The following is a 56839-nucleotide window of genomic DNA, read 5'->3' on the forward strand; positions in this document are numbered from 1 at the left end:
ATCGGCACGCGGGAAGCGGCGGGTCTGGCTGGAGCCGATGATCACTAGGGTGCGCATGTCGACCATCTCCGGCGTCAGCTCACCGAGGGTCAGATTGCGCAGCGCTTCGGCCGGGCGGCCGATATCGCGGCCGAGCACTACCAGGGTTTCCGGTTCGCGGTGCTGGCGCAGCAAGTCGAGCGCGCGGCCGAGCTGCCAGGGGCGCGCTCTGGAGATCGGGTTGTAGAAGGCCATGGCCAGATCCGCTGCGGCGGCATGCTCCAGGCGTTTTTCGATCACCGCCCAGGGCTTGAGGTTGTCGGACAGCGAGATCAGGCAGAAGTCATGGCCCAGCGGCGCGCCGGCCTTGGCGGCAGTGGCCAGGGCAGCGGAAACGCCCGGCAGCACCTCCAGCTCGACGCCATGCCAGGCCTCGTTCTGCAGACTTTCCAGCGCCTCCATCACGGCGGCGGCCATGGCGAACACGCCGGGGTCGCCCGAGGAGATCATCACCACGCGGCGACCGCTGGCAGCCAGCTCGAAGGCATGGGCGGCGCGCTGCAGTTCCTCGCGGTTGTCGCTGGGGTGCACGCATTGATCGGCGCGCAGCGGGCCGGCCATCTTCACGTAGGTGTCGTAGCCGAGCAGGTCTTCGGCCTCGTCCAGGGCGCGGCGCACGGCTGGGGTCATATGCTCGGCGGCACCGGGGCCGAGGCCCACCACGCTGAGGCGGCCACGGCGCTGCCCGAGGTGTTCGATCTGCAGTGGCTGTTCACCCAGCAGCAGGCGCAGGCCGTTGCCTTGGTGGCATTCGGCAGGCAGTTGGGAGCCGCTGTGGATAAAACGCAGTGGCAGCCTGAGTTCCTGTGCTGCCGCGTGCAGGTCGGCGTTGGCCATCCAGGCTTTGTCCGCGAGCAGAACGGCCAGCGCTTGCGGCGCCAGCCTGGCATCACTCAGCGCCTGGTGCAGGCGTGCCGGCAACTCGGCATCGGGACGTTCGATCAGTGCAGCGACGCAGCGCGGGTGGATCAACAGTTCGTTGCCACTGTGTACACGTTGCTCGGCGGTGATATGAATCACCCGCGACGCGGTCTTATCCACCGGCAGCTGCGCCGCCTCCAGCCAGGGCGCCTGGCCTTCGATGCGCACGCTTTCGCCGCCGAGCAGGTCGCTGACGAAGCGCTTGCCCTGCTGCAGGTCGGCCAGCGCGTAGCCGGCCGGTGGCTCCAGCAGGCAGGTGCCGAAGCGCAGCTCGCCGCTGGTGGTGATGGCCGGCCTCACGCCCAGGAGCGCGGCGATCTCGCGGGCCAGGCGGTTGACTCCGGCCAGGCCACCGAGCAGCGGCACCACCGCGCTGCCGTCCTCGGCCAGGGCCAGCACCGGCGGCTCGGCGCCCTTTTCCGCCAGCAACGCGGCGAGGCTGCGGATGACGATACCGGCGGCGCACAGCACCACCAGCGGCTGGCCTTCGCGATACAGCGCGCGCAGCTGCTCGCCGAAGTCGTCGTAATGACGCTCGGCGCCATCGGCACGGCCGCGCAGACCATGGATCACAGCCTGTGGATAAGGCGCCTTGAGGCGTTGTGCAGTGACCAGCGCGCTGGCGCCGAGGATGACGATATTCATGCGGTAAATCCTGTAGCCCGGATGCAATCCGGGGAATGGGGCGCGATCCGTGGGAGACGCTTAAGCGGCGACTGTCGCCTCCCACGATGCCCCTGCAAGGATTGCGTAGGGCGCGTGGTGACGGGTTTTCATTCACCCTCTGAACTTTAGGAGCGGCTTCAGCCGCGAAGCGCTTTCGTGGCTGAAGCCGAATGCCGCCCAGCCGCTCCTACAGGGGAAGAAAGTGTTCACCCCCGCCATCTCTGGCCGGGCACCAGAATCATGGAAAAGTACGGCGAATCCATCGGCTCCACCTCGTCCAGCGGCACGATCTTCTGGCTGGCCATGGTGGCGCGCTCGACGTAATGCGCGCGGCCATCCAGGCCCAGCTTGCGCAGCACCCGGCGCACCTTGTCGAAGTTGCGCCCAAGCTTCATCACCACCGCGGCTTCGGCGTCGCGCAGGCGCTGCTCCAGTTCGTCTTCCGGCAGAACGCCGGACAGCACGCTCAAGCTCTGGTTGCGGTACACCAGCGGCGTGCCGAGTACCGAGGCGCAGCCGAGCATCGAGCACACGCCGGGCACCACTTCCACCTCGTAGCGATCGGCCAGGCGGTCGTGCAGGTACATGTAGGAGCCGTAGAAGAACGGGTCGCCCTCGCAGATCACCGCCACGTCCTGGCCGGTTTCGAGCAGGCGGGCGATCTGCTCGGCGCAGGTGTCGTAGAAGTCGGCGATGACATCCTCGTAGGACAGCGGCGGGGCGAGCTTCTCGGTGGTCACCGGATAGACCAGCGGCAGGCGCTGCTGGGCGGCGTCCAGGTGCTCCTCGATGATGCCGAAGGCATTCCCGCCGTGGCCGGCGTTGTGCTTGGCCTTGGCCACGAAGTACGCCACCACCGGCGCCGATTTCAGCAGGCGCAGGGCCTTGAGGGTGAGCAGCTCGGGGTCGCCGGGGCCGACGCCGAGGCCGAGCAGACGACCGGCCATCATTCCACCTCCGAAGCCAGGGCGTTGACCGCGGCCACCGCCATAGCGCTGCCGCCACGGCGGCCACGCACGATCACGTACGGCACGCCGCGGCTGTCTGCGGCCAGGGCATCCTTGGATTCCGCCGCGCCGATAAAACCCACCGGCATGCCGATGATCAGCGCCGGCTTGGGCGCGCCGGCGTCGAGCATTTCCAGCAGGTAGAACAGCGCGGTGGGGGCATTGCCGATCACCACCACGCTGCCTTCCAGATGTTCGCGCCAGTGCTCCAGGGCCACCGCCGAGCGGGTGTTGCCGACTTCGCGGGCCAGCTCCGGCACGCCGGCATCGTGCAGGGTGCAGATCACTGGGTTGTTAGCCGGCAGGCGCGGGCGGGTGATGCCCTCGGCGACCATGCGCGCATCGCAGAGAATCGGCGCGCCGGCCAGCAGCGCGGCGCGGCCGGCGGCGCCGGCACCGGCGGAGAAGCGCAGATCCTCCACCACATCGACCATGCCGCAGGCGTGGATCACCCGCACGGCGAGTTTTTCCAGGTCGGCGGGAATGCCGTCGAGATTGGCCTCGGCGCGGATGGTGGCGAAGGAGCGGCGGTAGATTTCCTGGCCGTCGCGGATGTAATCAAGCATCGGGTGTTCCTGCGGGGTGTTGGCGGGCGAACCAGGCGCCGGCCTCGTCGATGGTCATGGCCGGCGCCAGCAGACGGCCTAAACCGGGCGTCTCGGGCGTGCGTTGGTAGAGCTGGTAGTGGTCGGGCGTGCTGGCCAGCAGGGTGTAGGGCTGCACCCGCGCGCTGGCGCAGCTGCGCGGGCAGGCGCTGAGATGTACCTGTGGTCGGGCGCCGCTTTCGCGCAGCAGCTCGGCCAGATGCAGGGCGTGGTGCTTGCTGTCGGCCAAACCGCGGGCGCAGGCGGCCGAACCGGTGCAGGCGACCAGGCCGAGCAGCGGCTCGTCGGCCTGGGTCAGCAGGCCCAGCTGGTCCAGCTCAGCCAGCAGCTCGCTGGCGCGGATTTTGGCGACGTTGCCCAGTAGCAGACCCTGCCAGGGTGTCAGGCGCAGCTCGCCGTCGCCATGGCGCTCGCTCAGCTCGGCCAGCGTGGTCAGTTGTTCGGCGTGCAAGCGGCCCAGTTGGGCGCCAGCGGCTACCATGCACAGGCCGCTTTGCGCCTGTGGATAAATGCCAGCTGGGGCGCGTCCGACGCTATCAGTCGGCTGCCAGGTGGCCGGTGCCGGCTGCAGAGGGAGATCCAGTGGGGTCTGCAGGCGTTGCAGCAGGTCGGCTGCCGAATTGTGCGTCAGCAGTTGGCGCATGCGCGTCTGCCCCGAGGTGGTGAGCTCGAGGAACAGCAGCAGGAGCTGGCGCACCAGCTCGACTGCTTGAGTCGCCTCGACTCTCGCCAGTGGTGCGTCGCCGGGGCAGCCGGCCAGGCCCAGAACGAGATGGCTTTCGTCCTCGGCGGCCAGCCACAGGTCGTGGGGGTGTTCACGCATGGCCAGGGCTTCACCGCCGTCCAGTTGCAGGGCGAACTTGGGCGACAGGGCATGCAGCGCCGGGGTGTCCTGCAGCAGGTCGAGCAACTGGCTGGCCAGCGGGCGCACATCCATCCGCATGTGCGGGTCGAGACCGGCGGCAGGGCTGAGCAGCAGGTTGCGCACATCGTCGGCGGCGGCCACGCGTGGGCCAAGGCCAGCGCCGAGCAGCGCGTCGATCAGCGTGCTTTCCTGGCCGGGCAGGACGCCGCGAATCTGCAGGTTGCTGCGGTTGGTCAGCTCCAGCACGCCGCTTGCGCAGTGCCTGGCCGCCTCGGCAATCACGCGCGCCTGGGCGCTGCGCAGCACCCCGCCGGGCAGCTTGATGCGGCAGATGCCGCCATCCAGCGCGGGGACGATGCGCAGCAGGCCGGGGCAGGCGGAAGGACGAATGGAGGCGTTCAAACGGTCACCTGTGACTAACGACGCGGCGACCGAACCAGCGAAATCCCATAGGGGACTCCATGGCATCGGTACACCCCGCCCGATGTTGGCACTCGCGACCAGCGTTCGTCGGCAGGTCTCCTGGCTGACAGGTCATGATCCGCTGCGCCTTCCCGGTTAACCAGTGGCCGATTGCATTGGACTCGCTGTTTACAGTTGCGGGGGCAGCTCGGTCGCGATCAGAGATCGCTCCGGATTCCCTCTTAGGCCCGTTTTATAAGGGGCACCGACGAAGGCTGTATTATGCCCGCTTTGCCCGGCGTCGCGACACGCGCCCTCTACTTGCGAGGAAGGTGGATGAAACCCTGGTTGACCCTGGTCGGCATCGGCGAAGACGGCTACCCCGGCCTGGGCAAGGCCGCGCGCCGCGCGCTGCTGGCGGCTACGCGCATCGTCGGCGCGCCGCGCCAGCTGGCGCTGCTGCCGCGGTGCATCGGTGGCGAACGGGAAACCTGGCCCAGCCCCTTCGACCTTGAGCCGCTGCTGGCGCGGCGTGGCGAGGCGGTGTGCGTGCTGGCCAGCGGCGACCCGATGTTCTACGGCGTCGGCGCCAGCCTGGCGCGCCGGGTGCCGGCCGACGAGTTGCAGGTACTGCCGGCGCCATCCTCGGTGTCGCTGGCGGCAGCGCGTCTGGGCTGGCCGCTGCAGGAGGTTGAGGTGGTCTCCTTGGTCGGCCGGCCGCTGGCCACGCTCAACGCCCGGCTGTTTCCCGGCGTGCGCCTGTTGGTGCTGAGTGCCGATGGCGACACGCCCGCACAGGTTGCCGCAGCGTTGCGCGCCCGTGGTTTCGGTGCCAGCCGCCTGACCCTGCTGGAACACCTTGGCGGGCCGGAGGAGCGCCGAGTCGATGGTCTGGCCGAAAGCTGGAGCCTGCCGCGCGGCGCCGACCTCAACCTGCTGGCGGTGGAATGCCTGGCCGACGCCGGTGCGCAACTGCTGCCGCCGACCTGCGGCCTGCCGGACGACGCCTACCGCCACGACGGCCAGTTGACCAAGCGTGACGTGCGTGCGGTGACCCTGGCGCGCCTGGCGCCGCTGCCCGGCGAGTTGCTGTGGGATGTCGGCGCCGGCTGTGGCTCCATCGGCATCGAATGGATGCGCGCGCACCCGGCCTGCCGTGCCATCGCCGTCGAGGCCAATGAGGGCCGTCAGGATCATATCCGCCACAATCGCGATGCCCTCGGCGTACCCGGGCTGCAACTGGTCGCCGGGCATGCGCCCGAGGCGCTGGACGGCTTGCTGGCGCCGGATGCCATTTTTATCGGCGGCGGCGTCACCGTACCCGGTGTGCTGGATGATTGCTGGGCCGCGCTCAAGCCCGGTGGCCGCCTGCTGGCCAATGCCGTGACCATTCAGAGCGAGGCGGCGCTGGTGGCCTTCCGCGAACGGCAGGGTGGCGAGCTGCTGCGGCTCACTGTGGCACAGGCGCAGCCGCTGGGCGGCTTCGACACCTGGCGCGCGGCGCTGCCTATCACCCTGCTGGCGGTGCGCAAACCGTGAGCGCGCGACTCCTGCTGCTCGGCGGCACCACCGAGGCGCTGCGCCTGGCCCGTCGCCTCGGACCGGAAACCGTCTACAGCCTGGCCGGGCTCGGCCGCGTGCCGGAAGATTTGCCGTGTCGCGTACGCGTCGGCGGCTTTGGCGGTGCCGAAGGCCTGGCGGCCTTTATCGCCGAAGAAGGCATCGAGCTGCTACTGGATCTGACCCACCCCTATGCCGCGCAGATCAGCCATAACGCCGCCCGCGCCGCCGAGATCGCCGGTGTGCCCTGCTGGGCCCTGCGCCGCCCCGGCTGGCAGCCGGGCGCGGATGACGACTGGCGCGAGGTGGATGGCTGGGATGAGCTGACCCGCGCGCTGGCGCCGTTCCAGCGGCCGTTCTTCACCTCCGGTCGCGAGCCGCTGGCGCATCTGCACGAGATACCCGAGCACCAGCACTGGACGGTGCGCTGCCTGCAGAGCGAACCGGCGCCGCCGAGCGCCGAGATCATCGGCGCGCGCGGACCGTTCTCGCTGGACGAGGAGCGTGTACTGTTCGCCCGTGTCCGCTGCGACGTGCTGATCAGCAAGAACAGCGGCAGCGCCTCCACCGAACCCAAGCTGCAGGTCGCCCGTGAGCTGGGCCTGCCGGTGCTGCTACTGCGCCGTCCCGAGTTGCCGGCTGTGACGCGCGAGTTCACCGAACCGGACGCCCTGTGGGAGGCGCTGCAGGCTTTCCTGTAGGAGCCCCGCCCCGGGGCGAAGCCTTGCTTTTTCCATTCGTCTGTATTCGCCGCGGGGCGCGGCTCCTACAAAGCGGCATCGATGTGGTGGACGCGAAAAGCGCCGTCCACCCTACGCGCGCTGCTAGACTGCCGGCCCGTTCTGGAGACCGTCATGAGCCATACCCCTTACGCCCGCGTTCTGTTCATCGGCCCCGGCCTTGGTCGTGGAGTTTCTGCCGAGCGTTTGCAGCAGCGCGTCGAAGCGCTGCTGGGCGAGGTGCATCTGCATGACAGCGAGCAGGACGGCTTCTGGCAAGCCATCGACCAGGCGCCGCGGCCGCTGCTGGTGGTGGATCTGGAGCCGCGTGCCGATGCCGCGCACCGCGACTGGTTGCGCGAACGCATCGCCGAGCGCGGCGATGGGGCAGGGGTGTTCGTGGTCTGCACGGAGCTGGAGGATGCCTGGCTCGACGGCCTGGGCGTGCTGCTGGCGCATCGCGAAGCGCACCTGCCCTGCAGCGACGTGCCGCCCGTGCCGGCGCATCACGCCTGGTCGCAGATCCCGCCGCATGCGCAGCGCCTGCTGCTGTGCAACGGCCCGCGCTGCACGCGCAAGGGCGCGCTGGGCCTGTGGAAAACCCTGCGTCAGCGGCTCAAGGCCGCTGGCAGGCTGGAGTGCGAAGGCGGCGTGCACATCACCCGCAGCCAGTGCCAGTTCCCCTGTGACCTGGGCCCGACCGCGAGCCTTTATCCACAGGGCGAGTGGTACGGCATCAGGGACGAGGCGGCGGTGATTCGCCTGGTCGATGAGCGCCTGGTGGCGGGCAGGGCGCTGCCGGAACTGCGTATCGACGAGCCGGGCGGAAACTAGTCGCCATTGTGGACAAACTGCGCTTTGTCCACCCTGCCCAGTGCAACCCCACGAGCGCCCCCGCGCCTTGACTTGGGCGGGGACGGGTGGTCATATCCGCCCCGCTTCAGGTGTCTCACGCCGCCGCGCGTGAGGTGAAACGGGAAGTCGGTTGAAGTCCGACGCTGCCCCCGCAACGGTAAGCGAGCGACCGCATCGATACGCCACTGTGCGCCACGCGCATGGGAAGGCGATGCGTTCATGACCCTCGCAAGCCCGGAGACCGGCCTGGAGTCGTTTTTGTCTGGCAACCCGCGGTGGGCGGGCGTTGACTCCAGTAGGGCGACCATGCCCTGTCTGCTGTTGCGCATTTCCATCGGATTGCCGTGCCTTCCCTCTACCGATGGAACACTTATGGCGCGCCATTTCCGCTTCAATCAATGTTTACCGACCGTTTCGGTCGCAGACCCCCTTCGGCTGCTTTCCAGGCTGCGAATGTCGATAATGTTATGTTATAACAATAACATTTCATCCCTTGATTCTCTGCGCAATCCTGGAAATCCTGCCGTGCGAAACCCTGTTCTTCGCTGCACCTGGCCGCTGGCCCTGCTTTGCAGTGGCATGGCGCTGGCCAACGAGGCCGTCGACCTGCCCGAACTCACCATCCGTGCCGAGGCCGCCGAAGAGGGCGAGAGCGATCTGCATACGCCCACCACCTCCGGTTCGCGCCTGGAGCTTTCGGCCCTGCAAACCCCGGCCAGCACCAGCAGCCTGAGCGGTGCCGAGGTACGCGGGCGCAACAACCTCTCGGTGCAGGACGCCGTGACCCGCACACCGGGCATCAGCAGCATCGGCACCCCCGGCAATGGCGGCACCGCGCTGTCGGCGCGCGGTTTTACCGGCCATGCGGCGACCATGCAGCTGTACGACGGCACCCGTCAGTACGTCGGTGCCGGCACCGTGACCTTCCCGGTGGACACCTGGTCGGTGGCGCGCATCGACGTGCTGCGCGGCCCGGCCTCGGTGCTCTACGGCGAGGGTGCCACCGGCGCGGTGATCAACGTGGTGCCGAAGAAGCCCTTCGCCGGCGAGGTCCGCAACCAGCTGCGCCTCGGCTACGGCAGCGACGACCGCCGTCAGGCCGCACTGGACAGCGGTGGTTCGCTGAACGATGCGCTGAGCTATCGCTTCAACCTCAACCAGCAGGCCAGCAATGGCTGGGTCGACCGGGGCGATTCGGACAGCGTCGCGCTCAGCGCCGCCCTGCGCTGGGACGCCCATGACGACCTGAGCTTCACCCTGTCCCACGACCATGGCGACCAGAGCCCGATGCGTTACCTCGGCACGCCGCTGGTGGCCGGCAAGTACCGCGAGAGCATCCGCGAGCGCAATTACAACGTCGCCGACGCGGATATCCGCTACAACGACCAGATCACCCGCCTGGTGACGGACTGGCGCATCAACGACGCGCTCAGCGCCAGCAACCAGCTCTACTACATCAAGACCCAGCGCTACTGGCGCAATGCCGAGGCCTATCGCTGGCAGCCGGGCGATACGGTCGAGCGCAGCGAGTTCTACCGGATCAAGCACACCCAGGAGCAGGTCGGCGACCGCCAGACCTTCACCCTCGATCACGCCCTGTTCGGCCTCGATAGCCGCACGGTGGTCGGGGTGGATTACAACCGCATCCACTTCGCCCGCCAGCACGATTTCGCCAGCAGTTTCAGCGACAGCGTGCCGCTGGCCGGTTCCGGTGGCGGCCATTACCAGAGCACCGATCCGCTCGGTTACGGCCCGCGCGAGCGCAACCTGGCGCGGCAGTTCTCGCTGTTCGCCGAGAACCGCACCCAGCTCACCGAGCGCCTGGCGCTGGTGACCGGTGTGCGCCGCGATCAGGTGCATATCCAGCGCGACAACTTGATCGATGGCAGCAGCGCTGATCGCAGCCTGAGCGGCGATAACTGGCGCGCCGGGCTGGTCTTTGCGCTGACCCCCGATCTGTCGCTGTACGGCCAGTACGCCACCAGCACCGAGGGGGTGAGCAACCTGCTGACGCTCAATCCGACCCAGCAGCAGTTCGACCTGAGCGAAGCCAAACAGACCGAAATCGGCCTCAAGCAGGTGTTCTGGGGCGGGCAGGGCGAGTGGACGCTGGCGGCTTATCACATCGTCAAGAAGAAGTTGCTCAGCCGTGAAACCCCGACCTCGCCCACCGAGCAGATCGGCCAGCAGTCGTCCGATGGCCTGGAAGCCACCCTGGAACTGGCGCTGGGTCGGGGCTGGCAGGTGTCGGTCAATGCCGCCCTGGTGCGCGCCGAGTACGACGACTTCGTCGAAGGTGGCGGTGACCGCAGCGGCAATCGCCCGACCGACGTGCCCAGGCGCACCGCTAACCTGTGGCTGAACAAGGCGCTCGGTGGCGGCGTGGAGGCCGGCATCGGCGCACGTTATGTCGATGCGCGCTACGCCAATAGCGCCAATACCGCCAAGGTGCCCGGCTATACCGTGGTGGACGCCAACTTCGCCTGGCAGGCGTTGCCGGATGTGCGCCTGGGTCTGGAGCTGAACAACCTGTTCGACCGCCAGTACGCCACCAGCGCCAGCAGCGACGGTGAGCAGTGGTACCTGGGCGCGCCGCGTTCGTTCTTCGTAACGGCGGATTACAGCTTTTGAAGCGAGCGTGCCTGTGCAGGCGTGCCGCGCGTGGAGACTTTGTGTGTCAGTGAATAGTGCCGCAGGCTGGCCTGCCAGTCTGTTCTCGCCGCCCGCGAGCCGCCGTACGGCGGCGCCTGAGCCGCGCCTGCGCATCCGAGACCTGGCCTGGTCGCCGGATGGCCAGCGCGTCTTGCTCGAGGCCATCGACCTGCAGATCGGCGATGGTGAGCTGCTCGGTCTGATCGGCCCCAACGGCAGTGGCAAGACCAGCCTGCTGCGCTGCGCCTATCGTTTTCAGCGGCCCAGCGGCGGCAGCGTCGAACTGGACGGCGAGGCGCTGTGGCAGCGCCCGCCGCGCTGGAGCGCACAGCGCGTGGCGGTGGTGCTGCAGGAATTTCCGCAGGACTTCGGCCTGCGCGTGCACGAGGTGGCAGCCATGGGCCGTACGCCCCACAAGGGCCTGTTCGACGGCGACGATGCCGAGGACCAGCGCCTGGTGGATCAGGCGCTGGCCCGTGTCGGCCTGAGCGGCCTGGCGCAGCAGTCCTTCGCCTGCCTCTCGGGCGGCGAGAAGCAGCGCGTCCTGCTCGCCCGCGCCCTGGTGCAGCAGCCGCAACTGCTGATCCTCGACGAGCCGACCAACCACCTCGACCCGCGCTACCAGCTCGAACTGCTTGGCCAGATCAAGGCGCTGGGTCTGGCGACCCTGGCCAGCTTCCATGATCTGAACCTGGCAGCGGCCTTCTGCGATCGCCTCTGCGTGCTCGACCAGGGCCGTCTGGTGGCCGTCGGCACGCCAGCCGAGGTGCTCACCGCCGAGCTGCTGCAGCAGGTGTTCGGCGTACGGGCGCTGGTCGATACCCATCCACTGGCGGGGCATCCGCGTATTACCTGGATTGTTTGATGAAGCGTTTACGCACGGCTGAACCTGTAGGAGCGAGCTCTGCTCGCGAATCCTGGGAAAAGGCAAAAGCTTCGCGAGCAAAGCTCGCTCCTACATTCGTTGGCGCAATCCTGCTGGCGCTGATCAGCCCCGCCTGGGCCGTCACCGTGACCAGCTGCGATCGTCAGGTGAGTGTTGCCCAGCCGCCGCAGCGGGCGGTCAGCCATGACGTCAACATGACCGCCATGCTCCTGGCCCTGGGGCTGAAGGAACGCATGGCCGGCTACACCGGCATCAGCGGCTGGAAGACCCTCGATGCGAGCATGCGCGAGCAGCTCGATGGCCTGCCGGAGCTGGCCGCGCGCTACCCGTCGCTGGAGAACCTGCTGGGTGCCGGTACCGACTTCGTCTTCGCCGGCTGGAACTACGGCATGCGCATCGGCGGTGAGGTCACCCCGGCCAGCCTGGCGCGCTTCGGCATCCCGGTGTACGAGCTGAGCGAGTCCTGCGCGCATGTGCTGCCCGGCCGCGTCGCCAGCCTCGAGGATGTATACGCCGACCTGCGCAACCTCGGCCGCATCTTCGCCGTCGAGTCGCGCGCCGATGAACTGGTGCATGGCATGCAGCGACGCGTGGCGGCAGTGCAGGCGCGCCTCGGCGAGCTGCCGACGCGGCCACGGGTGTTCGTCTACGACAGCGGTGAAGACCTGCCTTTCAGCGCCGGGCGCCAGGGCATGCCGCAGCCGCTGATCGAGGCGGCCGGTGGGCGCAACGTGATGGAGGGCGTGGCCGGCAGCTGGATCAAGGTGGGTTGGGAGTCGGTGGTCGAGGAAGACCCCGAGGTCATCCTGATCGTCGACTACGGCGAGCGCACGGCGGCGCAGAAGCGCGACTTCCTGCTGCAGCATCCGGCGCTGCAGGGGGTGACGGCAATTCGGGAGAAACGCTTTGTGGTGCTGCCCTATCTGGCCGTCACGCCAAGCCTGGATAACGCCGCCGCCATCGAAACCCTGGCCGCCGCGCTGCACCCCGAGGCGCTCGCCCAGTGAATCGCTATCGCCTGCTATTGCTCGGGCTGGCCGTGCTGCTGGCGCTGTCCTGCGCCTGGTCGCTGGCATTTGGCGCGGCGCAGGTGCCGCTCGAGCGCGTGTGGGCGATCATTGGCCAGCACCTGTTCGGCATCACGCCGCAGGTGCCGGTCAACAGCGGTCAGGACAGCATCGTCTGGCAATTGCGCGCGCCACGGGTGCTGCTTGGTGCGCTGGTCGGCGCCGGGCTGGCGCTTGTCGGTAGCGTGCTGCAGGCGGTGACGCGCAACCCGCTGGCCGACCCGCATCTGCTCGGCGTCAGTTCCGGCGCGGCCTTCGGCGCGGTGGTCGTGGTGCTTTACCTGGGCGAGTTCGCCGGGCTGCTCAGCCTGCCGCTGGCGGCCTTCGTCGGCGCGCTGGCGAGCATGCTGCTGGTGCTGGCCATCGCCAGCCGCAGCGGCCGTCTGCACAGCGAGCAATCTGCTGCTGTACCTGGGCAACCCGCATGCGGCCAGCTCGGTGCTGTTCTGGATGCTCGGTGGGCTGGGCCTGGCGCGCTGGGAACTGCTCTGGCTGCCGGCGCTGTGCCTGGCGTTGGCCCTGGCGGTGCTGCTTGGCCTGGGCCGGGCGCTGAATGCGCTGATGGCCGGCGAGCAGAGCGCGGTGAGCCTGGGCCTGGAACCACGCCGGGTGCGCCTGCTGGTATTCGTGGTGGCGTCGCTGCTGACCGGGGTGCTGGTGTCGCTGTCCGGTGCCATTGGCTTCGTCGGCCTGATGCTGCCGCACGTGGCGCGCTTTCTGGTCGGCGCCGAGCACCGCCGCCTGCTGCCGGTGGCGACGCTGCTGGGGGCGCTGTTCCTGGTCTGGGTCGATGTCGCTGCGCGCACCTGGCTGGCGCCGCAGGACCTGCCCATCGGCATCGTCACCGCTGCCATCGGCGGGGCGTTCTTCGTGGCGCTGCTGCGGCGCCGCTAGTCGTCCGGATCGAACCCGGCCGCACCGCTCAGGTCATCTGCTCTAGGCTTCATTCACCTGGCCGGAGGAATGACCATGCTCGCGCAACTGCCCACCGCACTTCGTGATCTACGACTACCGCTGCGCCTTAAACTGTGGGACGGCAAGCAGATCGATCTGGGGCCGAAGCCGCGGGTGACGCTGGTGGTCAAGGACCCCAGCCTGGTCACCCAGCTGGCCCACCCCAGTCTGGATGCGCTGGGCGCTGCCTATGTCGAAGGCCGGGTCGATCTGGAAGGCCCCATCGAGGAGGCCATCGAAGTGGGCGATGCGCTGAGCAGTGCACTGCTCGGTGACGAATCCGCACCGGTCGAGCCTTACGCCGCGCACGACAAGCGCAGCGATGCCGAGGCCATCAGCTATCACTACGACCTGTCCAACGAGTTCTATCGCCTATGGCTGGACCGCGACATGGTCTATTCCTGTGCCTACTTCGAAACCGGCGAGGAGAACCTCGACCAGGCTCAGCAGGCCAAGCTGCGTCACCTGTGTCGCAAGCTGCGCCTGCAACCGGGTGACAGGCTGCTCGACGTCGGTTGCGGCTGGGGCGGCCTGGCACGCTTCGCCGCGCGTGAATTCGAGGCCGAGGTGTACGGCATCACGCTCAGCCAGGCGCAGCTGGAACTGGGCCTGCAGCGGGTGGCCGAAGAGGGCCTGGAAAGCCGCGTGACCCTGGAGCTGCTCGACTACCGCGACCTGCCGCAGGACGGTCGCTTCGACAAGGTGGTCAGCGTCGGTATGTTCGAGCACGTCGGCCACGCCAACCTGCCGCTGTATTGTCAGCGGCTGTTCGCTGCGGTCAGGCCCGGCGGCCTGGTGATGAATCACGGCATCACCTCGCGCTTCACCGACGGTCGCCCGGTCGGTCGTGGTGCCGGCGAGTTCATCGACCGCTACGTGTTCCCGCAGGGCGAGCTGCCGCACCTGGCGACCATGGCCAGGGCGATCAGCGAGGCCGGGTTGGAGATCGTCGATGTGGAGAGCCTGCGCCTGCACTACGCGCGCACGCTGCAGCTGTGGAGCCAGGGGCTGGAGAGACGGCTGCAGAAAGCGGCGCAGTGGGTACCGGAAAAATCCCTGCGCATCTGGCGCCTGTACCTGGCCGGCTGCGCCTACGGCTTTCAGCATGGCTGGATGAATCTGCACCAGATTCTCGCGGTGAAGCCGCGCGACGATGGCGGCCATGATCTGCCCTGGACCCGCGCTGATCTTTACGCCTGATGGGGTAACATGCGGCTCGTCCTGATCCCGCGAGTCGCCCATGCCCCTGTCGCTGCGCCCCCGCTACCGCGTTCTGTTCACCGTGCTGGCGATTGCCGCCGGTCTGCTGCTGAGCCTGTGGCTGGGTGGTCGCTATGCCGAGCGGCGTGCCTGGGACGAGCGCAGCGTCGAAGCGCGCGGACAGCTGCAGCTCTACGCCCAATCCATCCGCACCCTGGTCGAACGCTTCAGTTCGGTGCCCGAAGTGCTGGCGCTGGACAGCGATATCCGCAGCCTGCTGCGCGCGCCGCATGATCGTCAGCTGCGCCTGGCACTGAACCAGCGTCTGGAGCGGCTCAATGCCGCGGCGGGCTCCACCGTGTTGTACCTGCTCGATGCTCAGGGCGAAACCCTGGTGGCCAGCAACTGGCGTGACTGGAGCAGCTTCGTCGGCAACAACTATGCCTTTCGTCCCTACTTCCAGAACGCGCTGCGCGATGGTGGCGCGCGCTATTTCGCGGTGGGCGTGACCACCGGTATTCCCGGCTACTTCCTCTCGCACGTGGTGCGTGGTGACGACGGCGAGCTGCTTGGCGTGCTGGTGGTCAAACTGGAGCTGGAAGACCTGCAGCGAGAATGGGTCGGCCAGCCCGGCGTGCTGCTGGTCGCCGACAGCTATCAGGTGGTGATCCTCAGCAACAAGCCGGCCTGGCGCTTCCGTGCGTTTCAGCCGCTGGACGAACAGGCGCGCGCCGAGCTGGTGGAGGTACGGCGATACGCCGAGCAGGCCTTGCAGCCGCTGACGCATCAGTTGCACCGGCAGATCGATGCTGACGCCGACTGGGCGCGCGTTGATGGCCCCGACGGTGATCGCGACTACCTCTGGCAGCGCCTGTACATGCCCGAAGAGGGCTGGACCCTGCATCTGCTCAGCGAACCGGCCGGTCTGGCCGACAGCGTGCGCAGCTACCGCCTGGCCGCTGCCGGTGTGTGGATGACGTGCGCCTTTCTGCTGCTGTTCCTGGCCCAGCGGCGTAAGACCCAGCGTCTGCAGGTGGGCATTCGCGAGCGCCTGGAGCGCGAGGTGGCGCTGCGTACCGCCGAGCTGCGCGAGGCCCAGGACGGCCTGGTGCATGCAGCGAAGATGGCCGCGCTGGGGCAGATGTCGGCGGCCCTGGCGCACGAGATCAACCAGCCGCTGACTGCGCTGCAGATGCAGCTCGGCAGCCTGCGTCTGCTGCTCGACAGTGGCCGTCCCGAGGCGGTGCGCGACGGGCTGCAGCGTATCGACGGCCTGCTGCAACGCATGGCCGCACTGACCGGCCACCTCAAGACCTTTGCCCGCAAGACCCCCGCCGGCCTCAGCGAGCGCCTGTGTCTGGGCGACGTGCTGGAGCAGGCGCTGCAGCTGCTGGCGCCGCGCATGCGCAGCGAACAGGTCGAGCTGCGCACGCAGATCGACGACCAGGCAGAGGTGCTTGGCGATGCCATTCGCATCGAACAGGTGATGCTCAACCTGCTGCACAACGCCCTCGATGCCATGGCCGATAGCGAGCCGCGAATCCTGCTGGTACGCATCGCCCGTGAAGACGACAGCTGCCTGCTCAGCGTCGAGGACAGCGGTGGCGGCATCGCCGAGGAAACGCTCGGCCGCGTGTTCGAACCCTTCTTCACCACCAAGCCGGTGGGGCAGGGTCTGGGGCTCGGTCTGGCGGTGTCCTACGGTATCGTGCGCGATCTCGGCGGCAGCCTGGAGGCGCACAACGGTGAACGGGGTGCAGTATTCACGCTGCGGTTGCCGGCAGCGCCTTGACTGCCTGTCAGCGGGTAGGCTGGATGACGCTGTTTTCATCCACCAAGGTTGCCGGTCACGGTGGATGGATGAAGCGTCATCCACGACGAGCCCTTGCAGGAGCGGCTGGGCGGCATTCCGCTTCAGCGGCGAAATGCAGGCGCAGCTATCGCGGCTAAAGCCGCTGCTACGGGTTCTCATCCTACGCTGCGGGCTGTCTCAGCGGATTTCATCCGGGCTACACTGCCCGCCGTTCTGAAGAGGAGGTGCCATGAGCGCTCAGGTCATAGTGGTCGACGATGAAGCGGCGATTCGCGAGGCGGTGCAGCAGTGGCTGGAGCTGTCCGGTTTCCAGGTGCACACCTGCGCCAGTGCGGCCGAAGCGCTGGCGGTGGTCGATCGCGATTTCCCCGGCATTGTCGTCAGCGATGTGCGTATGCCCGGCAGCGATGGCCTGCAACTGCTCGACAAGCTGCTGCAGATCGACAGCGATCTGCCGGTGATCCTGGTGACCGGCCACGGCGATGTGCCCATGGCGGTGCAGGCGCTGCGTCAGGGCGCCTATGACTTCATCGAAAAGCCCTTCACCCCCGAGCGCCTGCTCGACAGTGTGCGCCGTGCCCTGGACAAGCGCCGCCTGGTCTGCGAGAACCGCCAGCTGCGCCAGCAGGTGGCGAACAAGGGCCGTATCGAAAGCCAGCTGATCGGTATTTCCCGGCCGATGGAAAACCTGCGCCGGCAGATCCTCGAACTGGCCGGGACCTCGGTCAACGTACTGATCCGCGGCGAGACCGGTAGCGGCAAGGAGCGCGTGGCGCGCAGCCTGCACGATTTCAGCCCGCGCGCGAGCAAGGCCTTTGCCGCGCTCAACTGTGCGGCGATTCCCGAGACCATCTTCGAAAGCGAGCTGTTCGGTCACGAGAGCGGCGCCTTCACTGGTGCCCAGGCGCGGCGCATCGGCCGTATCGAGCATGCCGACGGCGGCACCCTGTTCCTCGACGAGGTGGAGAGCCTGCCGCTGGCGCAGCAGGTCAAGCTTTTGCGCGTTCTGCAGGAAAAGACCCTGGAGCGCCTGGGTTCGAACAAGAGCATCCAGGTCGACCTGCGGGTGATCAGTGCGGCCAAGCCGGATCTGCTCGACGAGGTCAAGGCCGGGCGTTTCCGCGAGGACCTGGTGTACCGCCTGAACGTCGCTACCCTGCACATTCCACCGTTGCGCGAACGGCGTGAGGACATCCCGCTGCTGTTCGAACATTTCGCCCACGAAGCGGCGCAACGTCATGGCCGCGAGGCGCCACCGCTGGCGCCCAGCGAACTGGCACGCCTGCTCGGCCACGACTGGCCGGGCAACGTCCGCGAGCTGATCAACGCCGCCGAGCGCCATGCCCTTGGGCTGTCCAGCCCGCCGCCCGCCGAGCGCTTCGCCGGTCAGGCGCTGGCGCAGCAGATGGAGGCCTTCGAGGCGCAATGTCTGCACAACGCCCTGCTGCAATGCCAGGGCAATATCGCCGCGGTGATGGAAATGCTCGAGCTGCCGCGGCGCACGCTCAACGAGAAAATGCAGCGCCACGGCCTGGCGCGCGGTGATTATCTGCCGGGCGGGGCGGAGTAGCCGTCCTGCATCCTGGGTTCAGCGGTTTTTGCGTGTTCTTCGGCCCTCTTCCCCGAGTGGGAGAGGGAGTAGAACGGGCGAGGCCTGCGGTAGGCGGATTTTTGCCTACGACCGCTAAAGTGTAAGCGGTTTCCTGCTCAGCGCCCCTTTGGTCTCCGGATAAAACCCCTCTATATCGGGCTTCTCAGGCCCTGGCACGGCATCTGCTATGTGGGTTGTAGCCGCGCGGCAGCTTGCCGACGCGGCGACCATAACAACGACAAGAGGTCAGCCCCATGAACTGCCATGCCCCTCGCGCCATGCCGCACTCGCTGCTTTGCATGGGCCGCCTCCCCACCGCGCCTGCCGCGGCTCTTGTCCAACGTTGCACCCTGCGCCGCTGATCGCGCGCCGCCGATGCCGCCTCGGTGGCGTCGTCTAGAGTGAAACTCTGCATAAAGCCATAACAACGACGGAGATATTTCCATGCGACTGACCAAGAAACTCAGCCTGTTCGCCGCTGCCGCGGCCATCACTGCCAGCACCGCAGTGCTCGCTGCCCCGACCTTCATCAACGTGCTCACCGGCGGTACCAGCGGCGTGTACTACCCGATCGGCGTGGCTCTTTCGCAGCTGTACAGCAACGGCATCGAAGGCTCCAAGACCTCGGTTCAGGCGACCAAGGCCTCGGTGGAAAACCTCAACCTGCTGCAGGCCGGTCGTGGCGAGCTGGCCTTCGCCCTCGGTGACTCGGTCGCCGATGCCTGGAACGGCGTGGAAGACGCAGGCTTCAAGGCGCCGCTGAAAAAACTCCGCGCCATCGCCGGCACCTATCCGAACTACATCCAGATCGTCGCCAACGCCGAATCCGGCATCAAGACCCTGGAAGACCTCAAGGGCAAGCGCATTTCCGTCGGTGCGCCGAAGTCCGGCACCGAGCTCAACGCCCGTGCCATCTTCGAAGCCGCCGGCCTGAGCTACAAGGACATGGGCAAGGTCGAGTTCCTGCCGTACGCCGAGTCGGTCGAGCTGATCAAGAACCGTCAGCTGGACGCCACGCTGCAGTCCTCCGGCCTGGGTATGGCCGCCATTCGTGACCTGGCTTCGACCATGAAGATCAGCTTCGTCGCCATCCCCGCCGAAGTGACCGCGAAGATCGACAACGCCGCCTACGAGGCCGCCACCATCCCGGCCGGCACTTACGACGGCCAGGATGCCGACGTACCCACCGTCGCCATCACCAATATCCTGGTCAGCCATGAAGGCGTTTCCGACGAAGTGGCCTACCAGATGACCAAGCTGATGTTCGACAACCTCGACCGTCTGGGCACCGCTCACTCTGCGGCCAAGGACATCAAACTGGAAAGCGCTACCAAGAACCTGCCGATCCCGCTGCACCCGGGTGCCGAGCGCTTCTACAAGGAAGCTGGCGCGCTTTGATGCAGGGCTGGCCGTGGCGTTGCGCCACGGCCTGTTTGCTCTGTATCGACGCCCCGATGTTGCTTCTGTAGGAGCGGCTTCAGCCGCGATGTCCGCGAGCAGATCGCGGCTGAAGCCGCTCCTACAGCGCAATGGCTAGAACCCCCAGAATCGCGAATAAAACCGGCGCTCACAGGCGGTAGGTTTTGTTGGCGACTCTGTCACCGCAATCGAAGTAGTCATGAGGTTTGCATTCCATGAGTGAGCAGAATCAGGGTATGGGCGCCAGCCCATCCGACTGGCCGAAGGCATTGTTCGCCGTCGCGCTGCTGTTTTCCGTTTTCCAGATCGTCACGGCGGCGTTCCACCCGGTATCCACCCAGGTGCTGCGCGCGGTGCACGTCGGCTTCCTGCTGCTGGTGGTGTTCATCAGCATCCCGGCTTTCGGCGCCAAACGTCCCTGGCAGCCCCTGGCCTGGCTGCTGGGCCTGGCCGGCATGGCCACGGCCATCTATCAGTGGTACTTCGAGGCGGACCTGATCCAGCGTTCGGGTGACATGACCAGCACCGACATGATCGTCGGCCTGACCCTGATCGTGCTGGTGTTCGAGGCCGCGCGGCGGGTCATGGGCATCGCCCTGCCGATCATCTGCGCGCTGTTTCTCGCCTACGGCATGCTCGGCCAGTATCTGCCGGGTGACCTGATGCACCGCGGCTATGGCCTCGACCAGATCGTCAACCAGCTGGCCTTCGGCACCGAAGGCCTGTACGGCACGCCGACCTACGTATCGGCCACCTACATCTTCCTGTTCATCCTGTTCGGCGCCTTCCTCGAGCAGGCCGGGATGATCAAGCTGTTCACCGACTTCGCCATGGGCCTGTTCGGCCACAAGGTCGGCGGCCCGGCCAAGGTCTCGGTGGTGTCCTCGGCGCTGATGGGCACCATCACCGGGTCCGGCGTGGCCAACGTGGTCACCACCGGCCAGTTCACCATCCCGCTGATGAAGCGCTTCGGCTACCGCCCGGCCTTCGCTGGCGGCGTCGAGGCGACCTCGTCGATGGGCAGCCAGATCATGCCGCCGATCATGGGCGCCGTGGCCTTCATCATGGCCGAGACCATCAACGTGCCGTTCTTCGAGGTGGCCAAGGCCGCGCTGATCCCGGCGCTGCTGTACTTCGGCTCGGTGTTCTGGATGGTCCACCTGGAGGCCAAGCGCGCCAACCTGCGCGGCCTGCCCAAAGATGAATGCCCGAACCCCTGGAAGGCCGTGCGCGAGCGCTGGTTCCTGCTGATCCCGCTGTTCATCCTCATCTACCTGCTGTTCTCCGGGCGCACGCCGCTGTTCTCCGGCACCGTCGGCCTGGCCCTGACCGCCATGGTCATCCTCGGCTCGGCGATCATCCTGCGGGTCTCGTCCAAGGTCATGCGCTTCGCCTTCTGGATCGCCCTGGGCGTGCTTTGCGCCGGTTTCTTCCAGCTCGGCATCGGCGTGGTGTTCGGCGTCATCGCGGCGCTGGTGGCGGTGTGCTGGTTCGTCAAGGGTGGCCGTGAAACCCTGACGCTGTGCCTGCACGCGCTGGTCGAAGGTGCGCGTCACGCCGTACCGGTCGGTATCGCCTGCGCCCTGGTCGGGGTGATCATCGGCGTGGTGTCGCTGACCGGGGTGGCCTCCACCTTCGCCGGCTACATCCTTGCCATCGGTCAGGACAACCTGTTCCTCTCGCTGGTGCTGACCATGCTCACCTGCCTGGTGCTGGGCATGGGCATTCCGACCATCCCCAACTACATCATCACCAGTTCGATCGCCGCGCCTGCACTGCTGGAGCTGGGCGTGCCGCTGATCGTCTCGCACATGTTCGTCTTCTACTTCGGCATCATGGCCGACCTCACCCCGCCAGTGGCGCTGGCCTGCTTCGCCGCCGCGCCGATCGCCAAGGAGCGCGGGCTGAAGATCAGCCTGTGGGCGGTGCGCATCGCCATCGCCGGTTTCGTCGTGCCTTTCATGGCGGTGTACGCACCGGCGCTGATGCTGCAGGGCGACAGCCTGCTGGCCACCTTCTACGTGCTGTTCAAGGCGGCGCTGGCCATCGGCATCTGGGGCGTGGTGTTCACCGGCTTCCTGCAGGCCAAGCTGACCTGGTGGGAGCGCATCCTGGGTCTGGCCGCCGGTGCCAGCCTGATTCTCGCTACCCCGATCAGTGACGAAATCGGCTTTGCCCTCAGCGCCATCTTTATCGGGCAGCACCTGTGGCGCGCCCGTCGCGCCGAGGCGGCGACGGCGTGATCGGCCTGTGCCTGGGGTTGGCCGGCGCGGTGTGGGCAGAGTTGCCCACGCCGGCCTTCACCCTGGCCTGGACCCACACCATCGAGAAGATCCGCTGGGAAGAGGATTACCGCGTCACCGCCGAGGGCCTGGTGCTGGGCGAGGCGCGGGTCAAGGGTTCCGGGGCCGGAATGGAGATTCCCGACGGCGCCGAACTGCGCAATGGCAGCTGGCACTACCAGCGTCAGCTACCGCCTTTGCAACCCCTGCGAGTCGGGCGTACGCCCGAAGCCGGGGATTACCAACTGTGTATCGACCAGCGTTGTCGCCCGATGAGCGACTGGCTCGGCCCGCCACAAGCGAGCCAGCCGGCGTTGGAACTCTGGAGCTGTGAACTGAGCTCCGCCGCGGCTGACGCGGGCTAGGTTCGCCAGAGCGAATCCATGTTCCCGGCGCCACAAGTGCCGGATCAAAAGAAGGAAACCCCCATGCGGCGCAAGCCTGTGGGGGTTTTGTTCGTCTGCGCGGCGCGAATCTTATGCGCTTATGAACTGTCCAAATCGCCGCGGGGCGCGCCTCCTATCGGAGCGGCGGCCCGATGCCCTGGTGCCCCGAGATACCATCGGCCTGGCCCACTATCCGCTCAGGAGACCTATCATGCGCATCCTCTCTCGTTCCGTTCTACCTCTCGCCCTCTGCCTGTCGCCAGAGCTGGCCAGCGCCCTGGATATCCAGCCCGGCGTCTGGGAGGTCAGCTCGCACAACATGCAGGTGGGCGGCCGCGCCATGCCCGGCATGCAGGAGATGCTCGCGCAGATGCAGAACCTGCCACCCGAACAGCGGCAGATGATGGAAGGCATGATGGCCGAGCAGGGCATCAAACTCGGCGCCGGCGGCGTGCAAATGTGCCTCACGGCCGAGCAGATCAAGGCTCAGGAAATCCCGCTGCATGATCCCAACTCAGGCTGCAGCAACGAGATTCTCGAACGCAGCGCGGCGGTGTGGAAGTTCCGCTTCACCTGCCCGCAAGCCCAGGGTGAAGGGGAAACGCACTTCGTCAGCGACAAGGAGTTCACCACCCAGGTCAAGGGCACCTACAACGGTCAGCCGAGCAGCATGGAAAGCCGTGCGCGCTGGGTCGGGGCGGACTGTGGCGTGCTAAAAAATGAGTGATATGCAGTTCAATATGTAAATAATTCGTATTGACGGATATTTTCTTCTGCTGCGAGAATTTGTCGCTAATTATTTGCATTTGCGTTTTGCAAATGCCTGCCAGTGAGGCGACCAGCTGCGAAGGGACTGTCAGCGGCTAACGACAGCGCATCAGGAGTATGTCCCTTGTTCAGCAGAAGAACCCACCTGGCCGTGGCGATCGCGGCCGCCTGCAGTTTCAATCATGCCGTGGCCAGCGAGCAGGAGCAGATCGAGCTCGATGCCCAGACCGTGGTCGGCAACAGTGCAGCGGCCGAGGTCGACAGTTACAAGTCCACGCCCAGTAGTGCTGCGACGAAACTCGACCTGACCCCGCGGCAGACGCCGCAGTCGATCTCTACGGTCAGTCGGGCGCAGATTGACGATTTCCAGCTCAGCGCCATCAACGACGTACTTAAGTTCACGCCGGGCATTACTGTCGAAGAAATCGAAACCGATCGTACCTACTTCACCGCGCGTGGTTTCGACATAACCAATTTCCAGTTCGATGGTGTCGGCGTTCCGTTTTCCTCTGGTGGCCAGGAAGGTGCCGTGGATCTCGCGCCGTTCGAGCGGGTGGAGGTGCTGCGCGGCGCCAATGGTCTGATGAGCGGCACCGGCAATCCGTCGGCGACGGTCAACTTCGTACGTAAGCGCCCCACCACTGCGCCGCAGGCGCGCGTGGACGTGACCGCAGGTTCCTGGGACAAGCGCCGCATCGAGACAGATGTATCGGGAGCGCTGACCGATAGCGGCAATATTCGTGGCCGTGCGGTTTATGCTCACGACAACAAGAACTCGTACCTCGACCGTTACTCTCGGGAAAAGCACGTTTTCTATGGTGTGGTGGAGGCCGATCTGCGCGACGATACGCAGCTCTCCATGGGTTACACCCTAGATAAAACCGCGGCTAACAGTCCGCTCTGGGGGGCGTTGCCGTTGTTCGATTCAGCGGGCAATCCGACCCGACTGTCACGCTCCACCAGCACCGCTGCCGACTGGTCCTGGTGGGATAACCAGGAGCAGCGAATCTTCTCCGAGCTGACCCATACCTTTGCCAACGGCTGGCAGGCCAAGGGCAGCGTTACGCATGTGAAGAAGAAGAGCGATTCCGAGCTTTTCTATGTTTTCGGTACTCCAGATGCAGCGACAGGGCAGGGATTGTTCGGCTATCCGTCTCAGTACTCGGGTGATATCCGGCAGTGGATCGGCGATTTTTCCCTGAGTGGTCCATTCAGCCTGGGCGGGCGCGAGCACGAGCTGGTGCTTGGCGCCAACTGGTACAAGTCCGAGGTTGAGGAGCTGTCTCTGTACATCCCGGGTACATCCCTCCCGGTTCCGACGGATGATATTTATAACGGTAACTTTCCCAAGCCCACCGAGTGGGACCGAAGTAATGGCGGCTCCTACGAGGACAAGCAGAAAAGCTTCTATTCGGCCGCGCGATTCAGTCTCACGGACGACCTGACGTTTATTGCCGGCGCACGTTCCGTTGAATTGAAGACCGAGGGCTTTTCCTACGGCCAGGATCGTAAGCGCAAGAACGACGCTCTCCTACCTTATGCCGGCCTGGTCTACGACTTGACCGAGCAATATTCGGTCTATGCCAGCTACACCGAGATCTTCAATCCACAGAAGGAGGAGGGCGGGGACCTTCGTCGACTTGATCCGATCATGGGGGAGAACTACGAGTTGGGTATCAAGGGTGAGCTACTGGACGGCAAGCTCAACGTTTCCGCGGCGATGTTCAAAACCAAGCAGTCCAATGTTGCCGAGTCCATCGGCTTCGATGCTGGCAGCGGCAAGCAGATATACGAAGGTATTGACTACCTGAGCGAAGGCTATGAACTGGAGATTTCTGGGGAAGTGTTGCCGGGTCTGCAGGTAATGGGAGGCTATACCTACGTCGATATTCAGAACGCCGACCACAGCCACGGGCGTACTTACGCGCCCAAGCACATGTTGCGGGCGTCCACTGTTTACCGCATACCGCAGTTGCCGCAGTTGAAGGTAGGCGCAAACCTGAGTTGGCAGGACGACATCTACCGCGCAGTAACGCTCGCCGACGGCAGCAGTGCTCGCATTGAGCAGGACGATTATGCCTTGATCGGTCTGATGGCCAGTTACGACGTCGATCCGAACTGGAGCGTGTCGGCCAACCTCAACAACCTGACCAACGAAAAATACATCTCCAGCCTTTACTGGGAACAGGGCTTCTACGGCGCTCCACGTAACGTCAGTGCCACCCTGACCTGGAAATACTGACAGCCAGGGCCGCCCGTGTGCGCGGCCCTGACGAGAGAATCCGATGCGCCCGATTATGGTATTGCTGCACCGCTGGTGCGGCCTGTTCATCGCCCTGTTCCTGTTTACCGCCGGCCTGACTGGCGCTGTCATTTCCTGGGATCACGAACTGGACGAATGGCTCAACCCGCACCTGTTCGATGCGCAAACCCAAGGCCAGGCACAGGACCCACTGCAGCTGGTGGATGCCCTGGAAGCGCGCGACCCACGCCTGCAGGTGAGCTTCATGCCGCTGGCGCTGGAGCCCGGCCATGCGCTGGGCATCTTCGTCGACCCGCGTATCGATCCGGCCACCGGCAAGGCTTTTGAGCTGGGCTTCAATCAACTGGGCATCGACCCGGTGAACGGCAATGTTCAGGGACAGCGCGAGTGGGGGGCGATCTCCCTGAGCCGGGAAAACCTGCTGCCGTTTCTCTACAAGTTGCACTACAGCCTGCATATCCCGGAAGGCTTCGGTATCGAACTGGGCGTGCTGTTCTTCGGCATCGTCGCCATCGTCTGGTGCCTCGATTGCCTGATTGCACTGTGGCTGTCGTTTCCCAACCTGCGCAGCTGGCGCAAGTCGTTCGCCTTTCGCTGGAGCCAGGGCGGCTACAAGCTCAACTTCGACCTGCATCGCTCTGGTGGCGTATGGATCTGGTTGCTGCTGCTGATTCTCGCCGTCACCTCGGTATCGATGAACCTGGAGCGGCAGGTGACCCGGCCGCTGGTCGAACTGTTCTCGCCGCTGACGCCAAGCCCGTTCGCCAGCCGCACGCCGGTTACGCTGGATGAACAGATCGTACCGCTGATCGACCGCCGCCAGGCCATCGCGGTTGCCAATGCCGAAGCGCGCCGGCTGGGCTGGGACGCGCCTCCCGGCGGATTGTTCCATTCGGCGGAGTTCGGCGTATATGGCGTCGGTTTCTACGAGGCCGGTGATGATCACGGCGATGCCGGACTGGGTAACCCCTGGATCTATGTCGACAGCCGCAGCGGTGAACTGGCCGGTGCGCACGTGCCGGGTACGGGCAGCGCCGGGGATATCTTCCTGCAGGCGCAGTTCCCGCTGCATTCGGGGCGCATCATCGGTTTGCCGGGGCGCATCCTGGTGTCGTTGCTCGGCTTGGCCGTTGCCGGCCTGTCCGTCACAGGTGTGGTGATCTGGGCCAGAAAACGTCGCTCGCGCGTGTTCACCGAACGACGCCAGCGCGGTAGTTCACAAGCCGTGGCGTAGGCGAAGGGCTGCAACCTGGTCGGCCCGCTGTTCGAGGAAGCGGTCGAACGCCTCGATAAGCTGCGGGTGGTGGATGCTGGACAGGTAGTAATGGTCTTCCACGTGCGGCAGCGTTGGGTCGAAAACCAGACTCTCCGCCGCCATGTCCATCTGCTTCAGTTGGTAAGCCACCACCCTGGGGTTGAGGTAGACCGCGTCAACGCGGTCGCTACTGGCCATGCGCAGCAGTGATTCGATCTGGTTGGCCTGGATCAGCCGGATACGCCCGGCGCGAATCTCCGGCAGATAAGGCCAGGGCGTGAAGCCGTTCTGCGTGCCGAGCAGCTCGATGCGCTGCATGCCCTGGCCGAGGTGCTTCGGCTTGACCAGTATGCCGTCGACGTAGGGCGCTGCCGGTTGGCTGTAACGCACCGCGTGACCGGCCTTCTGGTCAGCATTCCACTGCGGATGATCGGGGAACTTGAGGTCGACCCGGCCAGCGAGAAAATCACTGAGCAGGCGCCGAACCGGCAGCGGCGTGTAGACGAAGCGGTAGCCGTACTCGGCAGCGAAGGCGTCCAGCAGGTCGCGGGCATAACCGCGGTACTCACCGCCCTCTACATCCGAGTAAGGCTGATAGGGCTGCAGTTCGACGCCGACGCGAATCTCTTCCTGCGCCAGGGCGGGCAGAACCAACAAACACAGGCTGAGCAGCAGGGCAGGGCGTGTTTTCATGCAGGCAGGTCTCGCTGACGGCTAACAGCGGCTGGCCCGGTAACCATAGCCGTGCCTCCGGGCCCGTTCAAAGTTTTCCGCGCTGACCCTGGGCAGGCGAAACCAGGCGCCGCGCGCGGTCTCAGAGAATCGGCGAGATCAACCGGGCGACACGCATGCCCAGTTGCTGCAGGCGATGCAGGTTGCGTCGGTCGGCATTGACCAGTTCGCGCGAGCGGCTGAAATCCTCTTCCAGCATGGCGGCGACCTGGGCGTTGAAGGTCTCGTCGAAGGTCAGCAGGCTGGCCTCGAAATTGAGGCGGAAGGAGCGGTTGTCGAGGTTGGCGCTGCCCAGCACGCAGGCGTCATGGTCGATCAGCAAGGCCTTCTGGTGAAGGAAGCCAGGCTGGTAGCGGAAGATGCGTACGCCGGCGCGCAATGCCTCGAAGGCATACAGGCTGGAGGCGGCATAGACGATGTGGTGGTCGGCTCGCGCCGGCAGCAGCAGGCGGACGTCCACGCCACGCATCACGGCCAGGCGCAGGGCGGCGAACAGTGCTTCGTCGGGGACGAAGTAGGGGCTGCTCAGCCAGGCCCGTTCGCGCGCCGCGTGAATCGCTTCGACGAACAGCAGCGAGCAGGTCTCCTGCGGGTCCGCCGGGCCACTGGTGATGACCTGGCAGAGCTGACCGGGTTCGTCCTGCTTGCTCGGCATCAGCAGCGGCGGCAGTTTCCGGCAGGCCCAGTACCAGTCCTCGGCGAAGGCCTCCTGCAGGCTCGCCACCACTGGTCCGCGCACCTCCACATGGGTGTCGCGCCAGGGGGCCAGCGGCGGCATCTGGCCGAGGTATTCGATACCGACGTTGAGCCCGCCGAGAAAACCGATCTCGCCATCGACCACCACGATCTTGCGGTGATTGCGGAAATTCAGCTGAAAGCGATTGAACAGCCCGGCGCGGGTGGGGAAGGCGTGCACCTGCGCACCGCCGCGGCGCAGGCTGTCGATATAGGCGCGTGGCAGTGCATGACTGCCGACGCCGTCATACAGCACGTACACCTGCACGCCTGCGGCGGCGCGCTCCAGCAGCACGTCGCGCAAGCGCTGGCCGAGGGCGTCGTCACGGATGATGAAGAACTGCAGAAGGATCGCCTGCTGCGCGCTGGCCAGCGCCCTGAAGATGGCGTCGAAGGTGGCCTCACCGTCGATCAGCAGCTCCACGCGGTTACCGGTCAGCCCGGGCAGGTGCGACAGGCGCGGCAAGGCACGAAAGCGGTCATATGCAGGTGATTGATGCGCTGCCTTGGCTTCCTCCACCCAGGGGCGCCAGTCCTGTTCGGCCATGGCGTGGCGCATTTCCTTGTCGGCCTGGCGCCGCGCCTTGACGTAGGCGTCGAAACGGCTGCGGCCGAATACCAGATAAGGCAGCAGCGTCAGGTAGGGCATGAAGAACAGCGACAGCCCCCAGGCCAGCGCGCCCTGTGCAGTACGCACGGTCAGTACGGCGTGTATCGAGGCCAGCACGCCGAGAGCATGGATTGTCGCGATCAGGTAACCGAACAGGTGGGGAATGCCGTAATCTGCAGGCATGCAGGGTCTTCCTTTGCACGGGCCGTGTGCAGCTGACCATGGGGGTTGCGCAGCGTTCGCCGCCATCCTGCCACGGCGGCTGTACGAATGGCAGTGTCGGGCAAAATGCCAGCCGTTAGGGAATCATTCGCGGCTTTCATGTGTCTTTGGGTCTGAGTGAGCGGAATTCATGTGTTACCCTTCCTGTCTCGACCCGCTTGTAGGTCGTCTTTAATTGGAGGAAGGCAACCGTCCTGTTCACGCTCGTCCAGCGAGTCAAACGCATCAAGGAGCACGCCACGTATGGGAAACGTCCCTTCGCATGACACGACCCCGCCACCCGCAGCGGAAACTCATGAAGGCATCCCGGCACCGACCGGTGAAGCCAACCTGATCGATACCGATTACGTCATCGGTCAGGACAACATCAAAGGGCAGTTCATCTTCGCCCTCGACATTCACGGCAAGGTTTTCACCATCTCCGCGCTGGTCGCGGTGATCTTCGTGGTCCTCGCCCTGGCTCTGCAGAACCAGATCGAACCGCTGTTCAGCGGTGTGCGCGACTGGCTCACCCATCATATGGCCTGGTTCTTCATCGGCGCCGCGAATATCTTCGTCCTGCTCTGTCTCGGGCTGATCCTTTCGCCCTTGGGCAAGGTGCGTATCGGTGGCAAGGAGGCGACGCCCGATTACACCTACATGGGCTGGTTCTCCATGCTGTTCGCTGCCGGTATGGGCATCGGCCTGATGTTCTATGGGGTGTCCGAACCCATGTCGCACTACAGCGCGGCGATGGGCGGCATCACGGTCGGCGAGGACGGCGTGCGCACCGACTGGGCACCGCTCGACGGCGCCGCCGGCAATGCCGAGGAAGCCGTGCGCCTTGGCATGGCAGCGACCATCTTCCATTGGGGTCTGCACCCCTGGGCGATCTATGCCATCGTCGCGCTGGCGCTGGCCCTGTTCTCCTTCAACAAGGGGCTGCCGCTGTCGATCCGCTCGATCTTCTACCCGATCCTAGGTGAGCGCGTGTGGGGTTGGCCGGGTCACGTGGTGGACATTCTCGCGGTGTTCGCCACCCTGTTCGGCCTGGTCACGTCGCTGGGGCTGGGCGCGGAGCAGGCGGCTGCGGGTCTGGAGTACCTGTTCGCCATTCCGGCCACGGACATGACCAAGGTACTGCTGATCGTGGCCATCACCCTGATCGCGCTGGCTTCGGTGGTAGCCGGTCTCGACAAGGGGGTCAAGCGTCTCTCGGAGATCAACATGGGCCTGGCCATGGCCCTGTTGCTGTTCATCATCATCGCCGGGCCGACCCTGTTGATCTTCACCGATTTCTTCAAGAACCTCGGCGCCTACCTGCAGTATCTGCCGGCACTGGCCAACCCGGTCGGCCGTGAGGATGCCAACTTCAGTCAGGGCTGGACCGCCTTCTACTGGGCCTGGTGGATCAGCTGGTCGCCGTTCGTGGGCATGTTCATCGCCCGCGTCAGCCGTGGCCGCAGCGTACGTGAGTTCCTGATCGCCGTACTGCTGGTGCCGTCGCTGGTATCGGTGCTGTGGATGACCGCCTTCGGTGGCACCGCCATCAACCAACTGCTGGTCGATGGGTTCACCGGGGCGCAAGATGCCGGCCTGGAGCTGAAGCTGTTCAGCATGCTCGGGGAAATGCCGCTCACCGCCATCACCTCATTCATCGGCATCGTGCTGGTGGTGGTGTTCTTCATCACCTCTTCGGATTCCGGCTCCCTGGTGATCGACACCATTACCGCTGGCGGCAAAGTCAACGCGCCGGTACCGCAGCGCGTGTTCTGGGCCAGTATCGAAGGCGTGATCGCCATCGCCCTGCTGCTCGGTGGTGGCCTGGTGGCGTTGCAGGCGATGGCCGTATCGACCGGCCTGCCGTTCACCATCGTGCTGCTGGTGGGCTGCATTTCCGTGGTCAAGGGGTTGATGAGCGAACCGCGCTGACGCTCGCTTTTCATCCCGCTCAGAAGCGCGCCTGCGGGCGCGCTTTTTTATTGCCGCCTTGTTTGCAGGCGTGCGCGCGGATGGGCCTTCAGCGACATTCGCAAGCGCAAGCAGCAGCCTTTGCAGACCGTCGTGAAGCCCGGTTCCTGGCGAGTTGTGTCAGAACCCCGGCAGACGTTATTTTGTCGCCCGTCGCTCCTTTCCACCCTGCGGTCGTTAACGGGAAAAACCGCGACGTTTCCGCAGCGCAGGCCCGATTTTCCTTCTGTTAGCGTCAGCTCCGCGTAATAGCAGCGGCGGTCGCCGCATTGCTCGCGAATAAAACAAGAAGGAGCAGCCCCTTGAGCCAAGGCCCCGTATCACGAAAGAACGACTCATCTGCAGACGGCATACCCGCCCCCAGTGGCGCAGCCAATCTTATCGACACCGATTATGTGGTTGGCCAGGACAACATCCGTGGCCGGTATCTGGTCAATCTCGATATCCATGGGGTGGTATTCCTGGTATCGGCGATAACCGCATTCATTTTCGTCGCGCTGGCGCTGGCCATGCACGATCAGGTGGAACCGCTGTTCAAGGCCGTGCGTGACTGGCTGACAGTGCACCTGTCCTGGTTCTTCATCGGTTCGGCGAACATCTTTGTGTTGCTGTGCCTGGGCCTGATCGTTTCGCCTCTGGGCAAGGTGCGCCTGGGCGGGACCCTGGCTCGCCCCGATTACTCCTACTTCTCCTGGTTCGCCATGCTGTTCGCTGCGGGCATGGGCATCGGCCTGATGTTCTATGGCGTCGCCGAGCCTATGTCGCACTACGACACTGCCCTGGGTGGTACGGCCGTGGATGCCAATGGCGTGCGTACCGACTGGGCGCCGCTTGACGGGGCCGTAGGCAACTCTGCCGAGGCTGCTCGCCTGAGCATGGCCACCACCATCTTCCACTGGGGTCTGCACCCCTGGGCGATCTACGCCATCGTGGCGCTGGCGCTGGGGCTGTTTGCCTTCAACAAGGGGCTGCCGCTGTCTTTCCGCTCGATCTTCTTCCCGCTGCTCGGTGAGCGTGTGTGGGGCTGGCCGGGCCACATCATCGACATCCTCGCCGTATTCGCCACCCTGTTCGGTCTGGTCACCTCTCTCGGCCTGGGTGCCGAGCAGGCTACCGCCGGTCTGCATACCCTGTTCGGCCTGCCGGCCGATACCACCACCAAGGTGCTGTTGATCACCGTGATCACCCTGATCGCGCTGTGCTCGGTACTGACCGGTGTGGACAAGGGCGTGAAGATTCTCTCCGAAGTGAACATGGGCCTGGCCTTCGCGCTGCTGCTGTTCGTGCTGCTTGCCGGTCCCACCGCGTTGTTGCTGACCGGTGTGCTGGATAATCTGGGCGCCTATCTGCAGTACCTGCCGGCCCTGTCCAACCCGGTCGGGCGTGAAGACGCCAACTTCAGCCAGGGCTGGACTGCGTTCTACTGGGCCTGGTGGATCAGCTGGTCGCCGTTCGTGGGCATGTTCATCGCTCGCGTCAGCCGTGGTCGTACCGTGCGTGAATTCCTCACTGCCGTGCTGCTGGTACCTTCGCTGGTGTCGGTAATCTGGATGAGCACCTTTGGCGGCACCGCGCTGCACCAGGCTCTGGGCGGCCTGACCGAACTGCAGCAGGCGGCTCTGGAACTGAAGATGTTCATCATGCTCGATCAGCTGCCGATCAGTGCCATCAGCTCCTTCGCCGCGATTGTCCTGGTCGTGCTGTTCTTCATCACTTCGTCGGACTCCGGATCGCTGGTCATCGACACCATCACCGCGGGCGGCAAGATCAATTCGCCGGCTTCGCAGAAGGTGTTCTGGGTGATCATGGAAGGTGCGCTGGCCGTAGCCCTGCTGCTCGGCGGCGGTCTGGTGGCGCTGCAGGCCATGGCGGTTTCCACCGGTCTGCCGTTCACCATCGTGCTGCTGGTGGGCTGCGTGGCGATCGTCAAGGGGCTGATGAGCGAACCGCGCTGAGCCTGACGCTAGCCGTCCAGAGGAGCGCTCAGCCCTTGTAGGCACCTGACGGTCCCTGAACACGAAGCCCCTATCAGTCGATAGGGGCTTCGTCGTTTATGGCTGAGGCAAATGCAATTGATCGGCGCAGCAGAGGCCGATTTCCGCCATTTAGATTCGGGTCGGTTCCGATCAGCCTCTAATGCCAGTCAGGTAAGGCGGTACGCGTTTAGCAGGCCGTTGAAAAACGTAGGCGAGGCAGCCAATGCAAGGCAAAAACAGGCGAAAAACGACCGGGGTCGCGTCCGACTTTACGAGCTGTAAATGAGCATTTTGAGCCTGTTTTTAACGCAGCAGTGGCAACGCAGATAGTTTTCAACAGCCTGTTAGCTCCCCTCTCCCGTTTACCGGAGAGCGGCTGGGGGAAAGGGTCGAAATACCGCGAAACAGCCATTGACCCCTCTCCGAACGCGGCCCGCCCCCTCTCCCCAGAGGGCGAGGGGACTGATCTTAGCCAGTCGGCGCTTAGCTGATCGGCATTTGCAGGCTGTTGAAACAGCCTGTTAGCCCTTGCGCCCCTTTTGAAAGTCGGGCGGGCCGGCTTCTGATCCCGGGATGTTCCAGCTACCCGCCTTCATAGGGCATGAGGAAAACAGGCGCGTATGCGACCTGTGAGCCGATCATGGCTCTGCCCAGATTCAGCGGTGAGTCGCTCTTGGCGACAGGCGTGCGCCTGTACAAACGAAAACGCCCCGGATCGACCGGGGCGTTTTCAGAGCAGGCCGTGCATCAGCACTCGACGATGTTCACCGCCAGGCCACCACGAGCGGTTTCCTTGTACTTGGTCAGCATGTCGGCGCCGGTCTCGCGCATGGTCTTGATCACCTTGTCCAGGCTCACGTAGTGCGCGCCGTCGCCATAAAGCGCCATGCGCGCGGCGTTGATGGCCTTCACCGAAGCGATGGCGTTGCGCTCGATGCAGGGGATCTGCACCAGGCCGCCGACCGGGTCGCAGGTCAGGCCCAGGTGGTGTTCCATGCCGATCTCCGCGGCGTTCTCGACCTGCTCCGGGGTGCCGCCCAGTACCGCACACAGCGCGCCGGCAGCCATCGAGCAGGCCACGCCCACTTCGCCCTGGCAACCCACCTCGGCGCCGCTGATCGAGGCGTTTTCCTTGTACAGGATGCCGATGGCACCGGCCGTGAGCAGGAAGTCGATGATGCCGCGCTCGTTGGCACCGGAGATGGCATTGACGTAGTAGTGCAGCACTGCCGGGACGATGCCGGCGGCGCCGTTGGTCGGTGCGGTGACCACGCGGCCGCCCGCAGCGTTCTCTTCGTTCACTGCCAGTGCCCAGAGGTTGACCCAGTCGAGCATGCGCAGCGGATCTTCGATGTAGCTGCGCTGGAAGCCGCCCAGCTTGCGCGCCAGGATGGCAGCGCGGCGGCGTACCTTGAAGCCCCCGGCTAGGATACCCTCGGTACGACAGCCGCGGTCCACGCAGGCCTGCATCACCTTCCAGATGTTCAGCAGGCCGGCGTCGGTTTCTTCGTCACTGCGCCAGTGGCGCTCGTTGCGACGCATCACCTCGGCGATGCCGATGCCGTGCTCGCGGGTCAGCTTGAGCAGATCGGCGCCGCTGCGGAACGGCAGCGGCAGGGCGGTGGCATCCGGAGCGATGATCTTCTGCTTGGTGCCATCGGCCAGCACGGCCTCGCTGACCACGAAGCCCCCGCCGACCGAATAGTAGGTGGCCTCGTGTACCTGAATGCCGGCTGCATCGAAGGCGGCGAAGCGCAGGCCGTTGGCATGCAGCGGCAGCGCCTTGCGGAACATTTTCAGGTCGGCCTTCTCGTCGAAGCGGACTTCATGCTTGCCGGCCAGCACGATGCGCTTGTCGCGGCGGATGCTCTCGATGTACTCGGGCACCAGATCCACATTGACGGTATCCGGCTCATGGCCGCTGAGGCCGAGCAGCACCGCCTTGTCACTGCCATGGCCCTTGCCGGTGGCGCCCAGCGAGCCATACAGCTCGGCGACCACACGGGTCACCTTGGGCATATGCTCGTGGTTTTCCAGGGCGTGGGTGAACAGCGCGGCGGCACGCATCGGGCCGACGGTGTGGGAGCTGGACGGGCCGATACCAACTTTGAACAGGTCGAAAACGCTGATAGCCATGGCGAAGTTCTTCTTGTCGAGTGAATGGACACGCGCCCGGTTACGCGCGTGCGGAATGCCCCTATCTAAGAACGGCCATATCATTATGTATACTGATTTATTTTTAACGTATTCGTTAGCGTCGCTTAACTGTTGAGATCGCGTCATGGACATCACCCGCCTGCGAACCCTGCGCGAACTGGCGCGCTGCCGCACCATGGCGGCGGCTGCCGAGTCGCTGCACCTGACGCCCTCGGCCGTGTCGCAGCAGGTTGCGCAGCTCGAGCGCGAGGTGGACGTGGCACTGATCGAGCGACGCGGCCGCGGCGTGGTGCTGACCCCGGCCGGTGAGCGCCTGGTGGCGCACGCAGAGCGCATCCTCACGGTACTCGACGAAGCGCGTTCGGAGTTGGCGCTGCTGCGCGGCGAAATCGCCGGTGAACTTCGGGTGGCGGCCTTCCCCTCGATCGCCGTGGCGGTGATCGCGGAAACCGTACGGGCGCTGCGTAGCGCCTATCCGCGGTTGAACGTGGTGGTGCTGGATCTGGAGCCGCAGGAGAGCCTCAGCGCCCTGGGCTCCTGGCAGATCGACGTGGCGGTGATCGACGACCTGGCCGTGACTCCGGACGAGAACCGCGAGCACTATGCGCTGATTCCTCTGACCCAGGATCTGCTGCACGTGCTGCTGCCCATCGACCATGCCCTGGCCAGACGCGACAGCCTCACCGTCGCCGACCTGCGCGACGAAGCCTGGGCGCTGGATTCCAGCGGCAGCTCGTTCGGCGAGTTCATCGCCAACCTGTGCCGCCGTTCCGGTTTTGCGCCGCGCATCAACGCCCACTGCGCCGGTTTCGAGATGGTCGCGGCCATGGTCGCCTCGGGTAACTCCATCTCCATCGTCTCCGGTCTGCGTCTGGTGCGGCCGCTGCCCGGCGTCACCGCCGTGCCGCTGCTGCCGGATATCCAGCGCGGCGTGTTCCTCGCCTACCGCAAGGGTGAGCGCGATCATCCGGCGGTGAATGTGTTTCTCGACGAGGCGATTTATACGGCTGACAGGGTATTGGGCTAGCGCCACCGAGCCCTGTGGGAGGGGCTTGGCCGCGAGACGGTGCTCAGCCAGTCACACCTCATCCGTCCCCCGCCCGGCGGTGGATAAGCTTCGTGTTATCCACCCCACTTTTCTAAGCCCTGTAGGAGCGGCTTTAGCCGCGATGCTTTCGGCTTTTCGATGTGTCCGCACTTCACATGGGTACCCCGAGCTTTACTCCGCGGGCGTGGCGCACTCTTGAGCCGCTGCAGCCGCCAACCTCGCCCTGTCAGCCTTGCTGATGTACTTGGGTTTGTTGCTTTTGGGCGCAAGCTTGGCGTTGGCCTTCTTGGCGTGGGCTTCGAGCAGTTGCTTGATCTTTTTGCGGCGATTCATGGTTGTGAGTCTGCTTTGTCCTGAATTGATGATCCTCACGCGGCGCCCGCAGGATGGGTACCGCTATGCTCAACCACCCTCCTCGCTACTTAATGCCCGGCTTGCAACGCGGCATTGGAAAGCAAAAGCTTCGCGGCTAAAGCCGCTCCTACAACGTGGGCGGTTGGTTTCAGCTCCAGAGCGCCCCGACCGGCGTATGCGGTGGGTAGTGCGTCGCCACCTGTGCCTGTAGCAGTTCGCCACAGGCCAGGGCGTCGGTCAGAGCATGGTGGGCGGAGTAGAGCGGCAGTCCATAGCGCAGGCGGCTGTCGGCCAGGCGGATGGAAATGGGCTCGCGGCCGCGCAGGCGGCCCCACCAGCTGACCGTGCGCTTGGGGTACAGGCGTGCTTCCAGCTCCATGGTGTCGATGATGGGGAAGATCAGCCCTTCACCCAGATGCTGGTGCAATGCCTGATCGAGGAAGTTGCGCTCGATGTTGCGGTAATGCGCAACCACTACCTTGCCGGCCAGGGCTTCGAGCAGTTCGTCGAGCACGCTGGCCAGGCGTGGCGCGTGGCGGATGTCGGAATGGGTGATGTGGTGAAAGGTGACCGATTCGGCGCTCAGTTCGCAGGTGGGTTTGACTACCCAGTAGCGCGCTTCGGCGCAGTGGATGCGCTGCAGGTTCAGCGGCACCAGGCCGAGGCTGACGATGGCGTGCCTGCGCGGATCGAGGCCGGTGGTCTCAACGTCCAGTGCGACCAGTGGTGCCTCCGCCAGTGGCGTGTCGGCTGCGATGCAGCCTGCGCCGTAATAGGCTCGCAGGCGTGCGTCCTGGCTGCTGGCCGCGCGTTCTGCGAAGAGCTGCGGCCAGTCCTGATTTTGATACGTAGTCATTGCGGGCGAGAGAGTGGCTGGGCCGGATAGCGGAAACGCAGGAACTTCTGGGCGTTGCTCACGACCTGGAAGGCTTCCTTGAGGTGGTGGCGTTCGCTGGAGCTGAATTTCTCCGGCTCGACGTAGTTATCGGGTGGGTTGCCGGCTTCCACCTCGCGGGCCTGGTGGCGGATGCGCACCAGGCTGAGGAACTCGAAGGCGTAGCGCAGATGATCCAGGGCTTCCTTGGGCAGCAGCTTGGTGGCCGCGATGGCGTCGAGACGTTCCAGCGAGTTCTGCGCCTTGGAGCCGCACGCCAGAGCGTGCACGCGGATCAGGTCGGTCAACGGCGCAGTACCGCGGCCCTTGAGGTTGATGATGTTCTTCTGGCGGCCATCGGTTTCCATGACGAAGGTACGGAAGAAGCCCAGCGGCGGGGTGCGATTGAGCGCATTGCGTGCCAGGGCCGCAAGGAAGGCAGGGCTGGCGCTGGCTTTCTCCGCCAGCAGTTCCTTGAGATTTTCCACCAGCGCGGTCGCGCCATACACGCCATCGAGGTCGAAGAAGATACTGCTGTTGAGCAGAGTTTCCGGGTTGGGCTTCTCGATCCATTGATTGAAGTAGCCGCGCCAGACTTTCAGTGGCTGGCGCCATTTCGAGTTGCTGGCCATGATGCCGCCCTTGCAGTACGCATAACCGCAGGCGGACAGGCCATTGCTGACGAACTGCGCCAGTTCGGCGAAGTAGGCGTCGTGCTGATTCGGGTCGAAGCTGTCGTCGAGCACCAGGGCGTTGTCCTGGTCGGTGAGCAGCAGTTGTTCATCACGCGCCATCGAGCCGGCGATCATGAAGCAGTAGGGCACCGGCGGTGGCCCGAGTTTCTCCTCGGCCAGCACCAGCAGGCGCCGGGTGAAGGCGCGCCCGATACTGCTCATGGCCCGCGCCACCATATGAGCGCTGGCATCGTCGGCGACCATGCGCACGAAGGTGGCGTGCAGGTCCGGCAGCAGGCTCTTGAGGCCTTCCACCGAGTTCTTGTTGAAGATGCTGTTGACCAGATAGAGGCTGCTGCGCGACTCATAGCGGATGACGTCGGCGAGGGAGATCATGCCGACCGGGCGGCGGCGCTGCAGCACGGGCAGGTGATGGATGTTGTTGCGCAGCATGCACAGCATGGCCTCGAACACCGACTCGTCGGCCTGCACGGTGACGGGCCCGGGCGTCATCACCTGGCTGACCGGCGTGTCGCCTGGCAAGCCTTCGGCCAGCACGCGGGTGCGCAGGTCACGATCGGTGAGAATGCCGGCCATTACCTGGTTCTGCTGATCGGCCACCTGCACCTGGGCGGGGTTGGGCCAGCGCCTGCCGGGGTTGACGATGATCACCGAGGACACGCTCTGCTCGCTCATGACCTTCGCCACCTGCTGGACCGGCATGTCCAGCGGGACGCTGACCGGCGAGCGCCCGATGAGTTTGCGCACCTTGATCTTCATCAGCTCACTGGCCTTGCCGTGGCTGTCTTCCAGAGCGGATTTGAGGCGCGACTGGCCTTCGGCCTCGACGAAGTCGGCAAAACTGTCGAACTGATCGCATAGCTGCTGGAACAACGCACTGGGGATGAAGTAGATGAGGCAGTCTTCCAGTGCCTTGGCCGCCAGGCGCACCTTGTTGCCCCGCAGCAGGCCAGCCTGGCCGAAGACGTCGCCTTCGGTCAGGCGGTTGTGCAGTTCACCCCCGCGTCGATAGGTTTCCACTGCGCCGCTGCGCACGTAGTGCAGCTCGTGAATGGGCGCGCCGGCGGCGAGAATTTCGCTACCGGCCTTGAAGTAGCCCACTTGCACCTGACGGGCGATCTCGTCGAGAGTCTGCTCCGGCAGGTTGTCGAAGGGGGCGAAGCGACTCAGGTGGTCGCGGATTTCGATCAGCTCGATCTGCATGGGGGCCTCGCTGATTGCTGGCATTCAAGGATACGAGCATAGCGAAGGGATGTCGTCCCACCGTGTCGCTATGAGGAAAGTGGCTGTCACAACAGGCCAAAAAAGGAGCAGGTATGCAACATCCGGACTTATGGTGGAGCGTGGGCATCCTGCTCGTGCTCGGCGGATTGACGGTCTTCTACTACAACCGTCTGGTATTCAACCGCCACCGCGTGGCTGAAGCCTGGAGCGGCATCGATGTGCAGCTCAAGCGCCGCGCCAGCCTGATTCCGGCGCTGGTGGAATGCGTGCGTCAGTACATGCGCTATGAGCAGAGCGCGCTGGAGACGCTGGTGCAGCAGCGCACGCGCGCCGTGCAGCTGGCCGATTCGCCAATGGGCCAGCGGGCACCGGTGGAGGCGCAGCTGGGCAGCCAGTTACGCCAGCTGTTCGCCCTGGTCGAGGCTTATCCCGAGCTCAAGGCCGACAGCCAGTTTCGCGAGCTGCAGAGCAACATCAGCGAAGTCGAAGATCATATCCAGATGGCCCGGCGTTACTACAACGGAGCGGTGCGCGAGCTCAACGTGCTGGTCGAATCGGTGCCGAGCAACCTGGTGGCGAAGCTGCTGCGCTTCACCACTGCCGAATATTTCGCCCTCGCCGATGCCCGCGAGGGGCAACCGCCGAAAATGGAGTTCTGATCATGCCGGGATGGCTCAAGTCGCTTGTCTGCCTGTTTTTGCTGGGCCTGGCGGGCACCACGCTGGCGAGCGAGGAAGAACGCATTACCGACTACTCGGTGAGTGTCGAGATACGTACCGATGGCAGCCTGCTGGTGACCGAGCTGATCACCGTCGCGGCAGCGGGGGAGCAGATCAGCCGCGGCATCTTCCGGGATTTCCCGGTGCAGAGCATCAGCCGTGAACGGCTGCTGCGCCGCGTCGGCTTCGAGGTGCTGGAGGTGCAGCGCAACGGCCAGCCGGAGCCCTATCAGCTGGAGTCGAGGGGCGCCGTCGAGCGCGTTCGCATCGGCTCGGCCAGCCGCAAGCTGGAGCCGGGGCGCCATCGCTATCGCATCGTCTACCTGACGCAGCGGCAGTTGATCGAGCGTGCCAACGAAGACGAGCTGTACTGGAACGTCACCGGCAACGGCTGGATCTTCCCCATCGACCAGGCGCGCATCCGCGTAAGCCTGCCCGACGGCGCGCAGATTCTTCGGGTCGATGGCTATACCGGGCGCAGCGGTGCGCAGGACAAGAACTTCCGGGTGCTGACGCAGAACGACGGCGAGCTTCGCATGGAGACCACCGAGCCTCTGCCTGCCTATGCCGGCTTCACCATCGCCGTGGCCTGGCCCGCCGGGCTGATCGAGCGGCCCGGGCTGGGTAAACGCCTGCTCTGGGTGCTGCAGGACAATCCGGGTACGGCACTGGGCAGCCTGGTGTTTCTGGCCTTGCTGAGCTACTTCCTGTGGCAGTGGCGGCGCGTCGGCCGAGACCCGCAGAAAGGCCTGATCATTCCGCTGTTCCAGGCGCCGGAAGGGTTGTCACCGGCAGCGGCCGGCTTCGTCTGGCATCAGGGGTTCGGCATGCGCTACAGCCCGACGCGGGCACTGACCGTGGCGTTGACCTCGATGGCGATCAAGCGCGCGGTGAAGCTGTCCGACAGCGACCAGGGCTACACCCTCGAGTCCGCCGGAAAGCCGGTGCCACCCCTGCATCCGGGTGAACGCAAGGTGTATGGCGCGCTGTTCAGCAGCGCGTCGAGCCTGACCCTCGGGAGCCATTACGAGCCGAAACTGAAAAAGGCGCTCGATGCGCTGCAGGCCAGCATCAGCGCGGACTATCACGCGGCCTGCTTCAGGCTCAACCGCCAACAGTGGTGGCGCGGCGTGGCTCTGGCCGTGCTGGGCGTGCCGCTGACGCTACTGCCCGGCCTGAGCGGCGCCGATGTGTTCGTCGTGGGCATGATGTCGCTGTTCGTACTGGCCTTCGGCGCCGTCGGCATCGGCGGTGCGTTCGTGGCGTTGCGCAGATGGCATGCCCGTCGTTACGGGCAAATGCTCTTCGGCCTGATCTTCGCCGTACCCTTCGGCAGTGTCGGCCTGGGCGTGCTGACCATGATGGGCAGCACGGTGCCCACGCTGGGGGTCTGGAACCTGGTGCTGGTGGTCGCGTTCGTGCTGCTCTGCGGGCTGTTTCGCTGGCTGCTGGAGGCGCCGACACTGCGCGGCCGCGAGGTGCTCGACAAGCTCGAGGGCTACCGTGACTACCTGCAGCTGGCGGAAAGCGAGCTGATGGAAAAGGTTGCCGAGGCGCCGGTGATGAGCATCGCCCTGTACGAGCAGCACCTGCCCTACGCCATGGCGCTGGGCGTCGAGCAGCAATGGAGCGAGCGCTTCGACCGGGCGCTGGCCAGCGGCCTGGTGGAAGCACCGGCGCAAGGCTACAAGCCGGACTGGTATTCGGGCCGCAGCATCACCAGCTCGCAGTCGCTGAGCAGCAGTCTGTCATCCAACCTGGGCCGGGCGACGGCCGCCTCTTCGGTCGCGCCCAGCCAGTCGTCTTCATCCGCGGGCGGCAGCTCCTCGGGTGGCTCGGGCGGTGGTGGCTGGTAGGGCTCAGCTCCAGTTCCAACGGCTTTCGGCCACGGCATCGTGGGCGTGCAGGCTTTCCGCGTGCACGACCTTGAGGCGGAAGGCGCTGGCCTGCGGCAGGCTGCGCAGGGCTTGATGCAGGCGGCGCGCGGCGTCTTCGCAGAACATCAGGTTCTGTCCGTTGGCCAGGGCGAAAGCCTGTTCATCGGCGCGTTTCACCGCTGTTTGCACCGGCGTGCCGAGGGCCTGCTCGGCGCTGTCGATCAGCGCCAGCACGGGCAGCTCGGTGCAGTCGGGAGCCAGGCGCAGCTGCAGGGTCGCGGTGCTGCGCTGGCTGTGTGGCGTGGCGACGATGCCCTGGGTCGAGCCAAGCCAGTCGAGCACCTCCTGATAGTCCATGGATTGCCGGGCGAAGGTTTCGGCGAAACGCTGCTGAATCAACTGGCGGGCCAGCGCCGCCGAGCAGGGGCAGGTGGACGAGTAGCCGACCTCGACTTGCAGCTCGATGCTGACGCCGCGGCCGTCCTGTCTGGCGCGCAGTTCGAAGGGGTAGGCCTTCCAGCCGCTGAGCGGGCTGACCAGCGCAACACGCTCGAGCGGTACCTCGCCGCGTAGGGTCAGGGTGGCGCTGTCGGACAGTGCCTGATGGCTGCTTAGGCAATCATCCAGCACCTGCAGCAGGGCAGGCACGTCCAGTTGCTGGTGCAGCAGACGCTGCGCCGCCAGATACAGGCGCGACATGTGAATGCCGCGCGCGCCGGCGTCGTCGAGGCTGACACCGATATCGACACTGGCGTTCACGGCCGCGCCCGCCAGGCGAATGGGTAAGGCGATGCCGGCCATGCCGACCCAGTCCAGTGGCACAACATGGTGAGTGGCTTGGGCGGCAATATCCGGCAGGGGCAGCTCGTTCATCGCAAATCCATGGGTTGCTGTCAGAAATAAATGTTATGTTATAACAATTAAAACACGTTAGCCGATTTGCCATGACCCCGACCCTGCCTACCGAAGCCGAGCTGCTCGCCCAGCCGGCAGATGACTACATGAACGATACGCAGCAGCGCTTCTTCCGCGAGCTGCTGCTGGCTCAGCGTGCCGATCTGCAGGCGCGTATCGACGAGGAGTTCAGCGAGCTGCGCCAGTCCGAAACCAGCAGCGACGTCGCCGATATCGGCGCCGCCGAGGAGCAACGGCAGTGGCAGCTGCGCCTGCTGGAGCGGGAAAAGAAGCTGCTCGACAAGATCGACCAGGCGCTCGAACGCCTGGCGCGTGGCGAATACGGCTGGTGCGCCGAGACCGGCGAGCCCATCGGCCTGAAACGCCTGCTGCTGCGCCCGACCGCGACCCTGTGCATCGAAGCCAAGGAGCGTCAGGAGCAGCGCGAAAAACATCAGCGTGACCGTGACTGAACGAGGAACCCCCCATGAACCCACGTCTACCCGTTACCGTGCTGTCCGGCTTTCTTGGCGCCGGCAAGAGCACACTGCTCAACCATGTGCTGAAGAACCGCGAAGGTCTCAAGGTCGCGGTGATCGTCAACGACATGAGCGAAATCAATATCGACGGCAGCGAAGTGCAGCGCGACGTCAGCCTCAACCGCGCCGAAGAGAAACTGGTGGAGATGAGCAACGGCTGCATCTGCTGCACCCTGCGCGAAGACCTGCTCGAAGAGGTCGCCCGCCTGGCCAGCGTTGGCCGCTTCGACTACCTGCTGATCGAATCCACCGGCATCAGCGAGCCGCTGCCGGTGGCCGAAACCTTCACCTTCCGCAACGAGCAGGGCCGCAGCCTGTCCGATCTGGCGCGGCTGGACACCATGGTCACGGTGGTCGACGGGGTGAACTTCCTGCGCGATTTTCACGAGGCCGAGAGCCTGGCCAGCCGTGGCGAAACCCTCGGCGAGGAGGACGAACGCTCGATCACCGATCTGCTGATCGAGCAGGTGGAGTTCGCCGACGTCATTCTCGTCAGCAAGATCGACCTGATCAGCCAGGCCGAGCGCGAGGAGCTGATGGCCATCCTCCGCGGCCTCAATACCCACGCCGATATCCAGGCCATGAGCATGGGCCAGATCGCTTTGGACAGGATTCTCGACACCGGCCGTTTCGATTTCGAACGCGCCTCGCAGGCGCCGGGCTGGCTCAAGGAACTGCGTGGCGAGCATGTGCCGGAAACCGAGGAGTACGGCATCGCCTCCAGCGCCTACCGCGCGCGTCGGCCCTTCCATCCGCAGCGCTTCTTCGACTTCCTCTCGCAGGAATGGAGCAACGGCCGCCTGCTGCGCTCCAAGGGCTTCTTCTGGCTGGCCAGCAAGTATCAGGAGGCCGGCAGCTGGTCGCAGGCCGGCGGCCTGATGCGTCACGGCCTGGCCGGACGCTGGTGGCGCTTCGTGTCCAGGCAACACTGGCCGCAGGACGAGGAAGGCCTGCAGGCGATCATGAAGCACTGGAGCGCAGAGGTCGGTGATTGCCGCCAGGAGCTGGTGTTCATCGGCCAGAACATCGACTTCGCCCGCCTGACCGCCGAGCTGGACGCCTGCCTGCTCACCGATGAGGAAATGGGCGGCGGCCCGGAAGCCTGGCGTCTGCTCGCCGACCCGTTCGGCGCCTGGCAGCAGGAGGCCGCCTGATGTTCGCCCTGCAGTTGCCGAAAGTGTCCCGGCAGGTGCTGGGAGCGGATATTCAGGTGCTCGGCGAGGTGCTGCACGACGGCGTCAACCTGGCCGTCTGGCAGCGCCGCCTGCCGGCGCAGATCGCCGACTTCGCCGATGCGCTGCTGGCCCAGGGCGAGCCCCTGGCGCATTCCATGACCCTGGAACTGCCGCGTGCCGACAGCGAGCCGAACCTGAGCGGCCTGGTCGCGCAGTATGCCGACCTGCCGGGCCAGGCCGCCTTCCTCGCCGACGTGGCCTGGCTGGTGCGCGCCTACGCCTGCCTGCTCGATGCCCAGCGCATCGGCCTGCGCCTGCGCGCGCTGGACAAGGCCATGTGCCCGCGCTTTCACGTCGACCATGTACCGCTGCGGCTGATCACCAGCTACGCCGGGGTCGGCAGCGAGTGGCTGGAAGAGGGCGCGATGTCGCGCAGCAGGCTCGGTCAGCCGGAGGCAGAACCTACGCAACAGGCGTTGATCCAGCGTCTGGATAGCGGGCATGTGGCGCTGGCCAAGGGCGAGAAGTGGCAGGGCAACGAAGGCCGCGGGCTGATCCATCGATCGCCGCAGCCGCCGGCCGGTCAGCGGCGCTTGTTGCTGACCCTGGATTGGCTGGCCTGACATCGCCACAAGCTGCGCGGCAAACATGTCATGGAAGCCGTACCTCGGGCGTAATGCTGTCCACTTAAGGCGGTAGGCGCTTGGCTCCCCTTTCCCATTTATGGGAGAGGGGCCGGGGGAGAGGGCTGAAACGCTGCAAAACTTCCGCTCTCCCCACCGGGGCGAGGGGACTGCTTGCGTTCGACTGTTGCTTGTGGGAACAGCTTCATGCCGCGAGGCGAGGCCTATGCTGCTGCCAGGCATGACGGAAAAAAATAGGCCGGAGCGACTGCCCCGGCCTTAAGCACCAAGAGATCATGTCGACGCGTGACTCGACATGAGGGTTACGTGAGGTACCCGCGGTCATTAGGCGCTTTCTGGATGACACTTTGATGTCAGTCCCGGCGTTTGTTTCAGGCAGCTCAGGTCAGGGCTTGATCCACTTGCCCTGATACTGGCTGGTGCAGGCCGGCTCCAGATACAGCGCGTCGCTGGCCACGCCGTAGTAGTGGATGTCCTGCTGGTACAGGTCACTGCCGGCGCGCGCATTCTGGCAAATGCCATAGGCGCCCTGCGGACATTGCTCGACGAATTCCACCTCGACCGTCTGCCCCTGCAATTGCGGCTGGCAGAAGCCATCACGAAACAGCGTGGCGGGAATGTTGCGATTTTCCTGGCAGACCTTCACATCCAGACGCTCGGCCTGGCTATGCACCACGCAGGCTTCGGCCAGGACCAGGCCCGGTAGCAGAGAGAACAGCAACAGCCATGCACGCATCGTTTCGACTCCCGAAAAACTGCCAGCGAATCTAACATGCTGCTTCCTTGCAGTCTGTGCTGGCATTTGCCTGGCGAACCACCGACGATAGATTCATGCTCAGCCAAATTCCTACCCACCTTATCGCCGGCCCGCTGGGTGCCGGCAAAACCAGCCTGATCCGTCACCTGCTGGCGCAGAAACCTGCGGCTGAGCGCTGGGCGGTGCTGATCAACGAATTCGGCCAGATCGGTCTGGATGCCGCACTGCTGGAGCAGGGCGACGACGGCATCGCCCTGGCCGAGGTGGCCGGTGGATGCCTGTGCTGCGTCAACGGTGCGCCCTTTCAGGTCGGCCTTGGCCGCCTGCTGCGCAAGGCCAAGCCTGATCGTCTGCTGATCGAACCGTCCGGTCTGGGGCATCCGGTGCAGTTGCTGGCGCAGTTGCGCCAGCCGCCCTGGTTCGGCGTGCTGGCCGTGCAGCCGGCGCTGCTGGTGCTGGATGCCGCCGCGCTGGCCAGCGGTCAGCCGCTGCCGGACGTGCAGCGTCAGGCGCTGGATGAGGCTGGTCTGCTGCTGTTGAACAAGAGCGAAGGCCTGGGTGCCCAGGCGCGAGCGCGGGTTGCTGCCGGTCTGCCAGCCGTGCCGCTGCACTGGACCGAACGGGGGCGGCTCGACCTGGCCTTGCTGCCCGGCCTGGCAGCACAGGCGTCGCCCATGCAGGTGGGTGGCGAGTTCCCTGCTGCCGCGCCGGGGTTGGCGCAGATCTGGCGCGATACCACCGAGCCGATCTGCCAGGTGCAGGCTCAGGTCGAGGGCTGGAGCATCGGCTGGCGCTGGCATCCTCAGCAAATGTTCGACCTCGCGCAGGTCGCGGACTGGTTACGCAACCTCGGCTGGCGCCGAGCCAAGGCCGTGCTGCACGGTGCCGAGGGCTGGCGTTCGCTCAATGCCGTGCAAGGGCAAGCGCTGCAGGCTTGGGGCCCGAGCGAGTGGCGCAAGGACTCGCGGCTGGAACTGATCTTCGATCAGGCGCAGGACGTCGAAGCGCTCAGCGCCTCGTTCGCCACCTGCCGAATTCCTGCGACCGGCTGATACACTCGCCGCGCTTTCGTCGTTGTGGATAACTTTCATGCACCTGCTGCCCTGGTCTCATGACACCTCTGCCGATTTTACCCTGCGCGGCTGGCATACGCCGCCATCGGGAAAACCGTTGCTGCATTTCCTGCACGGCAACGGTTATTGCGGGCGGGTCTATACGCCGATGCTGGCGCTGCTGGCGGAAGATTTCGACCTCTGGCTGTGTGACGTGCAGGGCCATGGCGACAGCGATCACGGTGGTCGTTTCCACGGCTGGAACCGCAGCGCCGAACTGGCGGTAGAGGCCTTCGAGGCCTTGCGCGGCCGCTTTGGTGAGGTGCCGCGCTTCGCCCTGGGCCACAGTTTTGGCGGCGTGCTCACCAGCCTGATCCTCGCGCGCCATCCCGAGTTGTTCCAGCGTGCGGTACTGCTTGATCCGGTGCTGTTCAGCCCGGCGATGATCGGCGTGATGGCGCTGTCAGACGTGGTCGGCCTGGCGCAGCGCAACGGTTTGGCGAAGAAGGCGAAGAAGCGTCGCCGGCAATGGCCGGATCGCGCCAGTGCGCATGCCGCTCTGCATGGCCGCGGTATGTTCCGCGGCTGGGACGAAGCGGCGTTCGACGCTTATATCGAGCATGCGCTGAAGGAGGTCGAAGGTGGCGTCGAGCTCAAGTGTCGGCCCAGCCGCGAGGCCGATATCTTCGGTTCCTTCCCGCGGCGCCTGTGGCCATCGCTGGCCAGGGTGACGACGCCGACCGAGGTGATCCACGGCGCCAGCACCTACCCGTTCGTGGCCCGCTCCGTGGCGCGCTGGTGTGCGAGCAACGCCCATGTGCGCAGTCAGGTGGTGCCGGGCGGGCACTGCTTCATGCAGGAGCAGCCGGCCGACAGCGCCGAACGCGTGAGCGATTTCCTCCTGCGGCGCGGCTGAATCAGGCCAGCGCTACTGGGCCTTGCGCCGCCAGTCGTCGAGGCGGATGACGTTACCCGGATGGGAATGCTGCACCGCGACCGGCTCGGGTTGCGGCTCCAGTATCGGATGGGGTTCCAGTTCGATGCGCCCGAGATGCGGGCCGAACATGCTGATATGCCCGCGCAGGCGCTGCTCACCGGTGACGGTGAATTCGAAGTCATACAGCCGCGCCAGGCGCCGATGGCCCCTGCCATCGCGCTCGATGGCCAGGCGGCGCAGCGCCACGGCGCCGTCGAGCAGTTCCACGTCGAGCTTGGCGCAGTGCTGCTTGGCGTACGCCAGTGCCCGCTCACGAATGCCATGGCCGCGCCACAGCCAGGCGCAGACGGCGGCGAACAGCATCAGCAAAAAGACATCGAACAGGTTGATCATGGCGACTCCGGCTCTGGGAGACAGAGCTTAGCCTATCTGCCACGCAGTTCTCAGCACATGAGCTTGTCCGTGTGTCGGCTGTGCACTAGCGTGTGCGCACTTCATTTGTGAAAAGGACGTCATCATGCATTGCCCCGCCTGCCGTACCAGCCGCCTGCAACCGGCGAAACTCGAAGATGGCCTGCTCGGCCATGGCTGCCCGCAATGCGCTGGCACGCTGGTCAGCCTGCTGCATTACCGCGACTGGGCCGAGCGTCAGCCGGCGCAGGAGACGCCAACAGCCCTGGCCGCCGAAGCCGAAGTGGGCGAAACCAGCCACGCGCTGAGCTGCCCCAAGTGCGCCAAGCTGATGAGCAAATACCAGATCAGCGGCACCCGCGCCAATCGTCTGGACCTGTGCAGCACCTGCGACGAAGCCTGGCTGGACAGCGGCGAATGGCAACTGCTCAAGGCCCTGGAACTGAGTCAGCGCATGCCGGCGATCTTCACCGACGCCTGGCAGCGCCAGGTGCGGCAGGAGGCCAGCGAACAGGCGCGGCGTGAGCGCTTCAGCCGCATCGCCGGCGAGGAAGCCATCGCCCGCGCCGACGAGATCCGCGCCTGGCTCAAGGATCATCCGCAGCGGCGCGAACTGCTGTTCTACATCGGTCACGACTGAGGGGCGTTCTTCTCCTCGCTCAAGGCTTGGTAACGCTGTTGCAGTTCCTCGCGGATCTGCCGCCGCTGCTTGGCCTGGCGCTGACGGCGCAGGCCGTCGGGGGTGTCCGGGTGCAGTTCGGGCACCACTGCCGGGCGGCCGTGCTCATCCATCGCCACCATGGTGAAGAAACAGCTGTTGGTGTGGCGCACCGAGCGTTCACGGATGTTTTCGGTGATCACCTTGATGCCTACCTCCATGGAGGTGCGCCCGCAGTAGTTGACCGAGGCGAGGAAGGTAACCATCTCACCGACATGCACCGGCTCGCGGAACATTACCTGGTCCACCGACAGGGTCACCACGTATCGCCCTGCGTAGCGGCTGGCGCAGGCATAAGCCACCTCGTCCATGTACTTGAGCAGCGTACCGCCGTGAACGTTGCCGGAGAAATTGGCCATGTCCGGGGTCATCAGTACGGTCATCGTCAGTTGTGCGGTTCCGGCTTCCATCGTTGCTCCGAGTACATGTGGACTGCTGAGAGAAAGGTCTGATGCAAGATTCAAACTAAACCTGTTTACGATCTGCTGCGCGTTGGCTGAACGGCCCCTCATGATGCTCTTTACAACAGGCAAACTGCGCTTCTCCGGTTGATTTCGCCACCGTATATTCCAGTTCGCCATCGTGAACAGGCTCTAAACTCGCCCATTTCCATTGCAAGGATGCCATCCATGCTGACCCGCTTGAAATTTCTCTCTCTGCCGCTGCTGCTGGCGTTCACCAGCGCCGCGCAGGCAAGTGATGACTGCGCCACTGCAGCGCAATGCAACCAGTTGGGCAGTGCCGCCTATCAGGCCGGCCGTTATAGCGATGCCATCGAGGCATTCGAGCGTCAGCTACGCCGCGTCGAGCAGGGCGACGAGGCGCAGTTGGAGCTGGCCTTGAACAACCTGATTCTGGCCAATCTGCGCGCGGGCGATGCCGGTATGGCGCGGGCCTGGCTGGGGGTGGCGTTGGACAACCACCTCAGCGGTTCTTCGACCCGCCTGCACATGGGCAAGGTGGCCGAGGCGGTGGATTATCAGGCGCTGGCGGCCAGCCCGCAGGGCCGCTATCTGCGCTATGGCGGTCAGGCGGTATGGAGCGAATTGCAGATCAGCACTGACCCGGCGGGCGGTTACCGCGCCAGCTTCTCGCCGCTGCGCGCCGGGGCACGGGTGGAAGAATACGGCCCGGCAGCTATCGGTGATCTGGAGGGACGCCTGCAAGGCGAGGGCGCAGTGATGAAGCTGGAAGATGCGCAGCTCGGCACCGGCTGCGCCGTGCAATTGCTGCGCGAAGGCATTGCCCTGCGCGTGCTGGAAGTATTCGACGAGGGTTGCCAGGACTACGGCGGCATGGGTATCAGCGTGGCCGGGAGCTACATCAAGGTCGATGCCCAGGTGCGCCCGTGAACCTGCGCCGTGCCGCCCTGTTTGGCGGTTTGATCCTGGTCGTGACGCTTCTGGCCGTTGGCAGCGCCTGGCTGCGTGACGAGCCGCTGGATGCCGAGGTGCAGGACTGGCAGCGGCAGGTGCAGGCGGCGGCTGGCGAAAGTCGGGCGTACCTGTATCTGAGCGGCCTGGATGCGCCTGTCGATCAGCAGCCCGAGGCGCTGGGCACCGTGCGTCTGCAGCAGTACGAAAGTTGGTACGCCGGGCACGGCGTGACTGATGGCGCTTATGTGGCGCCGACCGCTGCCACCCTGCCGGTTCCCCAGGGGCAACTGTTCTGCCAGATCGAGACGCCCGGCTGCTTCGACAGCCTGCTGGCGCAGGCCGACCAGTTGTCCGCGTTAAGCGTGGAGCAGAAGGTACTGCGCGAACGCTACAGACAATTTCTCGGCCTGGATGATTACCGCACGCTCACCTCGGTGAGCATCGCCGAACCGGTGCCGCAACTGACCTATGTGTACAAGGGCCAGCAGCTGTTCGATCTGTTCGTGCTGCAGATGGCCCTCGAGGGTCGCGGCGATGCGGCGCAGGCTGGGTTGCAGGAGGAACTGGGATTGCTGCGTCAGCAGCTGGTGCGCGCCGACAATCTGGTACTGAAGATGCTGTTGGGCGTGCTGGTCAGCCGCAACCTGGAGTGGCAGGTTCGCCTGTATCGCCACGGGCTGACGCCGCGGCCGGAGATTCCGGCGCGGTTCGGCGAGGACGAGCGTTCGCTGCTGAGGCCGATGCAGCGAGAGTTCTTCGGCATCGCGCAGATGTATGCGCAACTGCCAGACAACGCCACCGGCAGCGAATACCTCAGCCTGCTGCTGTTTTTCCGCGAGCAGATGACCATCAACGCCAGCCTGGCGCCTTATGCGCGAGCCGCCGAGTTGTCGCAGCTGCCGCCGGAGGCATTCGCCGCGGCGCTGCAGGAGCCGGCTCCCGAGCCGCCTGCCGTTGGCGGCGTGCGCAACCGCGTCGGCAACATCCTGCTGGCTATCGCCGGCCCGGATATGCGCCTGTATGCCGGGCGCTTGCAGGACCTGGAGGCCAAGCGTCGTTTGCTGGCCGTGCTGGTGAGCCTGCCGCTCGGGAGGCTCGATGCCGAGCGACTGGCCAGCTTGCCGGACGCGCGCAATCCGTACTACCCGACACGTTTGGCCAGGTCTGATGGGCGCGGCCAGCTGTGCTTCGACGGCCCGCATGAGGCCGCCTTCAACGGCCGCTGCATGCCCTTGTAGGATGGTGTTCGGATCAGGCGTGAGTCAGGTACCAGCGCCAGTCCTGCTCACCCACCTCGCCCATGAACTGGCGGAACTCGGCCCACTTGATCGCCAGGAACACCTTGAGGAAATCCTCGCCCAGCGCTTCGCGTGCCCAGCTTGAACCTTCAAGGTTGCGCAGGGCGGTGAGCCAGTCGGTGGGCAGCGTTTCGCGGGCCTGCTCGTAGCCATTGCCGACGATGGCCTGGCCCGGGTCGATCCGTTCGCGGATGCCCTTGTGGATACCGGCGAGGATCGCAGCGGCGGCGAGATAAGGGTTGGCGTCGGCGCCGCAGATACGGTGTTCGACGTGACGGCTGTTGGCCGGCCCACCGGGAACGCGGAAGGACACGGTGCGGTTGTTCACCCCCCAGCTCTTGGCCAGCGGCGCGTAGCTGTTGGTCTGGAAGCGGCGGAAGGAGTTGGCGTTGGGGCAGAAGATCGCCAGGGCGTCGTCGAGCGTGGCCATCATGCCGCCGATGGCGTGCCTCAAGAGCGTGCCGTGCCTGCCTTCAAGGTCAGAAAGCTCGCTGGCCATCAGGTTGTTGCCCTCGGTGTCGGCCAGCGATACATGCATGTGCATGCCGCTGCCGGCCAGGTCACCGAACGGCTTGGCCATGAAACAGGCCTGCAGCCCGTGCTTGTTAGCCACTCCCTTGACCAGGCGCTTGTAGCGCACCCCTTCGTCCACGGCCTGGAGGGCATCGAAGCGGTGCTCCAGGGTCAGCTCCAGCTGGCCCGGAGCATATTCGGAGATCGCCGTGCGCACCGGCAGGCCCTGGGCCTCGCAGGCGGCGTAGAGGTCGTCCAGGAAAGGTTGCACCTGCTCCAGCTCGTACACGCCATAGACCTGCGGCGCCTGCGGGCGCACGCCGTTCATCTGCATGGCGGGCTGCGGGCGACCGTTGGCATCGCGTTGCTTGTCCAGCAGGTAGAACTCCAGCTCCACCGCCATCACCGGATGGTAGCCGTCGGCCTTGAGCGCATCGATGGTGCGCGCCAGCACATGGCGCGGGTCGCCCGGCGTGGCCGGCATACCTTCAGTCGGGTGCATGCTCACCTGCACCTGGCCGGTGGGCACCGTGCGCCAGGATTGCAGGGTGAGGCTGCCGGGCAATGGGTAGGTCCAGCAGTCGGCATCGGCCACTTCCCAGACCAGGCCGCTCTCCTCGACGTCTTCGCCCTGGATGGTCAGCGACAGGATCGAACTGGGCAGCGGACGGCCGTTCTCGTACATGGCCAGCAGTTCGTCGCGGTGCAGCAGCTTGCCGCGCGGAATGCCATTGGCGTCGATCAGCATCAGTTCGATGCTGCGCACCTCGGGGTGTTGTTCGAGGAAGTCACGCGCTTCCTGGGGATGGGCGAATTGCATGGTGGTTCTCGCAAAAGGTCGTGGGGCGCCATTCAACCTGTGGGAGGGGCTTCAGCCGCGACTGTCGCCGCTGAAGTGTCTCCCACGGGTATTACTCACGGGCACCGGGAATGGCCAGCAGTTCGGTGAGGGCCGCATCGAGCATGGCGATCAGCCTGTCCACATCTTCGGCCGTGGTGCTCGGGCAGCACAGGGTCATGTTGTGGAACGGGGTGATCAGGATGCCGCGGTTGATCAGGTACAGGTGCAGGGCCATCTGCAGTTCGTCATGGAACGCCGCTTCGGCCTCGGCACCGGTGCGCGGCGGGGTGGCGCAGAACTGGAACTCGCAGCGTGCGCCCAGCTCGGTCACCGACCAGTTCAGGCCGTGCTTGTCGATCAGCTGGCGGAAACCTTCGGCCAGACGTGCGGCCAGCGGCAGCATGTGATCATAGGCTGCCTGGGTCATCACCTGCTGCAGGTTGGCGCGCATGCAATGCATGGCCAGGGCGTTGGCCGACAGGGTGGTGCCCATGCCGCTGTGGCCGTGCCCCTGGCTTGCTTCACTGGCGCGCTGGCGGGCCTGAGTCATGGCTTCGGCCATCGCCGCGCTGCAACCGAAGATGCCGCAGGGCACGCCACCGGCGATGGGCTTGCCGACCACGAAGAAGTCCGGATCCAACCCCCACAGGCGCGTGCAACCGCCGATGTCGGTGGAGATGGTGTGGGTTTCGTCGATGATCAGCAGACTGCCGTACTTGCGCGTCAGCTCGCGGCATTTCTGCATGAAGCCCGGATCGGGCAGGACCATGCCGATATTGGTCATCGCCGGCTCGCAGAGCAGGGCGCAAACGTCGCCCTGAGCTAATGCGGCTTCCAGCGCTGCGACGTCGTTGAAGGGAATGGCGCGGCTGTGCTCGGTCAGATCATAGGCCTGGCCGATCAGGCCGGAGCGGTGCACGGTCTGGCCATCGCGCTCGCGCACCATCACGTCGTCGACGGTGCCGTGGTAGCAGCCGTCGAATACCAGCAGAGTCTTGCGGCCGGTGATGGCCCGCGCCCAGCGCAGCACATAGCGATTCGAATCGGTTGCCGTGGCGGTCACCTGCCAGTAGGGCAGGCCGAAGCGCTCGGCGAGCAGCTCGCCGCAGACTACCGCGTCCTCGCCGGGCAACATGGTGGTCAGGCCGTTATTGGCCTGTTCGGCGAGGGCTCGGGCCACCGGCTCCGGCGAGTGGCCGAACATGGTGCCGGTGTCGCCCAGGCAGAAGTCGATGTACTCGTGACCGTCCACGTCGAAGAAGCGCGCGCCCTTGGCGCGTTCGACGAACAGCGGTACCGGCGTCGACCAGTCGGCCATCCAGTGCATCGGCACGCCGCCGTACAGCGAGTGACGGGCGCGCTCGGCCAGGGCCACCGACTTCGGGTTGCGTTCGAGGAAACGGGCGCGTTCACGGGCGGTGAAGGTTTCCACGGCGGATGGGGCGATACCACTGGCAGTCATGTTGAACGCCTCGTTCGGATTTCAGTGCATCATATTTTGTGATCACAAAAATCGCAATATATCCCCATTTGACCAGTATGGGTTAATATTTTGCTTGTTATGTGATCACAAATTCTGGGTGGCCGGGCATCGCTCATTTCTGTCACCCGGTCTTGGTTCAATGGAGAATTTCATGCGCGACTGTCTACTTACTCTGTCCCAGCTTCCTGCACCGCCAAAGGGATGTTGAAACCATGAGCGACAATCTGCAGGAACAGTTGTACCAACGTATTCGCGAAGGCCTGCTGGCGGGACGTTTCCAGCCTGGACAGGCGTTGAAGATCCGCGATCTGGCCGCACAGTGGGGCACCAGCCCGATGCCGGTGCGTGCCGCGTTGCAGCGCCTGGTGGCCGAGGGTGCGCTGGAAGGCGAGCAGCAGCGCTCGGTGCGCGTGCCCTCGATGACCCGCGAACGTTACGAAAATATCTTCCAGGTACGCCTGGCGCTGGAAGGTCTCGCGGTGGAGCTGGCTACGCCGCGCCTGAGTCGCGACGACCTGGCCCGGCTGCGTGACTGCGTACAGCGCATGGATGCGGCCATCGAGCAGCGTCAGGTTCAGGACTACCTCAACGCCAATAGCCAGTTCCATCTGCAGCTGTATGGCGCCTGTGGCAACCCAGTGCTGGTGCGTTCGATCGAGTCGCTATGGCTGCAGATCGGCCCCTTCTTCAATCGCCTGTTCACCGGTGCCGATCTGTCGTTACGGCTCAACGACTTTCATGAAGACGCCTTCGCCGCCATCGAGGCCGGCGATGCCAAGGGCGCGCGCCAGGCCATGGAACAGGATCTGCTGTATTTCGCGCGGTTCCTGCTCAACCTGCTGGCGCTGGAGCAGGGCGAAGGGTGAGGGCCGTAGCTGGGTTCAAGCCGGCGCATAAGGGCCGATAGAGGGCGTCAGACACCCGTGGCGGGTGCGTGGCGCCCAGCTCCTGCGTAACGCCCCACAAGGTGCGCCGCGCGTGCCGCCGGGTTGCACGAGGGCGGTGAGTACGGCCCACTATGGCCGAGGGCGATCAGCTCTCCAGCCAGACGTCGCGGCACCAGTGCCAGACCGAGTCCCAGCTTTCGTCGGTGAGCTCGCCCTCGTCACCGTCCCACAGCCAGACCTGACCTTCGACGTCCACCGCGTAGTAGTCGCGGCCGTCCTGGCACAGCGGCACCAGGTCACGCGGCAGGCCGAGGTCCCAGGCTACCGAAGCGACTTCCGGCAGGTAGGTGTGCGAATGCGGGTCGCTGGCGGTCACCGGCTCCAGGCGTCCGTAGACCACGTCACTGACCTTGAGCAGAAATTCGCGCAGTTCGAAGGGCAGGTGGATGAGGATCTGTTCCTGAATTTCCACCAGGGTCTCTTCGTCCGGCAGCTCCAGCGGCACCGGAACCGGCTCATTGAGTTCGCGCAGCTGTTCGATGACTTCTTCCACGATTGGACTCTCCTGATGTGCGGGCAGCTTTATACCCTAGCAGCGGAATTTGGGGTATCGCTGAGGGGGCAGCGAAAAGCCGTTCCAGTTAGCAGCATGGACGATTGGCGCTTGAGCCGAGCGGTCTTTGTCGGCAACCTTGGCGCCCCGCGAGAAAGCCTGGAAGCGTCACTACATGCAGGATGCATCTTCAACCCCAACCGCGCAGCCTCGCGACGGCATCGTCGCGCGCCTGCAAAAGGAATTGCAGACCCGACGCTTCGTCGTAATCAGCCTGATCACCCTCGCCTGGCTGGTCGCGCTGCTGATCGTGGCGTCCCGTGAAGGCCACGGCCTGTTCGACAGCACCCATGTGGTCGTGTACGAGCCCTTCCAGTTGCCCGGCCGCGATGTGCGCGAGCCGCTACAGCCCGCTGCGCTGGCCGGCACGCTCAGACTTCATGCGGGCTTCGGTAGTGTCTTTAACAACCCCGCTCGACGCGACTGGTTCGAGCTGCTGCTGGCCGCGCGTGGCAGCAATGCACTGATGCCGGAAACCATTCTGGCTATCGACAACCTCCGTCTGTTCGCCGCGGATGGCACGCAGCTGTGTGCTCCGGAGCTGCGCCTGGATGCAGCGCAGCGCCCTGTATCGATAGGCCTCGATGCCGACCTGGCGCTATCGCAGGCGCTTGCCGAATACCCGATGCGCGCCATGCCGGCGCACCGCTTCGAACTGTTCTGGACGCCGGCATACAGCCTGGCCTGCGCGTATCAGGAACCGGCCTGGGTGCTGGCCGATGTGCTGCGCCAGGTCGCCGTCGCCGACCAGGCGCCGCTGTGGTTGACACTTTCCGGTGAGGAGAGCGTCATCCGTGTCGGCGACAGCCGCGTCACCGCCCGGCCCGGCGCCGTGCCGGGCGAGTGGTGGGTCGAGATCGTCAACCGGGGCGAGCAGACCTTGCATTTCATGCCGGATGACTACCCGGCGCATCAGGGCTGGCATCGCGTGCGTTACGCCCATTCGCCGTTCTATGACAGTGCCTGGGATCGCCTGCTGCGAAGCAGGGATTTTCTCGCTGCCGACATGTACCAGCTGCGCTTCGAGGGCACGCCGCCGGCGCGCCTGCCGATCAAGCTATGGAGTGGCAGGGAGGAGCGTCTCACGAATGTGCGCTTCTCCACGGACGACGAGCTGCGTAGCGATCCGTCCCTGCCTTCGGCCTGGCACCTGCCGCTGGCGCATACCGGCCTCGACATGCCCACGCAATTGCCGCAGCAGGCGCAGGGTCAGGAGTATCACGAAGTGTTTCTGCCCATCTCCCTGAGCGCCGTCTGTCAGCTGCGTGTGGTCAGCTCCGAACAGCCGCTGTTGCGCTGGCGGGCCACACAGCGAATAGCGATGGACAACTACCGGCGCTATGCGGCGTTGCC

General features: G+C 65.2%; 47 protein-coding genes, 1 pseudogene and 2 riboswitches (2 of these 50 running past the window's edge). Of the genes and pseudogenes, 31 read left to right on the forward strand and 17 right to left on the reverse strand.

What is annotated here, in order from left to right; translation table 11 throughout:
- From cobJ to cobG, 4 genes are all read right to left on the reverse strand, one after another.
- A protein-coding gene (gene cobJ / locus GYB81_RS07665) for a precorrin-3B C(17)-methyltransferase (RefSeq protein WP_161864304.1) crosses the window boundary here: on the reverse strand, positions 1 to 1605 show its 5' portion. It extends 45 nt beyond the left edge of the window; only the first 1605 of its 1650 coding nucleotides appear in the window; its start codon is at positions 1603 to 1605; its stop codon lies off the left edge, out of view.
- Between the two features lie 227 nt (positions 1606 to 1832).
- A complete protein-coding gene (locus tag GYB81_RS07670; protein WP_161864305.1) occupies positions 1833 to 2576 on the reverse strand; it encodes a precorrin-2 C(20)-methyltransferase in 744 nt (247 codons plus the stop codon).
- Positions 2573 to 3199: a precorrin-8X methylmutase gene (locus GYB81_RS07675; protein ID WP_161864306.1), complete on the reverse strand. Its 627-nt coding sequence runs from the start codon at positions 3197 to 3199 to the stop codon at positions 2573 to 2575. The genes GYB81_RS07670 and GYB81_RS07675 overlap by 4 nt, the downstream gene beginning before the upstream one ends.
- A complete protein-coding gene (gene cobG / locus GYB81_RS07680; protein WP_161864307.1) occupies positions 3192 to 4505 on the reverse strand; it encodes a precorrin-3B synthase in 1314 nt (437 codons plus the stop codon). Before cobG ends, GYB81_RS07675 begins: the two co-directional genes overlap by 8 nt.
- Positions 4506 to 4598: 93 nt before the next feature.
- Positions 4599 to 4790, reverse strand: a riboswitch (cobalamin riboswitch).
- Between the two features lie 51 nt (positions 4791 to 4841).
- Here cobG and cbiE point away from each other — a divergent pair.
- The 16 genes and pseudogenes from cbiE to GYB81_RS07760 all read left to right on the forward strand — a co-directional run bounded on the left by cbiE (position 4842) and on the right by GYB81_RS07760 (position 26154).
- Entirely contained in the window at positions 4842 to 6044 is a 1203-nt protein-coding gene (cbiE, locus tag GYB81_RS07685; RefSeq protein WP_161864308.1) for a precorrin-6y C5,15-methyltransferase (decarboxylating) subunit CbiE, read from the forward strand.
- Complete coding sequence (locus GYB81_RS07690) at positions 6041 to 6766, forward strand: cobalt-precorrin-6A reductase (RefSeq protein WP_161864309.1); 726 nt, start codon at positions 6041 to 6043, stop codon at positions 6764 to 6766. Before cbiE ends, GYB81_RS07690 begins: the two co-directional genes overlap by 4 nt.
- 153 nt (positions 6767 to 6919) lie before the next feature.
- On the forward strand, positions 6920 to 7618 hold the full coding sequence (locus GYB81_RS07695; protein WP_161864310.1) for a (2Fe-2S) ferredoxin domain-containing protein: 699 nt from the start codon (positions 6920 to 6922) through the stop codon (positions 7616 to 7618).
- 91 nt (positions 7619 to 7709) lie between these two features.
- Positions 7710 to 7903: riboswitch (cobalamin riboswitch) on the forward strand.
- 315 nt (positions 7904 to 8218) lie between these two features.
- Positions 8219 to 10270: a TonB-dependent receptor gene (locus GYB81_RS07700; protein ID WP_233787514.1), complete on the forward strand. Its 2052-nt coding sequence runs from the start codon at positions 8219 to 8221 to the stop codon at positions 10268 to 10270.
- Positions 10271 to 10349: 79 nt separating this feature from the next.
- The gene (locus GYB81_RS07705) at positions 10350 to 11156 is read left to right on the forward strand and encodes an ABC transporter ATP-binding protein (protein WP_161864373.1); all 807 of its coding nucleotides are present in this window, start codon (positions 10350 to 10352) and stop codon (positions 11154 to 11156) included.
- A complete protein-coding gene (locus tag GYB81_RS07710) occupies positions 11156 to 12184 on the forward strand; it encodes an ABC transporter substrate-binding protein (RefSeq protein ID WP_161864312.1) in 1029 nt (342 codons plus the stop codon). The genes GYB81_RS07705 and GYB81_RS07710 overlap by 1 nt, the downstream gene beginning before the upstream one ends.
- A pseudogene (locus tag GYB81_RS07715) lies at positions 12181 to 13138 on the forward strand (FecCD family ABC transporter permease). Before GYB81_RS07710 ends, GYB81_RS07715 begins: the two are co-directional and overlap by 4 nt.
- Before the next feature lie 75 nt (positions 13139 to 13213).
- The gene (gene cfaB, locus GYB81_RS07720) at positions 13214 to 14398 is read left to right on the forward strand and encodes a C17 cyclopropane fatty acid synthase CfaB (RefSeq protein ID WP_161864313.1); all 1185 of its coding nucleotides are present in this window, start codon (positions 13214 to 13216) and stop codon (positions 14396 to 14398) included.
- Positions 14399 to 14438: 40 nt separating this feature from the next.
- Positions 14439 to 16190, forward strand: a complete 1752-nt coding sequence (locus GYB81_RS07725; protein WP_161864314.1) for a sensor histidine kinase — start codon at positions 14439 to 14441, stop codon at positions 16188 to 16190.
- A 250-nt stretch (positions 16191 to 16440) separates the two neighbouring features.
- Positions 16441 to 17781: a sigma-54-dependent transcriptional regulator gene (locus GYB81_RS07730; protein ID WP_161864315.1), complete on the forward strand. Its 1341-nt coding sequence runs from the start codon at positions 16441 to 16443 to the stop codon at positions 17779 to 17781.
- A 465-nt stretch (positions 17782 to 18246) separates the two neighbouring features.
- Positions 18247 to 19200: a TAXI family TRAP transporter solute-binding subunit gene (locus tag GYB81_RS07735; RefSeq protein WP_161864316.1), complete on the forward strand. Its 954-nt coding sequence runs from the start codon at positions 18247 to 18249 to the stop codon at positions 19198 to 19200.
- Between the two features lie 236 nt (positions 19201 to 19436).
- The gene (locus GYB81_RS07740) at positions 19437 to 21464 is read left to right on the forward strand and encodes a TRAP transporter permease (protein ID WP_161864317.1); all 2028 of its coding nucleotides are present in this window, start codon (positions 19437 to 19439) and stop codon (positions 21462 to 21464) included.
- Entirely contained in the window at positions 21461 to 21868 is a 408-nt protein-coding gene (locus GYB81_RS07745) for a DUF1850 domain-containing protein (protein ID WP_161864318.1), read from the forward strand. Before GYB81_RS07740 ends, GYB81_RS07745 begins: the two co-directional genes overlap by 4 nt.
- A 232-nt stretch (positions 21869 to 22100) precedes the next feature.
- Complete coding sequence (locus GYB81_RS07750; protein ID WP_161864319.1) at positions 22101 to 22616, forward strand: DUF3617 domain-containing protein; 516 nt, start codon at positions 22101 to 22103, stop codon at positions 22614 to 22616.
- 165 nt (positions 22617 to 22781) lie between these two features.
- Positions 22782 to 24899: a TonB-dependent siderophore receptor gene (locus GYB81_RS07755; RefSeq protein WP_161864320.1), complete on the forward strand. Its 2118-nt coding sequence runs from the start codon at positions 22782 to 22784 to the stop codon at positions 24897 to 24899.
- A 43-nt stretch (positions 24900 to 24942) separates the two neighbouring features.
- Entirely contained in the window at positions 24943 to 26154 is a 1212-nt protein-coding gene (locus GYB81_RS07760) for a PepSY-associated TM helix domain-containing protein (RefSeq protein WP_161864321.1), read from the forward strand.
- Here GYB81_RS07760 and GYB81_RS07765 read toward each other — a convergent pair.
- Positions 26137 to 26868 carry a substrate-binding periplasmic protein gene (locus GYB81_RS07765; protein WP_161864322.1) on the reverse strand — a complete coding sequence of 244 codons (732 nt, stop codon included), beginning with the start codon at positions 26866 to 26868 and terminating at the stop codon, positions 26137 to 26139. The genes GYB81_RS07760 and GYB81_RS07765 overlap by 18 nt on opposite strands.
- Before the next feature lie 121 nt (positions 26869 to 26989).
- Positions 26990 to 28435 (reverse strand): cardiolipin synthase, encoded by a 1446-nt coding sequence (gene cls / locus GYB81_RS07770; RefSeq protein ID WP_161864323.1) that lies wholly within the window; start codon positions 28433 to 28435, stop codon positions 26990 to 26992.
- A gap of 282 nt (positions 28436 to 28717) precedes the next feature.
- On the opposite strand from cls, the gene GYB81_RS07775 reads away from it, so the two are divergent.
- Complete coding sequence (locus GYB81_RS07775) at positions 28718 to 30385, forward strand: BCCT family transporter (RefSeq protein ID WP_161864324.1); 1668 nt, start codon at positions 28718 to 28720, stop codon at positions 30383 to 30385.
- 341 nt (positions 30386 to 30726) lie between these two features.
- A complete protein-coding gene (locus tag GYB81_RS07780; protein ID WP_161864325.1) occupies positions 30727 to 32379 on the forward strand; it encodes a BCCT family transporter in 1653 nt (550 codons plus the stop codon).
- A 768-nt stretch (positions 32380 to 33147) separates the two neighbouring features.
- Here the strand turns inward: GYB81_RS07780 and GYB81_RS07785 are convergent.
- On the reverse strand, positions 33148 to 34536 hold the full coding sequence (locus tag GYB81_RS07785) for an L-serine ammonia-lyase (RefSeq protein ID WP_161864326.1): 1389 nt from the start codon (positions 34534 to 34536) through the stop codon (positions 33148 to 33150).
- Positions 34537 to 34681: 145 nt separating this feature from the next.
- Between GYB81_RS07785 and GYB81_RS07790 the strand changes: the two genes are divergently transcribed.
- Positions 34682 to 35584: a LysR family transcriptional regulator gene (locus tag GYB81_RS07790; RefSeq protein ID WP_161864327.1), complete on the forward strand. Its 903-nt coding sequence runs from the start codon at positions 34682 to 34684 to the stop codon at positions 35582 to 35584.
- Between the two features lie 192 nt (positions 35585 to 35776).
- Here GYB81_RS07790 and GYB81_RS07795 read toward each other — a convergent pair whose 3' ends face one another.
- From GYB81_RS07795 to GYB81_RS07805, 3 genes are all read right to left on the reverse strand, one after another.
- Positions 35777 to 35938, reverse strand: a complete 162-nt coding sequence (locus tag GYB81_RS07795; RefSeq protein ID WP_161864328.1) for a DUF2986 domain-containing protein — start codon at positions 35936 to 35938, stop codon at positions 35777 to 35779.
- Positions 35939 to 36107: 169 nt separating this feature from the next.
- Positions 36108 to 36815 (reverse strand): 3'-5' exonuclease, encoded by a 708-nt coding sequence (locus GYB81_RS07800; RefSeq protein ID WP_161864329.1) that lies wholly within the window; start codon positions 36813 to 36815, stop codon positions 36108 to 36110.
- Positions 36812 to 38731 (reverse strand): DUF294 nucleotidyltransferase-like domain-containing protein, encoded by a 1920-nt coding sequence (locus GYB81_RS07805; protein ID WP_161864330.1) that lies wholly within the window; start codon positions 38729 to 38731, stop codon positions 36812 to 36814. The genes GYB81_RS07800 and GYB81_RS07805 overlap by 4 nt, the downstream gene beginning before the upstream one ends.
- Positions 38732 to 38844: 113 nt before the next feature.
- On the opposite strand from GYB81_RS07805, the gene GYB81_RS07810 reads away from it, so the two are divergent.
- On the forward strand, positions 38845 to 39411 hold the full coding sequence (locus GYB81_RS07810) for a LemA family protein (protein WP_161864331.1): 567 nt from the start codon (positions 38845 to 38847) through the stop codon (positions 39409 to 39411).
- A gap of 2 nt (positions 39412 to 39413) precedes the next feature.
- Complete coding sequence (locus tag GYB81_RS07815; protein ID WP_161897779.1) at positions 39414 to 41327, forward strand: DUF2207 domain-containing protein; 1914 nt, start codon at positions 39414 to 39416, stop codon at positions 41325 to 41327.
- Positions 41328 to 41330: 3 nt separating this feature from the next.
- Here the strand turns inward: GYB81_RS07815 and folE2 are convergent, their stop codons facing one another.
- The gene (folE2, locus tag GYB81_RS07820; protein ID WP_161864333.1) at positions 41331 to 42221 is read right to left on the reverse strand and encodes a GTP cyclohydrolase FolE2; all 891 of its coding nucleotides are present in this window, start codon (positions 42219 to 42221) and stop codon (positions 41331 to 41333) included.
- Positions 42222 to 42292: 71 nt separating this feature from the next.
- Here folE2 and dksA point away from each other — a divergent pair, with 71 nt between their 5' ends.
- Genes dksA through GYB81_RS07835 form a run of 3 tightly spaced genes read left to right on the forward strand, consistent with a single transcriptional unit; the run spans position 42293 to position 44579 of the window.
- Positions 42293 to 42715: an RNA polymerase-binding protein DksA gene (gene dksA, locus GYB81_RS07825; protein WP_161864334.1), complete on the forward strand. Its 423-nt coding sequence runs from the start codon at positions 42293 to 42295 to the stop codon at positions 42713 to 42715.
- 14 nt (positions 42716 to 42729) lie between these two features.
- Positions 42730 to 43935: a zinc metallochaperone GTPase ZigA gene (gene zigA, locus GYB81_RS07830; RefSeq protein ID WP_161864335.1), complete on the forward strand. Its 1206-nt coding sequence runs from the start codon at positions 42730 to 42732 to the stop codon at positions 43933 to 43935.
- Complete coding sequence (locus GYB81_RS07835; RefSeq protein ID WP_161864336.1) at positions 43935 to 44579, forward strand: DUF1826 domain-containing protein; 645 nt, start codon at positions 43935 to 43937, stop codon at positions 44577 to 44579. Before zigA ends, GYB81_RS07835 begins: the two co-directional genes overlap by 1 nt.
- A gap of 406 nt (positions 44580 to 44985) precedes the next feature.
- Here GYB81_RS07835 and GYB81_RS07840 read toward each other — a convergent pair whose 3' ends face one another.
- Positions 44986 to 45336, reverse strand: a complete 351-nt coding sequence (locus GYB81_RS07840; protein WP_161864337.1) for an NADH:ubiquinone oxidoreductase — start codon at positions 45334 to 45336, stop codon at positions 44986 to 44988.
- Between the two features lie 95 nt (positions 45337 to 45431).
- Here GYB81_RS07840 and GYB81_RS07845 point away from each other — a divergent pair, with 95 nt between their 5' ends.
- Together GYB81_RS07845 and GYB81_RS07850 are read left to right on the forward strand one after the other, a co-directional pair.
- Positions 45432 to 46409, forward strand: a complete 978-nt coding sequence (locus GYB81_RS07845) for a CobW family GTP-binding protein (RefSeq protein WP_161864338.1) — start codon at positions 45432 to 45434, stop codon at positions 46407 to 46409.
- Positions 46410 to 46446: 37 nt separating this feature from the next.
- Positions 46447 to 47325, forward strand: coding sequence for an alpha/beta fold hydrolase (locus GYB81_RS07850; protein WP_161864339.1), 879 nt, complete (start codon positions 46447 to 46449; stop codon positions 47323 to 47325).
- Positions 47326 to 47337: 12 nt separating this feature from the next.
- Here the strand turns inward: GYB81_RS07850 and GYB81_RS07855 are convergent, their stop codons facing one another.
- Positions 47338 to 47739 carry a DUF3301 domain-containing protein gene (locus GYB81_RS07855; protein ID WP_161864340.1) on the reverse strand — a complete coding sequence of 134 codons (402 nt, stop codon included), beginning with the start codon at positions 47737 to 47739 and terminating at the stop codon, positions 47338 to 47340.
- A gap of 124 nt (positions 47740 to 47863) precedes the next feature.
- Here GYB81_RS07855 and GYB81_RS07860 point away from each other — a divergent pair, with 124 nt between their 5' ends.
- A complete protein-coding gene (locus GYB81_RS07860; protein ID WP_161864341.1) occupies positions 47864 to 48397 on the forward strand; it encodes a TFIIB-type zinc ribbon-containing protein in 534 nt (177 codons plus the stop codon).
- Here GYB81_RS07860 and GYB81_RS07865 read toward each other — a convergent pair.
- Positions 48388 to 48885, reverse strand: a complete 498-nt coding sequence (locus GYB81_RS07865) for an acyl-CoA thioesterase (protein WP_161864342.1) — start codon at positions 48883 to 48885, stop codon at positions 48388 to 48390. The genes GYB81_RS07860 and GYB81_RS07865 overlap by 10 nt on opposite strands.
- 219 nt (positions 48886 to 49104) lie before the next feature.
- Between GYB81_RS07865 and GYB81_RS07870 the strand changes: the two genes are divergently transcribed.
- The gene (locus GYB81_RS07870) at positions 49105 to 49827 is read left to right on the forward strand and encodes a tetratricopeptide repeat protein (RefSeq protein WP_161864343.1); all 723 of its coding nucleotides are present in this window, start codon (positions 49105 to 49107) and stop codon (positions 49825 to 49827) included.
- A complete protein-coding gene (locus GYB81_RS07875) occupies positions 49824 to 51089 on the forward strand; it encodes a hypothetical protein (RefSeq protein ID WP_233787501.1) in 1266 nt (421 codons plus the stop codon). Before GYB81_RS07870 ends, GYB81_RS07875 begins: the two co-directional genes overlap by 4 nt.
- A gap of 13 nt (positions 51090 to 51102) precedes the next feature.
- Here GYB81_RS07875 and GYB81_RS07880 read toward each other — a convergent pair whose 3' ends face one another.
- Complete coding sequence (locus GYB81_RS07880; protein WP_161864344.1) at positions 51103 to 52482, reverse strand: glutamine synthetase family protein; 1380 nt, start codon at positions 52480 to 52482, stop codon at positions 51103 to 51105.
- Positions 52483 to 52573: 91 nt separating this feature from the next.
- Positions 52574 to 53965, reverse strand: a complete 1392-nt coding sequence (locus GYB81_RS07885; RefSeq protein ID WP_161864345.1) for an aspartate aminotransferase family protein — start codon at positions 53963 to 53965, stop codon at positions 52574 to 52576.
- A 233-nt stretch (positions 53966 to 54198) separates the two neighbouring features.
- Here GYB81_RS07885 and GYB81_RS07890 point away from each other — a divergent pair, with 233 nt between their 5' ends.
- The gene (locus GYB81_RS07890; protein ID WP_161864346.1) at positions 54199 to 54852 is read left to right on the forward strand and encodes a GntR family transcriptional regulator; all 654 of its coding nucleotides are present in this window, start codon (positions 54199 to 54201) and stop codon (positions 54850 to 54852) included.
- A gap of 166 nt (positions 54853 to 55018) precedes the next feature.
- Here GYB81_RS07890 and GYB81_RS07895 read toward each other — a convergent pair whose 3' ends face one another.
- Positions 55019 to 55426 carry an SMI1/KNR4 family protein gene (locus GYB81_RS07895; RefSeq protein ID WP_024310159.1) on the reverse strand — a complete coding sequence of 136 codons (408 nt, stop codon included), beginning with the start codon at positions 55424 to 55426 and terminating at the stop codon, positions 55019 to 55021.
- A 127-nt stretch (positions 55427 to 55553) separates the two neighbouring features.
- Here GYB81_RS07895 and GYB81_RS07900 point away from each other — a divergent pair, with 127 nt between their 5' ends.
- Positions 55554 to 56839, forward strand: partial view of a hypothetical protein gene (locus GYB81_RS07900; protein WP_233787502.1) — the 5' portion only. It continues 433 nt past the right edge of the window; the window shows 1286 of its 1719 coding nt (coding positions 1-1286); the start codon lies at positions 55554 to 55556; its stop codon lies off the right edge, out of view.

The sequence above is a fragment of the Pseudomonas yangonensis genome (genome assembly GCF_009932725.1).
Classification (GTDB): domain Bacteria; phylum Pseudomonadota; class Gammaproteobacteria; order Pseudomonadales; family Pseudomonadaceae; genus Aquipseudomonas; species Aquipseudomonas yangonensis.

What these genes read in the sequence shown, in the direction of transcription:
- GYB81_RS07775 (WP_161864324.1), top strand. Translation starts at nt 28,718, where the DNA reads ATGGGAAACGTCCCTTCGCATGACACGACCCCGCCACCCGCAGCGGAA.
- GYB81_RS07725 (WP_161864314.1), top strand. Translation starts at nt 14,439, where the DNA reads ATGCCCCTGTCGCTGCGCCCCCGCTACCGCGTTCTGTTCACCGTGCTG.
- GYB81_RS07810 (WP_161864331.1), top strand. Translation starts at nt 38,845, where the DNA reads ATGCAACATCCGGACTTATGGTGGAGCGTGGGCATCCTGCTCGTGCTC.
- GYB81_RS07710 (WP_161864312.1), top strand. Translation starts at nt 11,156, where the DNA reads ATGAAGCGTTTACGCACGGCTGAACCTGTAGGAGCGAGCTCTGCTCGC.
- zigA (WP_161864335.1), top strand. Translation starts at nt 42,730, where the DNA reads ATGAACCCACGTCTACCCGTTACCGTGCTGTCCGGCTTTCTTGGCGCC.
- cfaB (WP_161864313.1), top strand. Translation starts at nt 13,214, where the DNA reads ATGCTCGCGCAACTGCCCACCGCACTTCGTGATCTACGACTACCGCTG.
- cbiE (WP_161864308.1), top strand. Translation starts at nt 4,842, where the DNA reads ATGAAACCCTGGTTGACCCTGGTCGGCATCGGCGAAGACGGCTACCCC.
- GYB81_RS07855 (WP_161864340.1), bottom strand. Translation starts at nt 47,739, where the DNA reads ATGATCAACCTGTTCGATGTCTTTTTGCTGATGCTGTTCGCCGCCGTC.
- GYB81_RS07750 (WP_161864319.1), top strand. Translation starts at nt 22,101, where the DNA reads ATGCGCATCCTCTCTCGTTCCGTTCTACCTCTCGCCCTCTGCCTGTCG.
- GYB81_RS07835 (WP_161864336.1), top strand. Translation starts at nt 43,935, where the DNA reads ATGTTCGCCCTGCAGTTGCCGAAAGTGTCCCGGCAGGTGCTGGGAGCG.
- GYB81_RS07865 (WP_161864342.1), bottom strand. Translation starts at nt 48,885, where the DNA reads ATGGAAGCCGGAACCGCACAACTGACGATGACCGTACTGATGACCCCG.
- GYB81_RS07885 (WP_161864345.1), bottom strand. Translation starts at nt 53,965, where the DNA reads ATGACTGCCAGTGGTATCGCCCCATCCGCCGTGGAAACCTTCACCGCC.
- folE2 (WP_161864333.1), bottom strand. Translation starts at nt 42,221, where the DNA reads ATGAACGAGCTGCCCCTGCCGGATATTGCCGCCCAAGCCACTCACCAT.
- GYB81_RS07805 (WP_161864330.1), bottom strand. Translation starts at nt 38,731, where the DNA reads ATGCAGATCGAGCTGATCGAAATCCGCGACCACCTGAGTCGCTTCGCC.
- GYB81_RS07730 (WP_161864315.1), top strand. Translation starts at nt 16,441, where the DNA reads ATGAGCGCTCAGGTCATAGTGGTCGACGATGAAGCGGCGATTCGCGAG.
- GYB81_RS07670 (WP_161864305.1), bottom strand. Translation starts at nt 2,576, where the DNA reads ATGATGGCCGGTCGTCTGCTCGGCCTCGGCGTCGGCCCCGGCGACCCC.
- dksA (WP_161864334.1), top strand. Translation starts at nt 42,293, where the DNA reads ATGACCCCGACCCTGCCTACCGAAGCCGAGCTGCTCGCCCAGCCGGCA.
- GYB81_RS07735 (WP_161864316.1), top strand. Translation starts at nt 18,247, where the DNA reads ATGCGACTGACCAAGAAACTCAGCCTGTTCGCCGCTGCCGCGGCCATC.
- GYB81_RS07850 (WP_161864339.1), top strand. Translation starts at nt 46,447, where the DNA reads ATGCACCTGCTGCCCTGGTCTCATGACACCTCTGCCGATTTTACCCTG.
- GYB81_RS07800 (WP_161864329.1), bottom strand. Translation starts at nt 36,815, where the DNA reads ATGACTACGTATCAAAATCAGGACTGGCCGCAGCTCTTCGCAGAACGC.
- GYB81_RS07890 (WP_161864346.1), top strand. Translation starts at nt 54,199, where the DNA reads ATGAGCGACAATCTGCAGGAACAGTTGTACCAACGTATTCGCGAAGGC.
- cls (WP_161864323.1), bottom strand. Translation starts at nt 28,435, where the DNA reads ATGCCTGCAGATTACGGCATTCCCCACCTGTTCGGTTACCTGATCGCG.
- GYB81_RS07870 (WP_161864343.1), top strand. Translation starts at nt 49,105, where the DNA reads ATGCTGACCCGCTTGAAATTTCTCTCTCTGCCGCTGCTGCTGGCGTTC.
- GYB81_RS07760 (WP_161864321.1), top strand. Translation starts at nt 24,943, where the DNA reads ATGCGCCCGATTATGGTATTGCTGCACCGCTGGTGCGGCCTGTTCATC.
- GYB81_RS07815 (WP_161897779.1), top strand. Translation starts at nt 39,414, where the DNA reads ATGCCGGGATGGCTCAAGTCGCTTGTCTGCCTGTTTTTGCTGGGCCTG.
- GYB81_RS07840 (WP_161864337.1), bottom strand. Translation starts at nt 45,336, where the DNA reads ATGCGTGCATGGCTGTTGCTGTTCTCTCTGCTACCGGGCCTGGTCCTG.
- GYB81_RS07695 (WP_161864310.1), top strand. Translation starts at nt 6,920, where the DNA reads ATGAGCCATACCCCTTACGCCCGCGTTCTGTTCATCGGCCCCGGCCTT.
- GYB81_RS07845 (WP_161864338.1), top strand. Translation starts at nt 45,432, where the DNA reads ATGCTCAGCCAAATTCCTACCCACCTTATCGCCGGCCCGCTGGGTGCC.
- GYB81_RS07860 (WP_161864341.1), top strand. Translation starts at nt 47,864, where the DNA reads ATGCATTGCCCCGCCTGCCGTACCAGCCGCCTGCAACCGGCGAAACTC.
- GYB81_RS07700 (WP_233787514.1), top strand. Translation starts at nt 8,219, where the DNA reads ATGGCGCTGGCCAACGAGGCCGTCGACCTGCCCGAACTCACCATCCGT.
- GYB81_RS07765 (WP_161864322.1), bottom strand. Translation starts at nt 26,868, where the DNA reads ATGAAAACACGCCCTGCCCTGCTGCTCAGCCTGTGTTTGTTGGTTCTG.
- GYB81_RS07795 (WP_161864328.1), bottom strand. Translation starts at nt 35,938, where the DNA reads ATGAATCGCCGCAAAAAGATCAAGCAACTGCTCGAAGCCCACGCCAAG.
- GYB81_RS07790 (WP_161864327.1), top strand. Translation starts at nt 34,682, where the DNA reads ATGGACATCACCCGCCTGCGAACCCTGCGCGAACTGGCGCGCTGCCGC.
- GYB81_RS07880 (WP_161864344.1), bottom strand. Translation starts at nt 52,482, where the DNA reads ATGCAATTCGCCCATCCCCAGGAAGCGCGTGACTTCCTCGAACAACAC.
- GYB81_RS07785 (WP_161864326.1), bottom strand. Translation starts at nt 34,536, where the DNA reads ATGGCTATCAGCGTTTTCGACCTGTTCAAAGTTGGTATCGGCCCGTCC.
- GYB81_RS07740 (WP_161864317.1), top strand. Translation starts at nt 19,437, where the DNA reads ATGAGTGAGCAGAATCAGGGTATGGGCGCCAGCCCATCCGACTGGCCG.
- GYB81_RS07675 (WP_161864306.1), bottom strand. Translation starts at nt 3,199, where the DNA reads ATGCTTGATTACATCCGCGACGGCCAGGAAATCTACCGCCGCTCCTTC.